This is a genomic window from Corynebacterium pseudogenitalium (genome assembly GCF_024453815.1).
Taxonomy (GTDB): Bacteria; Actinomycetota; Actinomycetes; order Mycobacteriales; family Mycobacteriaceae; genus Corynebacterium; species Corynebacterium pseudogenitalium.
This window is the reverse complement of record NZ_CP072934.1, coordinates 517,745-573,471: the sequence shown is the minus strand read 5'-3', so window position 1 is coordinate 573,471 and position 55,727 is coordinate 517,745. Positions and strand designations below refer to the sequence as shown.

Here is a 55,727-nt window from a genome sequence, read left to right as displayed (position 1 = left end):
TCCGACGCCGCAAAGGCCGGACTGCAAGCACTCGTTGACGCATACAACGACGGCGTCATCGCCAAGAGCTCCACGGCAGCAACCGAGGAGGAAACCAACCTCGCGTTCACCGAAGGCAACACCGCTCTGGCGATCAACTGGCCGTACATGTACACCAACGCCCAGGAAGCTGGCGTGAACTTTGAGGTCCAGCCGCTGGTTGGCAAGGACGGCGTGGGTGTTTCCACCCTCGGTGGCTACAACAACGGCATCAACGTCAACTCCAAGCACAAGCAGACCGCGAAGGACTTCATCGAGTTCATCATCAACGAAGAGAACCAGCTCTCGTTCGCTGAAGCATCCTTCCCACCAGTGCTCGCATCGATCTACGACGACGCCGAGCTGGTTGCAAAGCACCCATACCTGCCAGCACTGAAGGTTTCGCTGGAGAACGCGCAGCCTCGCCCGGTTTCCCCGTTCTACCCTGCGATCTCGAAGGCTATCCAGGACAACGCCTACGCAGCACTGACCGCCGGTAAGAGCGTCGATGACGCCACCGCCGACATGGCAGCTGCTATCAAGCAGGCTTCCTAATACGATACGTCGTATGAGCAGAACGCCCGCCCGGACTGTGTTCGGGCGGGCGTTATAGTTCGTATATCTCCATCTTCCCGTCTACTTTGCAAAGGCCCGCGATGAGCACATCTCCATCCAAGCCTCGCGATACCACGAAGGCGGCAGCGCTCGTCGCGCCCGCCTTGCTGGTGTTGGCGGTGGTGATCGGCTACCCGATCGTCCGCGCAATATGGCTTTCATTCCAGTCCAACCGGCACCTCGACGCCTCTACCGGAGTGTTCGTCGATGGTGGCTTTGCTGGCGTCGATAATTACTTGTACTGGCTGTCGAACCGCTGTATGACGCCGTCGGGCGTGGTGGGTGCCTGCCCTCCTGGCGTGCTTGCGACCGACTTCTGGCCAGCAGTGTCGGTGACCCTCTTCTTCACCGTGGTCACCGTCGCCTTGGAGACAGTGCTCGGTATCGGGATGGCCATCATCATGAACCGGCCGTCGCGCGCCCGCGGTCTGATCCGCGCGGCCGTGCTCATCCCTTGGGCGATCCCAACCGCGGTGACCGCGAAGTTGTGGCAGTTCATGTTCGCACCGAGCGGTATCGTGAACTCGCTGCTGGGCGCGAGCGTGGCGTGGACAACTGACCCGTGGGCGGCACGCTTTGCGGTGATCATCGCCGACGTGTGGAAGACCACGCCGTTTATGGCGCTGCTCATCCTCGCAGGCCTGCAGATGATTCCGAAGGACGTCTACGAGGCCGCGCGTGTCGACGGCGCCTCCGCATGGCAGACCTTCACCAGCATCACCCTGCCGTTGGTGCGGCCAGCGCTCATGGTGGCGGTGCTCTTCCGTACGCTCGACGCGCTGCGCATGTACGACCTGCCGGTCATCATGATTTCGGGCTCCTCAAACTCCCCTACCGCGACAATTTCGCAACTGGTGGTTGAGGACATGCGTCAGGGCAACTTCAACTCGGCCTCGGCGCTGTCCACTCTCATCTTCCTGCTAATCTTCGCGGTTGCGTTCGTCATGGTGCGGTTCCTCGGAGCGAACGTTGGTGGCGCGAACGAACGGCGTGAAGCCCGGCGCGCGAAGCGCAAGCAGGAGAAGCAAGAGTCGAAGAAGGAGGCGACAGCGCGATGAAACGACTCGGCCACTACGCAGGCATCATCTTCATCATGTTCTGGGGGCTCGCCCCGTTTTATTGGATGGTGATCACGGCGCTGCGGGACAAACGCTTCACGTTCGATACCACGCCGTGGCCCACGCACGTCACCCTCGAGAACTACCGGGACGCACTGGCCACGGACGCCGGCAATGACTTCCTCGGGGCGATTTTCAACTCGCTGATTATTTCGCTGGCGACAACGGCGTTGGCGGTCGCCGTGGGCGTGTTCACCGCCTACGCGCTTGCTCGCCTGGACTTCCGCGGCAAGGGATTCATCACGGGCATCATTTTGGCGGCCTCGATGTTCCCTGGCATTGCGCTTGTCACTCCCCTGTTCCAGCTGTTCGGTGACCTCGGGTGGATCGGCACATACCGTGCCATGATCATCCCGAACATCTCATTCGCCCTCCCCCTGACTATCTACACGCTGGTGTCGTTCTTCCAGCAACTTCCTTGGGAGCTCGAGGAAGCAGCGCGTGTCGACGGCGCCTCCCGTGGCCAGGCATTTCGCCTCATCTTGCTGCCGTTGGCGGCACCGGCCATCTTCACGACGGCCATCCTGGCGTTTATCACCACCTGGAATGAATTTATGTTGGCGCGCCAGCTGTCGTCCACGGCGACTGAACCTGTCACCGTCGCAATTGCACGATTCTCGGGGCCGAGCGCCTTCGAGTACCCGTACGCTGCGATTATGGCGGCGGGCTCGCTGGTGACGATTCCGCTGATCATCATGGTGCTGGTATTCCAGCGCCGTATTGTGTCTGGTCTCACAGCCGGCGGCGTGAAGGGCTGACTTAACTTTTTCTTATGTCTAGATTAAGCTGTATTCACTTTATTACTTCCCGCCCCTAGAAAGAGCAGCTATGCACCACACCACACTCCGAATCGCGACGGCAACCGCACTCGCATCCTCCCTGGTACTGAGCGGCATGACTGGCACGGCACACGCCGAAACCACCGCAACGGTGCACACCAACGCCGATAACAACGGCACGACAGTGACCACCAACGTCACCACCAACACCACCGCAAACGGTGGTGTGACCAAGGAAGAAGCAAACGCGCTTGAGGTCGCCGGAGTTGTGGTTGGGCTCTTGGCAGTACTCGGGGCCCTGATGGCCGGGTGGCTATACTTCGCTGCCCCGCACATGGGCCTGAACTTCGGCCCCCGCCTCTAACGAGTGCAACGGCCCTCACAGCGCCAGGATCTGCTCTGGCAAACAATCATTGGGTTCGTAGGGTTCTTCACCCTGCTCGCCTTCGTACAGGCCGCCATCAACATCACAAAGCCCGAGCCATCAATCTGGCCGGGCCTCGTTCTTGCCGCCTTCGTCGCAGCACTGTGGTGGCTGATTCGCCGGTGGCGCCAGTGGCGCGCAGGCGAAGACTAAATCACTCCTCGCCGAGCAGACGCTCACGCAGCGCGGCGTCCTTACGCTCAACTTCAGCCGCCATGTCGGACTGGTACTTCGCCGGCGATTAATGCGTCTACGAGTATCATGCCACCCACAATAAACACCCACACGCTGCACAAACAAGCGATTGTGAGAAGCATTCCACTTTCAGCTCAAAAGAGAACCGGCAGCCCAATCCATACGCCTAATATAGGTCTGGTTTTTGCCGCTGCGATCGTGCGCAGGGCAGGATTCGCGCTGTGCTAGTGTCACCAATGTGACACGGGGTGCACCCCGAAGTGGTGCTGAGATCAGACCCGTCGAACCTGCTCTAGCTCAACCTAGCGAAGGGATGTCCCACATGAATGCACCTGCCCTGCCCCGCATCCTCACGATTGCCGGCACCGACCCGACCGGAGGCGCAGGCGTCCAAGCCGATATCAAATCCATCCAGGCCGCCGGCGGCTTTTCCTACAGCGTAGTGACCTCGCTGGTCGCCCAGAACACCACCGGTGTGCAGGAGATTTTCACCCCGCCGATCGACTTTCTGCGCACACAGCTGCGCTCCGTCACCGATGATGTGGCGATCGACGCGATCAAGATCGGCATGCTCGGCACCACCGAAATCATCGAGGTCGTGCGCGAATTCCTCACCACACACGCACGAGAGGCCGCGGTGGTGTTGGATCCGGTGATGGTGGCGTCGTCAAGCGATAGGCTCCTGACGCCCGAGGCGGAAGTCGCGCTGCGCGAGCTCGCCTCGCTTGCCGACATCATCACGCCCAACCTCCCCGAACTCGCCGTCCTCACCGGCGAAGACCCGGCCACCGACTTCGACACCGCGATCGCGCAGGCGCAGGGGCTGGCGAAAAAGCTGGACACAACCGTGATTATCAAGGGCGGGCACCTCACCGGCCCGCGCGCAGACAACGCCGTGGTGACCGCCGAGCGCGTCCACCACGTGTCGGTAAGCCGCGTGAACACGAAGAACACGCACGGCACGGGCTGCTCTTTTTCCTCGGCGCTGGCGACGCGCCTGGGCGCCGGCTTCGATACGCCGGCGGCGACCGAGTGGGCGTCGCGCTGGCTGTACGAGGCGATTGCGCACGCCGACGCGCTCGCCGTTGGACACGGCCGCGGCCCCGTCGACCACGGGCACGTCGGCCGCCGCATGCAGCGCGCCGCCGACTGCAACCCCGAGCGCTTCCTGCGCATCGACGCCCCACCAACCGCGCCACTCGCCACGCCTGCTGGCCCGTACACCCAGGCGCTGTGGGACGCCTCGGCGCCGTACCTCACCGCGATTATGGAGCTGCCGTTCATCCGCACGCTTGCCGACGGCACCCTCGACCACGCCGACTTCATGTTCTACCTCGAGCAGGACGCCTACTACCTGACCAAGTACGCGCGCTCGCTGCACGCGCTTGGCGGCGCGTGGGCAAAGGATGCGGACGCCGCGATCACCGACGAGCAAGAGATGCAACGCACCTGGCTCGCCGATCTTGGCCGCGAGACGCTGCCGTCGCCGGTCACACGCGCCTACACCGATTTCCTGCTCGCCTCCGCCCTCGGCGAGTCGGCGGCGATCGGGCAGGCGGCGGTGCTGCCCTGCTACTGGCTCTACTACGAGGTCGGCGCGCGCCTCGCGGAGCACAACCACGCCTCGCATCCCTACCACGACTGGCTGGCCACCTACTCGGGCAACGGTTTCTACGAGGCGGTGCGCGGCGCGATCGACCGCTGCGAGGCCACCCTTGAGGCGAACCCCGACGCCCTGGACGCGGCGGTGCGCGCGTGTGCGGTCGCCTCGCGCTACGAGCGCGATTTCTTCGACCAGGCCGACCGCGCGTGGGTGGTGCGCGATGCCTAAGTCGCTCGACCTACGCTGCTATTTCGTCACGGGCCAGCCTACCGCCGATGTCGCGCGCGTCGCCGCCGAAGCCGCGGCCGGCGGGGCGGGCGTGATCCAGGTGCGCAGCAAGCCGATCGCCAAAGCCGACCTCGAGCGTCTCGCGTGCGAGGTCGCCGATGCGGTCGCCGCGGCGAACCCGCGCACGCGCGTGCTTATCGACGACAACGTTCCCCTCGCCGCCCGCCTCATGCGCACCCACCACATCCACGGCGCGCACATCGGCCAGGACGACATGGACCCGCGCGCCGCGCGCGAACTGCTCGGGCCGGACGCGATCCTCGGACTGACCACCGGCACGCTCGCACTGGTGGAGGCGGCGAACGCGTACGCCGACGTGATCGATTACGTCGGCGCGGGCCCCTTCCGCCCGACCCCGACGAAGGACTCCGGCCGCGCCCCACTTGGCCTCGACGGCTACCCGGCGCTGGTCGAGGCCTCGCAGGTACCGGTCGTGGCGATCGGCGACGTACACGCCACGGATGCCGCCGCGCTTGCCGCCACGGGCGTGGCCGGCGTGGCGATCGTCCGCGGTTTCATGCACGCTGAGGACCCGCGCGCGATGGCGGCGGGTATCGTCAAGGATTTCGAGGAAGCGTCGTGAGTAGTTTCGAGCACGTCATCGTCGGCGCCGGCATCATCGGCCTGACCACCGCGTTCGAGCTCACACGCCGCGGGGTGGATCCCCGCAGGATCGCGCTGGTGGACCCGGCCCCGGCAAGCGGCGCGACCAACGTGGCCGGCGGCATGCTCGCCCCGGCCGCGGAAGTGCAGTACCGCCAGGAGCCGCTCTATCCGCTGATGTTGGAGTCGGCGGCGCTCTATCCTTCGCTGATCGCAGACCTGCCGGGCATCGAGGTTGGGTACCGCACCGAGTCGACCTTCGTGGTCGCCGCCGACCGCGCCGACGCTACCCACCTGCGCGAGCTCACCGAGCACCAGCACGCCCACGGCATGGACGTCGACCGCCTCACGCTGCGCCAGGCGCGGGCGCAGGAGCCGGGCCTAAGCCCCCAGCTGGCCAGCGTGGTGGAGATCCCCGGCGACCACCAGGTCAACCCGCGCATGTTCGCCGCCGCTCTGCTGCGCGAGCTTGCATCGCGCGGCGTGACGCTGGTTCGCGAGCAGGCCACAGCACTGCGCTGGGAGGGCGAAACCTGCGTGGGCGTCGAAACCAGCACCGGCAGCCTGCGCGGCGACACCATCTACGCGTGCAACGGTCTCGGTGCCAGCGCGCTCGGTCTGCCGCTGAACCTGCGACCGGTGCGCGGCGACATGCTGCGTCTTACCGGCCGCATGCCGGTCGGCCGGGTCGTGCGCGCCTTCGTCGAGGACCGCCCCGTCTACATCATCCCGCGCACCGACGGCACCATCGCCGTGGGCGCAACCAGCCGCGAAGACGCGCGCGTGCGGCCCGCCGTCGATGGCGTGTATACGCTGCTTCGCGACGCCATCCGCGTCGTCCCCGCCATCGAGGACTGCGAGCTGGTTGAGGCGCTCGTCGGCAATCGCCCAGGCACGCCCGACGACCTGCCCTACCTGGGGCTGCGCGGCGAGAACCTGGTGGTCTCCACCGGTTATTTCCGCCACGGCATCCTGCTGGCAGCGCTCGGCGCGCGCGTCGGCGCCGACCTCGGGCTGGACCGCGAAACCACCGTCGATATTTCCGACTGCGACCCCGGCCGCCACGAACTGTAAAGGAGCATCATGCGCATCATCATCAACGAGAAGCCCCATACCTTCGACACCGCGCCGACTGTGCGGTCGCTGGTCGAGGAGGTCGTCGGCCACGCAGAAGGCGTCGCCGTCGCTGTCAATGGCAAGGTTGTGCCCGCAAGTCGCTGGGACAGCTCGCTTGCCGACGCCGACACCGTCGACATCCTCACCGCCGTCCAAGGAGGCTAGACGTGCTGAACATCGCCGACAAGAAATTCGACTCCCACCTGATCATGGGCACCGGCGGGGCGACCAGCCAGCAGTTGCTCGAGGACGCGCTGGTGGCCAGCGGCACGCAGCTGACCACCGTGGCGATGCGTCGGCATGCCGCCCGCACCAATGGCGGCGAGAGCGTCTTCGAGATGCTCACCCGGCTCGGCATCGATCCCCTGCCGAATACTGCGGGCTGCCGCACCGCCCGCGACGCGGTGCTCACCGCGCAACTGGCGCGCGAGGCGCTCGGCACGAACTGGGTCAAGGTGGAGGTCATCGCGGACGAGCACACGCTGCTGCCGGACGTCGTCGAGCTTGTCGACGCCTGCGAGCTCCTCGTCGCCGAAGGCTTCGTCGTGCTTGCCTACACCTCCGACGACCCGGTCGTCGCCGCCCGCCTGGAGCAGGTTGGGGTGCATGCGGTGATGCCGCTCGGCTCTCCGATCGGCACCGGCCTTGGCATTTTGAACCCGCACAACATCGAGCTGATCTGCGCGCGTGCGCAGGTGCCCGTGCTTCTCGACGCCGGCGTCGGCACCGCTTCCGACGCCACCTTGGCCATGGAACTCGGCTGCGACGGCGTGCTGCTCGCCAGCGCGGTCAACCGTTGCCAGGACCCGGTCGCGATGGCGCGTGCGATGCGACACGCGGTCGAGGCTGGCCGGCTCGCGCGGGATGCGGGTCGGATTCCGCGGCGGACGCATGCGGAAGGGGCGTTGGCGTCGTCAAGCTTTGATGGCCTAGCGAGCTGGGCGGATGAGGTCCTATGAGCCTGTCTCACGCTGAGCTGCGGCGCACCGCGCGCCAAACGCTGCTGCCCGGCTTCGGGCTAGCGGGCCAAGAGGCGCTGAACCGCGCGCGGGTGCTTGTCATCGGCGCGGGCGGGCTCGGCTGCCCGGTGATGCAGGCGCTGGCGGCCACAGGTGTCGGCACGATCACGGTGATTGATGATGACGTGGTGGATGACACCAACACCCACCGCCAGATTCTGTTTAGCGCCTCCGACGTGGGCCGGCCCAAGGTGGAGGTGGCAGCCGAGCAGCTGCGCCGACACCGCGCAGACGCCACGATCGTGCCGCTGCGCAAGCGCCTCGACACCTCCAACGCACCTGGGCTGTTCCGCGAGCACGACCTGGTCATCGACGGCTCCGATACCTTCACCACGAAGTTCCTCTCCGCCGACGCCGCCGAAATTACTGGCACGCCCCTGGTGTGGGGCTCGGTGCTGCGCTTCCACGGCGAGCTCGCGCTGTGGTACTCCGGACCGGATGCACGCGGGGTCGGGCTACGCGACCTCTACCCCACCCACCCGGCACCCGAGGACACTCCGGACTGCGCCACCGCCGGCGTGCTCGGGGTGACGACCTCGGTCGTCGGCGGGCTGATGGCCACGGAGGCCGTGAAATACCTCGCGGGCATGGACGCCGAGGTCGGTGTGCTCCATGTCTACGAGGCGCTCGCCGGGACGCTCCGGCGCTTCGAGGTCGCTGCCGACCCGCAGCGCGAGCTGGTCACCGAACTCGTCGCCGAAGCTGCCCCGTGTATGCTGCCGCCAGACGGCGAGAAAACGCGCCTACTCGTGCAGGTCGCGGATGGTCACGCCACAGCGCTGGACGTGCGCGAACTCGGTGAAAAAGCGATCAAGGACCTGCCGCACGCGTCCTTCCACCTGCCGGCCTCGGTGTGGCGCGAAGACCCGGACGCCGCGCTCGCACTGCTCGATACGCTGCGCGGCGCGGGCGAGGTCGTGGTCTACTGCGCCTCCGGTAAGCGCTCGGCCGATTTCGTTGCGCGCTTCGGCGAGGCTGCCGCCGCGCGCGGCCTCACTCTGCACAGTTTGCCGGGCGGGGTCTAGCGACCCCTAACGACGCTGCGCCGCTGCGATCTCGGAAGTGTTCTGCGCCGTCTTGATCGCCGAGACCATGAATTCGAGGGTGACGCGCGCGCTGATCAATGAGAACAGCGCGAAAAGCGTACCGAAGAGAAGGAAGCCGATCAGCATGAGCAGGCCGGTGCCAAAACCAACACTAAACGTAGCCAGCGACACCAAAAGGCCGAAGACCCCAGCACAGTCCGATGAAGACTGCGGAGATCAGGTAGATCACGCGGGCGAACTTCAGGGTGATGTACTGGGAGAAGGAGAAGTCGAAAAGCGCGGAGAAGAAGCCGTCGGCGGTCTGCTTGCTTTGCGCGGCGTTGAAGTTGGCGATCATGGGTGTTCCCTTTCAGTCGTATTACAGGTGCACTACGAACTTATACCCGGGTTAACGCGCTCCCGCTTCGTTTATCCAGGTTGGTTACTCAGTCAGCAGGCTTTCGCCTCTGGCTTCCAGGAGTTGTTCCATCTCGTGCATCTCAGCGGTTTGCACGTCGACCATTTGTTGAGCCAGTTCCACGAGAGGCTGGTAGCCGCCGTTGTCGATTTGGTCTTGGGTCATGGCAACGGCACCCGCGTGATGGAAATGCATGAGCTGGAGGAACCGGGTGTCTGCTTCCTCGCCCGAAAGTGATTTCAGCTGGTCCATCTGTTCTGGAGTGATCATGCCATTGGCAATGTGTGGGGCGTGATGTGCCATCAAGTCACCCTGGTCCCATTGTTCAGCCCAGTCGACCATGGTGTCGATTTCTTCTTGTTGCCCGATTTTAATCCGTTCGGCCAAGTCCGCGGTGGCTTCGCTGATGCCATCGGCGGCCAGGATGATCTCGCTCATGTCCACGGCTTGCTGGTGATGCGGTGTCATCATCGCGAGAAAATGCAAATCGACCCCATTGACTTCTGCGGGTTGGTTGGCCCCGGCAGTCACTGCGGCACCGTCCTTGTCGGTCTGGGGCGCGTCTGTGGCGTCTTGGCCATCTCCGGCGCATGAAGCCACGCTGGCCCCCAGTACTGCAACGGTGATCAAGCCGGTGATGCGGCGATGTAAGTGTGTCATGAATGGAGCCTTCCTAGGACTGAAGCACATGGCACCAAAAGTAGCACCATCGGATGTACTCTAGCGCATTTTGTGCATAAGGCGTCGCCACACAACCCGCGCCGCGGAGTGCGGCAACGCAACGAGCTCGCGCGCGTAGTTCTTCGGCCGGGAGCGGCGCGGGGTGCGCGCAGGCACCATCTCCACTGGAATCCCCAGGTGCCAGGCCCACACGCGCGTGCGGCGCACGTGGAAGTTGCTGGTCACCACGATCAGCCGCGGCGCGTGCGGGAACAACGCGCGGGTACGCTCGAGGTTTTCGTTCGTCGACGACGCATGGGGCTCCTGAATGATCAGTTCACGGGGCACGCCGCGCTCGACAAGCCAGCGAGCCATCACGGCCGCCTCCCCGCGGCCGGTGACCACGATGGCGCGCCGCACGCCAGCGTGCGCGTTCGTCCGCCAGCGGAGCAGTGCGCTGCAGAGCCGGGCGTGCAGCATGCGCGACGGGTGGCCGTCGACAATTCGCGCACCCAGCACCACGATGGGACTGCTACTCACCCAGCAACCGGCTGCGCAGCGCGGCATCCTTACGCTCAACTTCGGCCGCCATGTCGGCCTGGTACTTCGCCATCTTGTCCACTAGTTCCGGATCCCCGGCACCGAGCATCCGAACAGCAAGCAGGCCCGCGTTCTTCGCGCCGCCGATAGACACCGTCGCGACTGGAACACCCCCTGGCATCTGCACGATGGAAAGCAGAGAATCCAGCCCGTCAAGGTCCTTCAATGCGCGAGGGATACCGATGACTGGCAGTGGCGTTGCCGCGGCAACCATCCCCGGCAGGTGGGCTGCCCCACCGGCGCACGCAATGATGACCTGGATGCCACGTTCATGTGCTTGCTTCGCATAGGCAAGCATCTTCTCAGGGGTGCGGTGCGCGGAGACCACCCCGACCTCAAACGGCACCCCGAACTCCGCAAGTACCTCTGCGGCAGGCGCAACCGTGTCCCAGTCCGAATCCGAGCCCATGATGAGGCCAACGCGTGCGTTCATGAAGAAACTCTCCTCCTGTTAGTACCAGTTCGCGTGAACAATAAAGTGCGCGGCGTGCTGCGCAATTGCCAAGGTGGACGTGGCGTCGTAGCCGGTGACGTTGACGTGTCCCATCTTGCGCCCAGGGCGCCAGCTCTTGCCGTACAGGTGCACCTTGGCCTCCGGGTAGCGGCGCATCACCTCGATGACGCGCTGCTCCATCGGCATCTGCGGATCCTCCTCCGCACCGAGAGTGTTCACCATCACCGTGACCGGCTCGAGCGTGTCCACGGACCCGAGCGGCCAGTTCAGGACCGCGCGCAGGTGCTGCTCAAACTGGGAGGTCACGCAGCCGTCCTGCGTCCAGTGCCCCGTGTTGTGCGGGCGCATCGCAAGCTCGTTGACCAGAATTTTCGACGCCCCGTCCTCCCCGATGCACTCGAAGAGCTCAACGGCGAGCACGCCCGTAACGTCAAGCTTGGTCGCAATATTGGTGGCAAGATCACGGCACTGTTTCGCCACATCAGCCGGCAGTTCTGGCGCTGGAGCAATCGCGATATGGCAGACGCCGTCCGCCTGCCGTGACTCGACGACGGGCCACGCCTTGACCTCGCCGTCCCGGTTGCGCGCCACCATCGCGGAAAGTTCGCGGGCGAAGTTCACCTTTTCTTCCGCGTAGAGCACAACGCCCTTCTCAAGCAGATCGGTGACCAGCTGCTCGCACTCTTGCAGGGTCTCTGGGAACCAGACGCCGTGCCCGTCGTAGCCTCCGCGCGTCGCCTTGACGCACACGCGGCCGTCGACAAGCTTCCAGAACTCGCGGGCGTCCTCCACGGAGTCAAACTTCGCAAACGGCGGCACCGGTGCCCCCAGCTCCTTGAGCTTGGTGCGCTGCTCAAGCTTGTCCTGGGCGTAAATCAGCGCCTGGGGGCGCGGCTCCACGTTGTAACCTTCGTCCAGCAGGCGCTGCAGGAACTCGTTTGGGACGTGTTCGTGGTCGAACGTGATCGCCGAGGCACCCTGGATGGTTGCGTGCAGGTCGTCGAAGTTGGTGTAGTCACCAAGCTGGACGTCACCAAACACCTGGGCGGCCGAGGCGTCCGGGGCGCCTGCGAGCACCCTGGGCTGCATTCCAAGTTCGATGGCTTCCGTGTGCATCATTCTGGCAAGCTGACCGTCACCGATAACGGCAACTCTGGGCATTCCTTGAGCGTCTCTCACAACGAACTACCTTAGCCTTATGGGCGCTACGATGTGGGCATGACTGAAACGAATCCCGCGATTGTTCGCCATACCATCTTCCAAAACTCGTTGATGACCGCGCTTCTCGACGGCATCTACGAAGGCGAACTGACCATCGGAGACATCCTCGGCAAAGGAAACTTCGGCCTTGGCACCTTCGACGGGCTCGACGGAGAGATGATTATTCTCGACGGCGTGTGCTACCAGCTCACCAGCGACGGCAAGGCGCGCGTCGCAAGCCTTGACCAGCGCACACCGTTTACCGTGGTCACCAACTTTGTGCCGCGCATCCGCGTCGACGCGCCGAAAGGGATGCGGCGCGCGGAACTGGCCGAGTTCATCGACGCGCTCGAGCCGAGCCACAACTTCTTCTACGCCGTCAGAATCACCGGCACCTTCGACGAGGTGGTCACCCGCACCGTGACCAAGCAGGAGAAACCGTACCGCCCCATGACGGAGGCCATCGGCGATGACGCCGAGCACCACTTCACCGACGTACACGGCATCATCGGCGGCTTCCGCACGCCCGCCTACGCCAAAGGCATCGGGGTGCCCGGCTGCCACGTCCACTTCATTGACGACGCCCGCACCGCCGGCGGCCACGTGCTCGACTACACCATCAACGACGCCGTCATCGAGCTGTGCCCCGCCACCGACATGGATCTGCACCTGCCGATCACGGCAGACTTCCAGGCAGGCAGCCTCAGCCCGAGCGACCTGGACAGCCAGCTGCACACAACGGAAATTAAGGAGTAGTTAGCGGCGGCGCAGGCTCTCGTCCAGCGCACGCTCCACCGCACGCGCCTTCCCCACCTGCGGGAAGAACACCGGCTGGTCGAACCCCCACAGGGCGATGGACAGCCCGCCGCGCTGGCGTCGAAAAGAATGAATCTGGCGCAGCGGGATGGAGTCGACCGCACCGCGCGCCGAGCGGGCGAGGATGCGGCGGTCGGTGAGCAGGAAGCGCTGGCGGCGGTGGCGAACCACCGGCAACACAAAGCGCCACACTGACAGCAGCGCCCACACCGCAACCACGATGTTGTGCGCCTGGGGGTTCACAAACGGGGTGACGTCCATCCAACCGATGGCAATCCAGGCGATCCCGGTGATCACGATGAGCTCGAGCAACGGGAAAATAAGGCTCGTTAACGGCGGGTTCGTGTCGGCGAGGACGGCCTCGCCCTCTGCCAGCTGAAACTTCACCCGCGACTGTTGCACGGCACAGATCCTACTGTTTCGGCCGGAGGTGGTGCACATCTCCGACGCTGTATGCCGTGCCGTCGATGATCACTTCGCCCTCGTCGTTGACGCCATCGACGGTGCCAATCACCTCGCCGTCATGCAGCTCAATGCGCACGTGCTGCCCGATCGTGCTGCACACTTTGCGGTAGTCGGCCAGCAGCTGCGGGTCGCGCTGCTGCCACTGCGCGAAACGTTCACCCATCGCGCACAGCACCTGCGTGGTGAAGTCCACGAAGTCGACGTCGATCCCCTCGAGATTCAGCGCCGTTGCGGTGGGGATGGGCAGCTGCTCGGGCTCGAAGTTGAGGTTGATGCCGATGCCGACCACTACGCGCCCGTCCGCCAGTCCGGAGAGAATCCCGGCGAGCTTCTTCCCGCCGATCTGCACGTCGTTCGGCCATTTGAGCTGGGCCTGCGGCACGACGTCGGTCACCGCGACGCCGGGCGCGATCGACAGCAGCCCGAACGGTGGCGGGTTGTCGTCGATGCGCAGCACCATGCTCATCGCCAGTTGCGCACCCTTCGGGCTGACCCACTTGCGGCCAAGTCGCCCGCGCGACGCCGTCTGCTCCCCCGCGATGAGCACGGTGCCCGGCTCGCCTTCACGCAACAGATCGTCGTTCGTCGACCCGGTGGTTTCCACCCAGCGCACCACCGGCCAATACTTTTCGACGCCCCGCTGGAGCCTGCTCAGTTCTTCAGCATTCATGTTGACCTAATCTAGCGCTACTGTTAGACACATGACGATTCAACGTTTCCTCCGCAAGGCACTCATCCCGACGTTCGGGGTGGCCGGCATCCTGCACTTCATCAAACCAGAACCTTTCGATTCGATCGTTCCCGAGTCCCTCCCAGGTGAGGCCCGGACGTATACCTACGCGTCCGGCGCCGCGGAGTTGGCAGCTGCTGTGCTGCTGGCCGCGCCCAAGCTTGGCCCGGCGTCACATGCGGGACACCAGAAACGTGCGCCGAAGCTGCGCAAACTCGGTGGTGGCTTCGCAGCAGCGCTCTTGCTGGCCGTGTGGCCTGCGAACTTCGAGATGGCCCGCCAGTGGCGCAACAAGCCGTGGCAAAAGCAGGTGATCAGCATCGGTCGACTTCCGCTGCAGCTGCCGCTGATCTCAGCTGCGTGGAGCATTTTCAAGGACCCGAGCATGCGCTAAGCGCGTTGCCCGTGCCGTGTTGGCGTCCTGGCACCTGAAACATAAGGGCCCCGCCGCGCGATTTATAATGTGGTTTTCTTTCCGTGCTAGTTAGACTGAGGCGATATGGGCGATAAATCTTCTTCCAAACCTGACATGTCGACGACTGCAGGCCGTATCCAAGATCTGCGCAACCGGCTTGACGAGGCCCAGGCGCCGCTTGGCCAGGACGCGATCGACGCGGTCCACGAGGCCGGGGACCTGACTGCGCGTGAGCGTGTCGAGCGTTTGTTGGACGCGGGCTCCTTCGTGGAGGTCGACGCGCTGGCACGCCACCGCGTCGAGGCATACAAGATGGACCGCACCAAGCCGTCGACGGATGGTGTCGTGGCCGGCTATGGCCTCATCGACGGCCGCCGCGTGTGCGTATTCTCCCAGGACGCCACCATTTTCGACGGCGGCATCGGCGAGGTGTACGCCGAGAAGATCCTCAAAGTCTACGAGCTGGCCGCAAAGACTGGCGTGCCGGTAATCGGGTTCTACGACTCGCTCGGCCCGCGCTGGCAGGAGGGCGTCGTCACGGCGCATATGCAGGCGAAGATCCTGCGTGCTGCGACGCAGGCTTCTGGCCTGGTGCCGCAGATCGCCGTGGTTGTCGGCGAGGTTGCCACGCTTGCTGCCACCACCGTCCCGCTGGCTGACATGCGCATCATGGTTGATGGCGCAAGCCTTCATCTGGCCGCAACCGACGTCGCCTCCAAGGTCGCTGGTAGCGAGGTGACCGCGGAGCAGCTCGGCGGCGCGGACGTCCACGCGGCCACCACTGGTGTTGCAAACATTCGCGTCAGCACCGACGAGCAGGCTGTCGACGAGGTGCGCAAGCTCATGAGCTACCTGCCGCTGAACAACCGCGCGGCTGCTCCCGTGGCTGACGCCGCCGAGGGCGCTGACGCCAGCGTGCTTGACTCCCTGGTTCCCGACGAGGACGCCCAGCCATACGACATCACCACCGTCATCGAGACGATCACCGACGGCGACTTCTACGAGCTCGGCGGCGCCCACGCCGGCAACGTCGTCACCGGGTTTGCGCACATTGACGGTCGGGCGCTCGGCATCGTAGCCACGCAGCCAAGTGTGCTCGCTGGCTGCCTGAGCGCCGACGCTGCCCGAAAGGCCGCGCGCTTCATCCGCACCTGCGACGCGTTCAACCTGCCGCTGCTGCACATCGTGGACTGCCCAGGCTTCGTCCCGACCGTCGAGGAGGAGCAGGCAGGCGCCCTGTCCGCTGCGTCCACGCTGGCGTACGCCTTCGCTGAGGCCCAGGTGGGCACCATTACTGTGATCACGCGCAAGGCGCTCGGCACCGCCTACTCGGTGCTCGGCTCGAAGGGCCTGGGCGCTGACCTTGTCTTCGCGTGGCCGACCGCGCAGATCGCGCTGGCTGACGCACCGACGGCTGCTGAGGCGTTGGGCGTCGATACGCAGGCGTACGAGGAAGAAAACCTCAACCCCTACGTCGCTACCGAGCGCGGCCTTGTCGACGCCGTCATCGCACCTAGCGACACCCGCGCCCAGGTCGTGGAGGGCCTGCGCCTGCTGGAGCGCAAGGTTGTCTATCCGCCGCAGAAGAAGCACGGCAACCTGCCGCTGTAACCACGAAAGGAACGTATGTCTTCCCTCCCCTTCGACGTTGTGAAAGGCAACCCCTCCCCCGAGGAGGTCGAGGCGCTGCGCCTCGTGCTGGAGCAACTGCAGCAGCAGGCGCAGGCGGCGAAGCGCGGGCAGCGCAACCTGTGGGGCGTAGCGCCATCGCCGGTGCATGCGCCGACTCTGTTTAACCCGCTCGCGTTCTCCCCTTCGACGTACTCCTAAGCCATGCGGATTGTTCTCGCCTCACAGTCGCCGTCGCGCCGAATGTTGCTCGAGCAGGGCGGCATCAAGCCGGTGCTTCGGCCCGCCAACATCGACGAGGATGCGGTGATCGCCTCGCTTGTCGACGCCCCACCAGCGCACACCGTCGCCGCCCTCGCCCGCGCTAAGGCTGAGACCGTCGCCGGCGAGTTCCCTAACGACGTCGTGGTCGGCTGCGATTCCATGCTGCTTCTGGACGGCCAGCTGCTGGGCAAGCCGCACACCGTTGAGGCCACGATCGAGCGCTGGCGTGCGCAACGCGGCAAGGCCGCAGAGCTGCTCACCGGCCACGCCGTCGCCTACAACGGCGAGTGGGTCACGGACACTGTGCGCACCACCATCCGCTTCGGTGAGGCAAGCGACGCCGACATCGTCGCCTACGCCAATTCCGGCCAGCCGCTGCAGTGCGCGGGCGCGTTTACGCTCGAGGCGCTCGGCTCCTGGTTTATTGACTCCATTGACGGCGACCCAACCAGCGTCATCGGCTTGTCGATGCCGCTGCTGCGGCGCTGCCTCTATCACTTCGGACTGGACACGTCGGAGTTCTGGGTATCCTAGTCGGCATGAAGTTCAACGACATGCTTGCCCCTGACCCGATCCACCTCCCAGAAGACCCAGCCACCGGCTGCGATCTGCTCGCCGACGCCACCGCCGTCGCACACCCTGACTCCCCCGCCGTGTGGGCCGCCCGCGCCGAGCGCGAGCTGGCAGACGGCGACACGATCGTCGCCTACGCGTACGCCCGCACCGGCTACCACCGCTCGCTCGACCGGTTGCGCGCCAACGGCTGGAAGGGCTGGGGCCCGGTTCCGACCTCACACGAGGCGAACGTGCCGGTGCTCAAGGCTATCGCGATGCTCGCCCTGGCCTCCAAGGCCATTGGCGACGACGCCGAGTACGACCGCTGCCGCCAGATGCTTTCCGATGCCGACCCGGACAGCGTAACTACGCTGCTCTAAACCCCGGGCGGCGCCATGGCTCGTATGGCTAAACGCGACTAGGCGAACTTCGCCTCAACGCGCTTGATTGCCTCCTGCGCAACGAGCTCCTGGATGCCCATGTCGAGCTCGGAGGTAAAGCCAACGCAGGAGCAGTTGATCTCGCCGAGCACGTAGGTGTCCTCGCCGTTCTCGCCGTCGGCCAGCATGAAGTCCGCGGTCCAGATGAGCGGGATGTTGTCGCCGCCGAGGTTCTCGGCGATGACCGGGCGGGCCTCAGCGAACATGTCGATGAGCTCCTGCCATGCCTCTGGCTTGTCGTAGGTGTACGTTGCGCCGGAGAACAGGGTTGCAGAGAAGTTGTCGCCGCCCTCTGCCGGCTTCTTGTGCACAACGAACACCGGGTGCGGGCCGACGAGCAGAATGCGGATCTCGCCCTCGACGATGCGTGGCATGAAGCGCATGTCCACCAGCATGCCGTTGTCGCCAACGATGTACTGGTTGCAGAAGGTCATGAACTCGCCGAGCTCGCGCGTCTCGGTGTGGTTGTCGACGGCCTCGGTGCAGCGGATCTTGGTGTCCAGTGGCAGCGCGGTGCCCGGCTCGACGGAGGCCGCGAGGTCCTCGTCAGCGATGCGGACGCGCCAGATGCCCTCGCCGGTTGAGCCACGGTTCTGCTTCAGCACGCGCTCGCCGTAGGACAGGGACGTCGGGAAGGTCTCATGGAAGGTATCGACGTCGTAGTAGGCGGCGGTGTCGGACGGGACGAGGTCGGTGTCCTTCAGCTTCACCAGGGCGTCCTTCGCGCCGTAGGCCATCATCTCGCCCGGCGTGGACATGCCGACCAGGCCCGCAACCGAAAGGCTGGTGAGCAGGTCGAAGTAGCCCTTCTCACCGCCAGGGATGTTGCCTGGGTTTACGCGGGAAATGTAGCCGTCAAAGTTCTCGGAGACGTAGGTGTAGATCGCGTCTTTCCACTCGGGGCGGTAGAAGACAACTTCGGCGTGCCATCCCATAGCCTTGATCGCGTTGACGATCGGCATGGTGTCTTTCCGGTGTCCGTCGAAATACTTATCCGAGCCGCCCTCGACCTCGAATACGACGATAGCTTTATGCATGGGGCACCTTTCTAGTCATTGTCCCACCTTGTGGGTGGAAACGGGTGTCTATATGTTCCAATTAGTAACTTTATTTGGCAGGATGAATTTTTCCGCACTCGCCTGGGAAAACGTGCCCAAATTCACACCGCGTATAACCCCCGTGAATACACCCTGCGCACGCGAGTGACACCGAGCACACTGGACCCGTTTTTGCGGAATTTTGCGTCACCTATTTTCCTTGACATGTAGGGTGAGGGGCAGTAAATAACTTCGCTCTGTGTTATTGGCCATTGCTATTGGAGGTTAACTCACCGTGGGCATCGAACTCGACGATCACTCGCAGTTTGCGAACTACGCACATCCGGAACGATTCGTGTCAGCCGCGTGGCTTTCTGCACGCTTGGGCATGCCGGGTCTGCGGGTGGTCGAAAGCGACGAGGACGCCTTCCTCTACGACATTGGGCACATCCCAGGCGCCGTCCGGATCGATTGGCACAACGACCTCAATGATCCTGTGCAGCGCGACTTTATCGACGGCGAGGCCTTCGCAGAACTCATGAGCGCGCGCGGCATCTCCCGCGACGATACCGTGGTGATCTACGGCGACCGCTCCAACTGGTGGGCCGCCTACACGGCGTGGGTCTTCGAGCTGTTCGGTCACCCGGATGTGCGCATCCTCGACGGCGGCCGCGACGCCTGGATGGGTGAAGAGCGCGATACCTCCTTCGCGGTGCCGGAGTACCCACGCACTGAGTACCCGGTAGTCGAGCGCCAGGACGCCCCGCTTCGCACCTTCGCATCTGAGCTGCTGCAGGAAACCCCCGCCCAGCTTATCGACGCCCGCTCGCCCGAGCATTACGCAGGAGCAGAGGCGGCCGCAAAGGATGGTGGCGTCGATACTCTGCGCCACGGGCACATCCCCGGCGCAGTGAACGTGCCGTGGGGCAACTCCGTGTTCCCGAACGCGCGCCTCAAGGGCAGGGACGACATTGCGCACGTCTATAAAGACTTCGACCCTGCTACACCGACTGTGGTCTATTGCCAGCTCGGCGAAAGCGCGGCCCACACCTGGTTCGTGCTGAAGCACGTGCTCGGCTTCGAGCAGGTTTCGCTCTACGACGGCTCGTGGGCGGAGTGGGGAAACATGGTGCGCGTGCCAGTGGAGCGCGGCGAACGCTAAGCCAGAACAGGTTGGCGGCCAGTCGCACCGGACTTCTAAGCACATATCAGGCAGGTGGCGGTGGCGTAGTCGCCGTCGTGGCTGAGCGAGAGTGATACGACCGGTCACGTCAAGCTTTGCGAGGACAGGGCGGACCACTTCCCAGCCCATCCCGTTTGTGGGGCTCAAATTTGCGTTGGGCGACGGACCTTTGCGTATCAAAAGAGCCAGAAGTCGTCGCCATCGGTGTCGCTGCCATCGATGCGCTTGATGACGCGCCCTTCCTAGGAAATAATGAGAATGACCTCGTCGATTCATTAATCAAGCAAATAACCAGGAGTTGGGACTCCGAGAGCAGGTGACATAAATGGAAAAGCGCCGTACCCCTAATCAAGAGTTTTACGTCCCAAAGACCAACGTTCCTCCGAACGCGGGCCAGATCGCCGCGGCCAAGCTCATCATGAAGCGCCACCGCGAGGGCAAAGGCCGTGTGGAGATCACACCGAAGATCCGTTACCTCGCGAACTACGGAGACTAATTCTGAGTCTCTCCTGCTCTCCAACCCATTGCCAGGTTGGCTGCCAGGAATCACTTTCCCCGTGTCTGCACCCCGCGGCTACGCATAGGATCGCGGCGTTGAGTGCGCACACAAGCTCGGCGGTCACCGGCTGCCGGTCGTGTTTCGCACGCAGCGCAATTCGTGCAGCGTCCTGCAGGTCTTGGAGCAGCTGCAAGTCAGCCCGCGAGGCGATTCCGGCAGTGCTGCCATTTGCCAAGAACTCCTCAGTCGCAAGCCGTCTGGTACGGAGGTTGTCGAAAACCTTGCCCGCCGAATAGATCACTGAGGCAAAGTCGTCCATCCGTAGCATGCCTCGTAGTGTAACGCTGGGGTGCCACGTGGCGTCGGCAAGCAGGCACTTGGACGAGTGCCCTGTGTGTTCCGGCGCCAAGCACGAACCCCCTGGCACGCAGTAAGCGCTGGCTCGTCGACAAGCACAAACTGATAGTCTGTCGCCAAATGCTTTCCGACGCCGACCCAGGCAGCGTCACCACACCCCTCTCATCTAACCCCAGGACGAAACCATGACACGCATGCTTTTCAACCGCGCATCAGCTGCCACTCTCGCGGTATTGGCACCACTGACCTTCACCGCGTGCAGCTCCGAAACAGACACACCACCCGTCATCACCATTACACAGACCACCGTGGTGGAAGAGCCCTCGTCCTCAGACACCCCTGACACCGCCTCATCGCCTGCCAAGCAGCCAGCGCAGCAGAATAATGCGGATGCGTGTGTCCAGCTACCCAATGATCCACGCGAGGCATACCCCTCCAACTCGACGCCCGGGCGCATGCCCGCTGATGATGGCAGCGACTTCAACTACTGGATCGAGGACATCGACAATCACTACGACCCGTGTCAGCGTCTGAGCTGGATCATCTTCCGCGGCTCACTCGGGGACAAGGACCGCCCAGCTGGCACCGGCGCCTCCATTACCGACGGAGTAGCGTTCTACGTCGACGGCAAACCGATCAAAGAGATGAAGGCTTTCGGTCGCATCGACAACATCGAGCCGCTCGGGGATGGCGCTGCTGTCTTCGAATGGTCGGAGCGCGGCAATTACACCGCCGAAGGCTTCGTCAACCACTACTCTGCTGAGCTTCGCGCCACCGACGGAGGCATCGCAGCGGCCTCGGGGGACGTCGAGAAGTTCCACGAAAGCTGGGACTCCTCCATCAGCTACCTGCTGGGCACGTATGATTAAGCGCGCCCCCGCGACGCGTTTCATGCACTCCTCGCTATGAGAATCGCTGGGACCTACCGGCAAGTAGTAACATAGGGTGGCAAAATCCGATATATTTCGGCAAAGCTCAGACTCTTTGAGAAAGACGGGATTTTTTGTGCCTATTCACAATCAGCAAGTGACCAAGGTGTTGGTTGCAAACCGCGGCGAGATCGCGGTGCGCATCATTCGTGCTGCCCAGGATGAAGGCATCGCGTCCGTTGCGGTGTACGCAGACAGCGACGCGGCCGCACCATATGTTTCCCTTGCCGATGAAGCGTTCGCCCTCGGCGGGGAAACCGCCGCAGAGACCTATCTGGACATGGCGAAGCTGCTCAAAGTGGCGGCGGATTCGGGCGCGGACGCCGTTCACCCCGGCTACGGTTTCCTCGCGGAAAACGCTGAATTCGCACAGAAAGTTATCGACGCCGGTTTGACCTGGATCGGCCCCTCCCCCGAGGCTATCGCCACGCTGGGTGACAAGGTGGCGGCCCGCGCCATCGCCGAAGCTGTCGACGCCCCGATGGCCCCCGGCACGAAACATCCGGTCGCAGACGAACAGGAAGTCCTTGCGTTCGCAGATGAGCACGGCCTCCCGATCGCGATTAAGGCCGCCTACGGCGGTGGCGGGCGCGGTATGAAGGTCGCGCATACGCGGGAAGAAATCCCGGAGCTGTTCGAGTCCGCAACCCGTGAGGCCGTTGCCGCTTTCGGCCGCGGCGAGTGCTTCGTGGAGCGCTACCTGGATAAGGCTCGCCACGTTGAGGCGCAGGTGCTCGCGGACCAGCACGGCAACGTCGTGGTCGTGGGTACCCGCGACTGCTCACTGCAGCGCCGCTTCCAGAAGCTCATCGAGGAAGCCCCTGCACCGTTCCTCACCGATGAGCAGCGCGAGCGCATTGAGCGCTCCGCCGAGGCGATCTGTAAGGAAGCCGGCTACTCGGGCGCAGGCACCGTAGAGTACCTGGTTGGCGCTGACGGCCTGGTGTCTTTCTTGGAAGTCAACACGCGCCTCCAGGTAGAGCACCCGGTCACTGAGCTGACCACCGACCTGGACTTGGTACGCGAGCAGTTCCGTATCGCCCGCGGCGAGCAGCTCAGCATCACGGAGACCCCAACGCCGCGCGGGCACGCATTTGAGTTCCGCATCAACGGCGAGGACCCAACTATCAACTTCATGCCTTCTCCTGGCCCGATCAACGTCTACCGCGAGCCAGCCGGGCCCGGCGTGCGCGTGGACTCCGGCGTGCGCGAAGGTTCGGCGATTAACGGTCAGTTTGACTCGATGCTGGCCAAGCTGATCGTGTACGGCGCAACGCGCGAGGAAGCGCTGAATCGTGCCCGCCGCGCGCTTGCGGAATACGTCGTCGAGGGCATCCCGACCGTGATCCCCTTCCACCGCGCAATGGTCGAGCACGACGCCTTTATCGGCGACGGCACCTCGTTCGACGTCTACACTCGCTGGATCGAAGAGACCTGGGATGGCGAGATGCCAGCCGTCACCGCAGCTGATGGTGAAGGTGTGGAGGGCGAAGCAGGCGTCGATAAGCAGGTGTTTGCCGTGGAGGTTGACGGCCGCCGCATCGAGGTAGCCCTGCCTTCCGCACTCGTGCCCGGTGCGGGCCCTGCTCGCAAGCCGAAGAAGCGCCGCGCATCGGCCGCGAAGACCGCCGCATCCGGCGACGCCGTGACGGCGCCGATGCAGGGAACTTTAATCAAGGTCAACGTGGCAGAGGGCGACACCGTCGCTGAGGGCGACGTCCTCGTCGTGCTCGAGGCGATGAAGATGGAAAACCCGGTCAAGGCGCACAAGGATGGCGTCGTGACGGGCCTGGCCGCCGAGCAGGGCGCTCAAGCGGCCAAGGGCGCAACGCTCATGGAGTTGAAGTAGCCCATGGACTTTAGTTTCCGTCGGGCCACCGAGTCCGACCGCACGTACCTCGAGCGTATTTACTTCCTCGCCGAGGCGCACGGTGATGAATCGAGCGAACTGTTCAGTGACTACCCCACCTACGCCGCAGGCTACATCGGCGACTGGGATCCGGAGCGCGACGGCGGCGTCATCGTCTACGACGCCCTCGGCGTACCGGCCGGGGCGATCTGGCTGCGGTTCTGGGAGGATACCTCCGCCGTGGGGTGGGCAAACCTTGGGCCGGATATCCCCGAGTTCGCCATCGCGATTGAAGCCCGCGCGCAGGGCAAGGGCCTGTCACGCACGATGATTGAGCAGGCTTGCGAGCTCGCGCGCGACAAGGGTGCGCGACAGCTCGCTTTATCTGTCGACGCCGACAACCCCAAAGCCCGCCACGTCTATGAGAAATTCGGCTTCCGGGATGTTGCCGATGCCCCACACCCGGGCACCATGGTTATTGACCTCTAGCCGCTGCTATTGAGCGCCACGATTCGACGATAGAGACGATGTCGGGTGCCGCGGCGACGAGTACGCCCAACACGATTGCCAGCACGACTGGCAACACACCGCGCACTGCGGAGTCATCCTCGGAGGACAGCGAGTCCAGGCGCTTGCCCAACTGCGCCCCTGCCTTCGCGGCCGTTTCTACTGGGCGCTTGGCGGTGTGCACCACGGGGCCGTCGATATGGAACCAGCGCTTGAGCACCTCGATTTCGTCATCGCTGCCGTAGTCGCGGCCGTCTTCCGGGTGAACCGCGCGGGAAAGCCCGCGCACGCCCGACGATGAGGAGATGTTGCTCACGCCCGAGTACGGCCCGATCATTCCTTTGCCTTCGACCCACACGGGTGCACCGGAGTCGCCTGCCTGGCCATTTGGGAGCGTACTGAACACCGTGTTGCCGAGGCGCGCAGCGAACGAACCGCAGCGCTTCGCCTTCGTCACCCCGCCGTAGGTACACACGCGATCCTTCGAGGTCAGCGTCGTGCCTGGGGAAATAAGGGTGTCTCCGCTGAGCCAGTTCGGGCCGAGGGCCACGCCGTCGTCCCAGACCACCATGGCCCAGTCGTTCGCGGTGTAATCCTCCTCATCGCGGTACAACGGCGAGGGGATAAACGTTCCGGTGAGGCCTTCGGCCCCCTGGACGGTGACACGATCCCCGTTGCTGCCACAGTGGGCGCTGGTGTAGCTCACGCCCTGGTTTTTGTCATTCATCGCGACGGTGCATTTCACGTTGCTACCAACAACAATCAGACCCCCCTGCTGCACCACCGGCGCCGCGACCGCAGCCCCGTGTGAGATACCAAGGGCCAACGCCACAGTGACGGCCCCGATGCCGCGTGCAGTTCCTCCTCGCATAGGCCACAGGGTACCGCACGGCCCTGGCTGCGCCTATCCGTAGTAGTCGCGTTACAGTGGCACCATGACACAAAACAAGTCGTTTACTCTACGCCAAGCCACCGAATCAGACCGCATGTACCTGCAGCGCCTGAACTTTCTTGCGGACGTATTCGGCGATGAAACCGCGCCCGTCGGGCACGAGGAGCGCCTCGGGGTGACCGACTACGTGGACCACTGGGACCCGGAGCGCGACGGCGGCATTATCGCCTGCGATGAGTTCCGCACCCCCGCCGGTGGCGTGTGGCTGCGCTACTGGGATGACCCGGATGCAGGCCACGCAAACCTCGGCCCCGACGTGCCGGAGCTCGCCATCGCGGTGGAACGCCGCTTCGCAGGCCACCGGCTCGGCTCGAAACTGCTACGCGCAGTCATTGAGCTTGCAGCGCAACAAGGCGCGCCCCGCGTCGCTCTCTGGGTTGACCCAGACAACGAGCGTGCGCGCCACCGTTACGAGCAGTTCGGCTTCACCACGGTTGCCGACGTTGCCAATGTCATGGTGTTTGACTGCAACGTCGGCTAACTGCGGCGAGAAACCCTTTAGGAGATCACGACGACCAGGTCGCCGCCCTCCACCTTGGTTGCCTGCGTGAAGGCGACTCGCTCGATGGTGCCGTCCTTCGCCGCCGAGATCGCGGCCTCCATCTTCATCGCTTCGATAGAAGCAACCTGGTCGCCGGCCTTGACTTCGTCGCCAGGCTTGACGGTCACGTTCACCACACCAGCGAACGGTGCCGCAACGTGGCCTTCCTGCGACGGATCAGCTTTCTCCACCTCGGCGACTGTGGACTCGGCGTTCTCGTCCCTGACCTGCATCGGACGGATCTGGCCGTTGACCGTCAGGATGACCTGGCGCATGCCCTTCTCATCGGGCTCGCCCACGGCGTCAAGGTTGACCACGAGCGGCGGCAGGTGATCCTCGAGCTCGCCGTACCAGATCATCGTCTCCTCACCCTCAACAAGGCCGTAGAAGAAGGTGCGGTCCGACAGGTGGTCCGTGATGCCGTAGGTGCGGCGGTGTTCCAGGAACTCCTTGTACTGCTTCGGGAACAGCAGCTGGTCCAGCGCAGCACGGCGCGTCACGTGGTCCTCGGAATCAAGGTCACCAGCGAGCTCTTCCGGCACGTCCACCGTGTGGTCGACTTCCTGGCGGTCCTCGAGCGCCTTGTCGCGCAGCAGCGGCCAGCCACCCGGAGGCGTACCCAGTTCACCCTGCAGGAAGCCGATGACGGACTCAGGGATGTCGTACTTGCGCGGGTTCTCCGCGAAGTCCTTCGGGTCCACGCCCGCACCCACCAGGTGCAGCGCAAGGTCACCCACAACCTTCGACGACGGCGTGACCTTCGTCGGGCGGCCGAGGATCTCGTTCACCGCGGCATAGTAGTCCTCGATGAGCTCGAAGCGGTTGCCCAGGCCCAGCGCCTTCGCCTGCGTACGCAGGTTGGAAAGCTGACCGCCCGGGATTTCGTGCTTGTACACACGACCGGTCGGGCCAGGAATACCAGATTCAAACGGAGCGTAAACCTGGCGCACGGCCTCCCAGTACGGCTCGAGGTCGCTGACAGCCTGCAGGTCAATGCCGGTGTCACGCTCGGTGTTCGCGAAGGCAGCAACGAGTGCGGACAGCGACGGCTGCGAGGTGGTACCCGCCAGCGGTGCCGACGCCACATCCACAATGTCCGCGCCAGCATTTGCGGCCGCCAGGTAGGTCGCTAGCTGGCCGCCAGCCGTGTCGTGAGTGTGCACGTGAACAGGCAGGTCGAAGCGCTCGCGCAGCGCCTTGACCAGTTTCGCGGCAGCGCCCGGACGCATCAGGCCGGCCATATCCTTGATCGCCAGGACGTGCGCGCCGGCGTCGACAATCTCTTCGGCCAGACGCAGGTAGTAGTCCAGCGTGTAGATGTCCTCGGCGGGGTCGAGCAGGTTGCCCGAGTACGCCATCGCAACCTCGGCGACGGTGGTGTTGGTCTCCAGAACAGCCTCGATAGCGGGGCGCATCTGGGAAACGTCGTTGAGGGCGTCGAAGATGCGGAAGATATCAATGCCTGACGACGCCGCCTCGTTCACGAACGCCTTCGTCACCGAGTCCGGGTACGGCGTGTAGCCCACGGTGTTGCGGCCGCGCAGCAGCATCTGGATATTCACGTTCGGGATGGCTTCACGCAGGGCGTCGAGACGCATCCACGGAGACTCGTGCAGGAAGCGCATGCCCACGTCGTAGGTGGCGCCGCCCCACGCCTCTACAGAGGCGAGCTGTGGCGTCATGTGGCCGACGTGCTTCGCCGCAGCGACCAGCGTGTTCGTACGGATGCGGGTTGCCAGCAGCGACTGGTGCGCATCGCGGAACGTCGTCTCGGTCACCCCGAGAGCCGTCTGGTTGCGGATCTTTTCCGCCCACTTCGTCGGGCCGAGCTCCAGCAGGTCGTCGCGGGAGCCACGTGGCAGGTCGCCGTAATCGAACTCCGGCAGTTTCTTCGAAGGACGAATCGAGGTCGGGCGTGGGCCGTTTGGCTTATTGACGGTCACGTTCGCCAGGTAGTCGAGGATCTTGCCGGCATCGTCAGCCGCGGCAGGAGCCTCAAGCAAGAACGGGTGATCGTTGATAAAGCCGGTGTTGATGCGCTTGAAGCGGAAGTCCTCGTCGGACAGCAGCGCGCGCAGGAAGCCAATATTGGTGGAGACACCGGTGACGGTGAACTCGTTAAGCGCGCGCAGTGCGCGGTCGACGGCAACCTGGAAGTTACGGCCACGGCACGTCATCTTCACAAGCAGGGAGTCGAAGTTCGGGGTGATCTCGGTACCGACGTTTGCGGAGCCGTCGAGACGCACACCCGCGCCACCCGGGGAGCTGTAGCCGGTGATCACGCCGGAGTCCGGACGGAACCCGTTGTTCGGGTCCTCCGTGGTGATGCGGCACTGCAGCGCCGCACCGTTCATCTCGATGAGGTCCTGGGTCAGGTGCACGTCCTCGAGCTTCGCGCCCGCAGCGATGTACATCTGGTTCTTCACGATGTCCACGCCGGTGATTTCCTCGGTGACGGTATGCTCCACCTGGACACGCGGGTTCATCTCAATGAAGACGTGGTTGCCCTGCTCGTCAACGAGGAACTCGACGGTACCGGCGCCCTCGTAGTTGATCTCCTTACAGAAGTTCACCGCGTCCTGGCAGATGCGCTCACGCTGTTCCTGCGTGATGTGCTGTGCCGGAGCGATTTCGACGACCTTCTGGTGACGGCGCTGCAGCGAGCAGTCGCGCTCAAACAGGTGCACCACGTTGCCGTAGGAGTCCGCCATGATCTGCACCTCAATGTGCTGCGGGCGGATGACCGCTCGCTCGAGGTACACGTGGCCGTCGCCAAACGCTGCCTCCGCCTCGCGGGATGCCTCTGCCGCGAGGCGCTCGACATCTTCGATCTTCTCGATGAAGCGCATACCGCGCCCACCACCACCGGCGACTGCCTTGACGAAGACCGGGAAGGTGAATTCCTTCGCAATCTCGGCGAGCTCCGCCGGGTCAGTTGACGGCTCGGAGTCCTTCAACGTCGGCAGCCCGGCGCGCTCAGCAGCGTGCACAGCGGCCGCCTTGTCACCAGTCAGCTCAAGCGCCTCTGGGCTTGGGCCGATGAACTTAATGCCGTTGTCGCGGCAAGCGCGCGCAAGGTCTGCGCGCTCCGAGAGGAACCCATAGCCCGGGTAAATTGCATCGGCGCCGGTCTCTTTCGCCGCACGGATAATTTCGTCGATGTCCAGGTACGCCTTGACTGGCTGGCCCTCAACACCAATTCGTACGGCTTCGTCGGCGAACGGTCGGTGGTAGGACTTTCGGTCCTCGCGCGGGTACACCGCGACAGTTTTTGCGCCAGTCTCAAATGCTGCGCGGAAGGCACGAACCGCGATTTCGCCACGGTTTGCTACCAAGATCTTTTTGAATGCCGGGAGGTCATTCAGGGGGAGCTGCTCCATCGATGCAATCCTTCCATACTGTGACATACGTGACAGTTTGAATGTTATTTGGTTGGCCTGACAATCCTAACGCAGGTTGGCGCCACACCACGGGAAAATGCACAATTGCATCTGTTCCCATAGCGATTACCCCCCAAGTTGGGGTCAGCGGTCAACGCCTCTCATATAAAAACAAACAAAACGGATGGTCCGCCCCAAAGGCAGACCACCCGTCGTTCTGGCTTACTGCGGCTGGTAGGTGCCGTCCAGGTGACGCTCCTCCGGGCCGTTGTACGCGGACAGTGGGCGGATCAGCGAGTTGTTCTCGTACTGCTCAATGATGTGCGCGGTCCAGCCGGTGATGCGGCTCATCACGAACAGCGGCGTGAAGAACTCGATGTCAAAGCCCAGGATGTAGTAGGACGGGCCGGACGGGAAGTCCAGGTTCGGGCGGATGTTGATGGACGTGTTCTCGTACATCGTCTTCGCAATGATGTCGTAGATTTCCACCCACTTCTCGGCGCCCTGGTCCTTGTGCTCCGCGGCGAGCTTCTTGAACGCGGCTTCCATGGTCGGCACGCGCGAGTCGCCCTTCTTGTACACGCGGTGGCCGAAGCCCATGACGAGCTCCTTGTTCTTCAGCTTGTTCAGGCACCACTGCTCCGCGTTTGCTGGGTCGTCGATTTCCTTCATGTGGTGCATGACGAACTCGTTCGCGCCACCGTGCAGCGGGCCCTTCAGTGCGCCGATCGCCGCGGTGATCGCAGACCAGGCGTCGGACTGCGTCGAGGTCACCGTGCGGGCGGTGAAGGTGGACGCGTTGAAGGAGTGCTCCGCGTAGAGAATCATGGTCTTCTCGAATGCCTCGATATCCGACGGGATGGTTGCCGGGGCCCCTTCTTCGTCACCGAAGACCATCCAGAGGAAGTTCTCCGAGAAGCCCTTGTCCTTGCTCGGGGCGATGTAGCCCTTGCCCTGGCGGCGGCGAATGTCGGTGGCCACGATGGTCGGCAGCTTCGCCAGCAGCTCGGTACCGATCTTGCGGATGTGGTCAGCATCCGGGGTGAACTTGTACTCGTCGCGGGTGCCCAGGAAGGACACTGCGGTGCGCAGCACGTCCATCGGGTGGCAGTCCTTCGGCAGGTAGTTAATGACCTGGATGAGTTCCTCATCGATGTCGCGGTTGTTCATGCATCCGAGGCGGAACTCCTCTGCGCCCGACTTGTCTGGCAGCTCGCCGTGCCAAAGCAGGTACGCAACCTCTTCGAAGGTGCAGTGCTCTGCCAGCTCGTGGACCGGGTAACCGTAGTACAGCAGGGAGTTGGTCTCAGGGTTGACCTTGGAGATTGCGGTGTAGTCCGCAACGACGCCAGCGAGGCCCTTCTTGATTTCTTGAGTGGTCATGGGATGAAGTCCTTTCAGGATAGGGATTGGGTTAGGGATGCGGGATAGGGATTACTCGAATGTGGACGAGTAGGTGTCCTTGGAATATGTGAAGACGGACTGGTCGAACTGGTTGAAGTCTTCGTACTTGACCAGCTCGTATAGGCGGGACCTGTGCTGCATGCGGTCCAACCACGGCTCCTGCGTGCCGGTTTCCGCGATGTCGCGGAGCATGGCCTCGGTCTGCCCCATTGCGAGGCGGAACGTGGTCACCGGCCAGATCACCGCGTTATAGCCGAGGTCCTGCAAGGTTCCGGCGGAGAGCAGCTTGGTCTTACCGAACTCCGTCATGTTCGCCAGCAGCAGGATATCGACGGCCTTGCGGAAGGTCTCGAAGTCCTTCTCGGTATAGAGTGCCTCCGTAAAGATAAGGTCCGCGCCGGCATCTGCGTAAGCCTTGGCCCGCTCGATTGCGGAGTCGATGCCCTCGATGCCAGCCGCGTCGGTACGCGCACAGATGACGAATGCATCGTCGTGGCGCTCCTTTACTGCGGCGCTGATGCGTCGCACCATCAGGTCACGCGGCACTACTTCCTTGCCGTCGAGGTGCCCGCAGCGCTTCGGGTTCACCTGGTCCTCCAGGTGCAGCGAGGCAAGCCCCGCGGCCTCGAACTCAGCCACGGTGCGTGCTGCGGACATCGGTTCGCCGAAGCCGGTGTCGGCGTCGATAAGCACTGGAAGGTTCGTAGCGCGAGCGATGTGCCCGCCGCGCTGCGCGACCTCCGTCAGTGTGGTCAGCCCAATATCCGGCAGGCCTAGGTCGTTGGCGAGTACCGCGCCGGAGACGTAGACACCTTCGAAGCCACCGATGTCCTCGATGAGTCGAGCCGTCAGCGGATTGAACGCGCCGGGCAGTTTTGTAATTTCGGTGGACTCGAGTGAGGCCCGCAGCGCCAGTCGGCGCTCATTTGGCGTTGTATCAGGAACAAACATCTTAGAAAATCCCTCCTGGGATCTGAGGAGCATTGGCTTGCGCGTCCGCGTTCACCTTGATGTTGAGCTTGCTCAAGTCGGTGAGCTGCTCGAGGTTCTGCACGTCTTCAAGGAAACGGTCCTGCTCTTCCTTATCGACGATCCCTTCCGCCAGCGTGCGGAACTTCTGGATGTACTGCTCACGGGCAAACGGGCGTGCCCCCAGTGGGTGAGCGTCCGCCACGGCCATCTCATCCTCGATGACGGTGCCGTCGTTGAAGGTGATGACGGCCTTTGCGCCGAACGCCTTCTCGGCCGGGTCCTGCGAGTGGTAGCGGCGCGTCCACTCCGGGTCCTCGACGGTGGAGATCTTGTGCCACAGCGTGACCGTCTCTGGGCGGTTCGCGCGTTCCGGGGCGTAGGAGTCGACGTGGTGCCACGTGCCGTCCTCGAGTGCTACGGCGAAGATGTACATAATCGAGTGGTCGAGGGTCTCGCGGGATGCCTTCGGGTCCATCTTCTGAGGGTCGTTGGCGCCGGTGCCGATGACGTAGTGCGTGTGGTGCGAGGTGTGCAGCACGATGGACTCGATATCGGCGGTGGACTTACCGGCATCCGCGATGGTCTGCTTCATGCGGCGCGCCAGGTCGATTGGGGCCTGCGACTGGTACTCAGCCGAATGCTCCTTGGTGTAGGTATCCAGGATTGCGCGCTTTGCCTCACCGTCTGCAGGCAGTGGCACCACGTAGGTGCGTTCTGGGGAATGCAGCATCCAGGCGATGAAGCCGTCCTCGCCCTCCCAAATCGGAGCGGGTGCACCCTCGCCGCGCATCGCGCGGTCGACGGCCTCGATGCCCATCTTGCCGGCGAATGCCGGGGCGGACGCCTTCCAAGAAGAGATGAGGCCCTTGCGGGACTGGCGCGTCGCCGTCGTAGTGTGCAGCGCCTGGCCAACCGCCTGGTAGATGGTGTCAATGTCCAGGTTCAGCATGGTGCCCAGACCCGCCGCAACAGATGGGCCGAGGTGCGCCACGTGGTCAATCTTCCACTCGTGCAGGCAAATACCCTTGACCAGGTTGACCTGGATCTCGTAGCCGGTCGCGATACCACGGATCAGCGCCTTACCGTCGAGGCCCTTGTGCTGTGCTACTGCAAGGATCGGCGGAATGTTGTCGCCCGGGTGGGAGTACTCCGCCGCGAGGAAGGTGTCGTGGAAGTCCAGCTCGCGGACCGCTGTACCGTTGGCGAATGCGGCCCACTCTGCGGAGTAGGAGCCGTCGACACCAAAAATCTGCGCACCGCCTTCGGATACTGGATGTGCCTCCGCCATCACGCGAGCGGTCGCGACTGGGCGGCGACCGTAGGAAGCGACGGCGACCGACGCATTGTCGATAATGCGGTTGATGATCATCTCAGTCGTATCAGCTGGAACCTCTACCGGGTCTGCTGCAACCTTGGCGATCTTGTATGCGAGGTGCTCTTCAATCGGGAAATCTTCTGCCGAACGGTGCGTGCGCACGTTGTGTTCGATCATCTTGGCTCCTTCGTCTTCGTTGTAGTTCCGCTACCGCGAAACCTCGTTGATGTTGCAGCTCATACTAGGGAGCCAAATGTGATGCGGGCCATGATTTTCGCATGTAAACTTCTGCGTACAAATTCTGCTACTTGTGCAAATTCTGTTAACTACGCAGTACACGCATACAAAATGGGAGAAAGGTACGATGGCAAAGCTGTACGCGGGGGCAAAGATACAGACGCTCCGCCATGAACTCGAACTCACACAAGGCGAAATGGCCCGCCGCATAGACATCTCAACGAGCTACCTCAACCAGCTCGAAAACGACCAGCGTCCACTCACCGTCAGCGTGCTCCTCCAACTCACCCACGCGTTTCAGCTCTCCACCACGTTCTTCTCCCCCGATGAAGACCAACGCGTGGTCAACGAGCTTTCCGAGCTACTCCCCGACGTCCCGCAGCCGAAACTGCACGAGTTCGCACAGCGCTTCCCCGACATCGCCAACTCCTTACGGGCGCTGACTTCACCCGAGACCACCGACTCCGAACACCCCCACGCACTCGTGCGTGAATTCTTCCAGAACCACAAGAACTACTTCCACGAGCTCGACGTTGCTGCCGAACAGCTCGCAGCGCACGCCGCGAACCGGCAACTGCGACTGACACGCCTCGCGGCAACCTTCGACAGGGAATACGGCATCCAAGTGCGCTTCAACCAATACGCCCACGGCCCCCGCTCGACCCTGCAGCACGACCAGCGCGAGATCCGCCTACGCACCGGACTCACCGAGTCCCAGCAGTGCTTTGAACTCGCCTATCACTACGGCCGCACCGCCTTCGCGGAGCTCATCGACGAGTACGTCCGCGACACTTTCGACGAATCGACACAGCCCGAGCCCGTCCAGCTCGCGCGCCACGGGTTGGCGCAGTACTTCGCCGCCGCTGTCACCATGCCCTACGCTGAGCTCCTCCAAGCTGCCGAAGAAACCCGCTACGACATCGACGTCATCTCCGCGCGCTTCGGCACTGGTTTCGAGTCAACCTGCCAACGCCTCGCGACGTTGCAGCGCCCCGGCGCAGAGGCGATTCCGTTCGTCTTCGTGCGCACCGACCGGGCAGGCAACATTTCGAAGCGGCAGTCATCGACAGCCTTCCACTTCTCGCGCCACGGTGGGGGCTGCCCGTTGTGGGTCGTGCACCGCGCGTTTGAAACTTCGAATAGAGTGACGCGTCAGGTCGCCGTCATGCCGGACGGCCGGACCTACCTATGGATTGCGCGGATGGTGCAGGGCCCCGTCGTGGGGTTCGATTCCCCGCGGCGGGAACACGCGGTGGTGCTGGGCTGCGATATCGCATTCGCCCAGCGCATGATTTACGCCGACGGGCTGAACATCTCCCCCGAATCGGCAACAAAAATCGGCCCCGGCTGCGCTACCTGCCCACGAACATCCTGTCCGCAGCGAGCGTTTCCGGGGCCGCCTAGTTCTAGCCGGAGCGCTAGTCCAGATCAGACTTAGAGATCAGCCTGCGTGCCGCCTCCGTAATCGAACCGGACAGGGACGGGTATACCGCCATCGAGTTCGCCAGCTGGCGCACAGTCAGGTCGTTGGCTACCGCGATGGTCAGCGACAGAATCAGTTCGGAGGCAGTCGGTGCGACGATCACGCCGCCGAGTACCTGGCCGGAGCCCTTGCGGGCGAAGATCTTCACAAAACCGTGCTGGAGGGAACGCATCTTTGCGCGAGGGTTCGTCGCCAAGTCTAGCTTGTAGATGTCCGCGTCAACCTCGCCGTCGGTGATCTGCTGCTGCGTCACACCGACCGCGGCGATCTCCGGGCGGGTAAAGACCGCGTTGCCCACCGTCTTCAGGCGCACCGGTGACACGCCCTCGCCCAACGCGTGGTCGACCGCAATGCGGCCCTGCTGCGCCGCGACGGATGCCAGCGGCATCAGGTCGCTGCAGTCACCCGCAGCGTAAATACCTGCAACGTTGGTACGCGACACACGGTCAACAATGATGTGGCCCGACGGGGCGACTTCCACACCGGCCGCCTCCAGGTTGAGGTCCGCCGTGTTCGGAATCGAACCAATGGACATCATCACGTGCGAACCGGCGATCTCGCGCCCGTCCGTCGTGCGCACAACCACGCCGTCGCCGGTGTTCGTCACCGACTCCACGCGAGCGTGTTTCTCCAAGTGGACGCCACGGCCCGCGAGCACCTCCTCGAGCACGTCAGCGGCATCGGCGTCATCGTGCGGCAGGATGCGGTCACGCGAAGCAACCATGGTCACCTCGACGCCCAACTCAGCGAACGCAGAAACAAACTCAGCACCGGTCACACCGGAACCGACCACGATCAGGTGCGTCGGCATCTCCTGCAGGCTGTACATCTGACGCCAGTTCAGGATGCGCTCGCCGTCCGGCTCAGCGCCCGGCAGCACGCGCGGGTTCGCGCCGGTGCACACCAGCACCATGTCGCAATCAATAATCTCGGTGTCTTTACCCTCGCAGTGCACCTCCACGCGGTGCGTGGTGTGACCGTGCTGTTGGTCCGTAAAACGAGCGCGCCCCTGGATAAGGCGCACGCCACGCTGCTCCAACTGCTTAGCGATGTCACTGGACTGCTTATCAGCCAGCGCGATCACGCGTGCGTTCAGGGCGGTCAGCGAAAGCTGGGCTTCCCCAAGCCCGTGGTTGAGCCCCATGTCGTCTGCACGGCGAAGGTCCGTCTTAATGTTGGCGCCGGCGATAAAGCTCTTCGAAGGAACAACGTCCTTGCGGATAGCGGAGCCGCCCAAACCATTGTCTTCCACAATGGTGATATCGGCCCCGTACTTTGATGCAACCAGCGCAGCCTCGTAACCAGCTGGCCCTCCGCCAATGATGACGATCTTCTTCGACACCTACATACTCCTCAACGGTCTTCGTCGTTCGCACAAATACCTGGCTAGTCTACACGGCCGCCCACGGCTTCGTTACCAACCAAAAGTTGCACTAGCTGAGGTTTTCGGCGTACTTTTCGACGACCCCTCCGAACAAACGCACCCCAACTTCAAGTGCTCGCTCATCAATATCAAGGTTGCCTTGGTGCAGGTCCTGCATCTCTCCCTCACCGCTCCAGGCACCGAGCCGGAACATCGACCCGGGGACGTGCTCCAGGTACCAAGAGAAGTCCTCCCCGCCCGAGGACTGCGGCGCGGTCACCACCGCGTGTGGGTCGATCCTGCGCCCTGCCTGTACCCCGATCGCCGTCGCGGCGTCATCGTTGAGCACCGGTGGCACGCCCCGCATGTAGTCGAGGTGGTACGTGCACCCGGTCGGTGCGACGACGAGGTCAATCAGGTCAGTAACCAGATCTTCGAGGATCCGCCACGTCCCGATATCCGCTGTCCGCAACGTGCCCAGTAGCTCGCCTGTCTTCGGGATCGCGTTCGCCGCGTCGCCCGACTCGACGTGCCCGAACACCATCACCGTGCCCGTACGCGGGTCGACCCGGCGCGACAGCAGCGCCGGCAACTGCGTAATCAGCGCCCCGAGCGCGTAGACCACGTCCGCCGAAAGCTGCGGGCGAGAGGTGTGGCCGCCAGGCCCGTTGACCGTAATGCGCAGCACGTCCGACGCCGAGGTAATCGCGCCCGTGCGCACACCGATCTGGCCTACGCGCAGTTTCGGTTCAGCGTGGAGGGCGTAAATGCTCGCGACATCCTGCAGCGCGCCCCACTCGATCACGTCGAGCGCACCGCCGTTCATCACCTCTTCCGCCGGCTGAAAGATGATGCGTACGCCGAGCGGCAGCTGGACCGTCGATAAGGCGCACGCCAGCGCGAGCACCACCGTCGTATGCACGTCGTGGCCGCACGAGTGGGAAACGCCCGGGTGCTGGGATGCGAACGGCAGACCGGTTTGCTCAGGCACTTTCAGGGCGTCGATGTCGCCGCGGAACGCGAGCCGCTTGCCGTCCTTTGGGCCCAGGTCGACGTAGAGTCCCGTGCCGGGAAAGAGGACGGGCTCAAGGCCGTGCTCACGCAGCACCTTCGCAATGAACTCGGTGGTGGCGAACTCTTGGTTGGAAAGCTCCGGGTAGGAGTGGAAGTGACGGCGCCACTCCACCATTGTCGAGTGATGTTCCTTCACCCATTGGTCTACCGCGCGCGCAATTCCTCCGGCCGTCATCGTGTATGTTCACCCTTCACCCAGCATTTGTGCGCGTGGCTCCCACTGCGCCTTATTGTGGCAATGATTCTACGCTCATCTCCGCCGAATCTTGTGACTGGTCGTGTTCGTCCACCTGCTCCTCGTCCGCTGGAAGCAGCTGCAGCGGCGAAACATCGAGCGCGGCAGCGATCCGGTAGATCGTCGAAAGCGTGGGGTCAGCAGCCCTGTTCCTGTTGTAGCTATTGCGCTCCAGGTTCGAGAGCAGCGAACGAGAGATCCCCGCCCGCTCCGCCAGGTACGCCTGCGATAGCCCCTGCATTGTTCGCAGCGCGCGGATCTTCTCCCCTAACGCAAACGCGTAGCTGGCCCAGTACTGGTCCGAATCCACATCCGAAAAACGTGCGCCAAGACTCCCCTGAAAGAACACGTATACCCCCTCGTGTACGTAACAAACTTCCGGTGATTATATCCGACGCACGTTACTTTGACTAGAGGTCAATATTGCGTGGCCCGTACAACCTATCTCCGGCGTCGCCGAGGCCCGGCACGATGTACGCGTCCTCGTTGAGTCCTGGGTCAATGACGGCGGTGATCAGTCGCACCGATCCGCCGTGCTGCTTCAGCTTGTCGACGCCCGGCTGCGCACTGACCATGCACACACAAGTAATGTCGTCTGCCCCACGGCCTTCCAGCAGTTCAATCGCGTGGATGAGGGAACCTCCCGTGGCCAGCATTGGGTCAACCAAGAACACCGGCTGTCCCGACAGGTCGTCGGGCAGCGCCTCGAGGTATGGAACCGGCTCGTGCGTCTGCTCGTCGCGCGCCATGCCGATGAAGCCGACCTGCGCGTCCGGGATCATGGACAGCGCCGGGTCAATCATTCCGAGGCCGGCACGGATGATCGGAACAATAATTGGGGGCTTTTCCAAGCGAACGCCGGTGGCTGTTGCAACCGGCGTTTTGGTTTCAAAGGTTTCGGTTTTCAGGTCACGCGACGCCTCATATATCAGCATCGCGCCCAGGTCAGCGAGTGCGGCACGAAACGCGGTGTTGTCGCTTCGCTCATCGCGCATCAGTGTCAGACGGGAGGCTGCTAGGGGGTGGTCAACAACGGTAATTTCCATGATTCACATGGTAATTGAAATTCGGAGGGAACCGTTTACTGACTCCGTGCGTCCAACCTCTTATGACTACTTTCGCTTTTGACCAATCAACGATCCATTCGCACGCTGACTCGCTACGCGACGACGCCGCTGCGCTCCAACCACTGCCAAACGTTCCGGTTCCCAATGTGTGGCCGCTCGCGGAGTTCAGCCAGGCGCTCTCGCAGGCCGTGGAGCAGGAAAACGCGAGAAGCGAGGCTTTGAGTGAGGAAGCAAGCCGCGTCGCTTTCGCGATGCTCCTGGCTGTAAAAGCGGCCATCAGCGTTGATGAGCGATTCAGCAACCTTCTTCAGGCGGTGTTGTGATGGCTGCACTGGCTGCGGGCATTGACCCGATCGCGGCAGCGCAGCTCATTCTGCGACACGTCCCTGCCCCACTTCCCCAACTCCCATTCCTGTCCACTCCAGATTTTTCCGCCATCGAGCCCCTTGCCGCGTTCGTAGGGGCGCACCCTGCGGGCCAGACGCTGCGCAATGCTGCGAACCTGCTGGGGAAAGATCGCGACACCATTGTGAAGATGTTCGGCCAGGCGAGCAGCCTCGTGTTCTTTGCCGCCAAAGACCTGAGCAATATCGTGGTTGACCTCATCCGAGACACCCAGCCGCTCATCCCACTGTTGCTCAACCCTGCAACTGCGATCGGAGCGGGGATCAAGATCGCCGCCCAGGTCGCGTGGGCGGTCACCCAGGCTGGTCTCACGCTCAACGGGCTGGCGAACGACCTCGCACCACTGGCCAAGCAGCTCTCAGAGATCGTGGCATACGCAGCGAGCCAACCCGCTATTGCCGCATCCTCGCAAGCAAAAGCCGCCATGTACGAGCTCGAGCGCCTCATCACAGCCCGCGAACTCCCTCACGCTAAGAACGAGGTCACCCAGCTCGCCGCCGTTCAGCAGGCGGGACCTCCTCCCTCCCGGGGTGGCTCGGCAACTGGTGCGGCTGCGGTCGCGGCGGCGAAACAACAGCTCGGCACACGGTACGCGTGGGGTGGATCTGCGCCCGGCGGGTTCGACTGCTCCGGGCTGACAAGCTGGGCGTATCGGCAGGCCGGTGTGGAGCTACCACGCCTAGCTCAAGAGCAGAATATCGGGCAACAGGTCCGCTACGAGGACCTACAACCGGGCGACCTCGCGGTGTGGGATGGACACGTTGCCATGTACGCCGGTGACGGGATGCTCATCGAAGCTGGCGACCCTGTACAGATGAACCCAGTACGAACAGAAAACATGGGAATGGCCTTCAAAGGTTTCTGGCGTCCAACAGCGTGATAGATTTGCTGCATGATTACCCGTGCTATTTTGCCCGTCAAGCTTTCACTGACCGACGGCGATTTCTACACCCTGTGGGCGCCAACCTGGAAGGAGCACGGCTCCGAGTGGCAGGCCTTTTTCGGCGATGAAAACTCGGTGCTCGTCTTCGAATCCCCCGAGGCGCTGCTCGCATACATCAACAACACGCCGAAGCACGACCTGGCGGACCACCCCAAGTGGGAGCAGTTTTCCAACCAGGGCGACGACCGTGTGGTGCCGAATGACAAGCAGTACTTCGACATCATTGGTGCACCGGAGTTGCTGGCTGGCCGCCCAAGCCACGAGAACGTCTCGCACCTGTCCCGCGTGTTGCAGATTTCGCGCTCCCTCGCGGAGGTAGCGGCGGCAGAGCCAGCACTGATCTTCTTCGCCTCTCACTCGATTTTGGGCAACGTCAACCGCGGCTCTGATCACTACCAGGGTGAGAACGGCTTGGACGAGTGGTCTGGTGTCGGCCGCGTCGTGCTGGCGAACTGGGAAGAGGTAGTCAAATCCCTCGATGAGTCGGTCCGCGTGGTGCAGACGGACTCCATCGACGCGGCAGCGGTCAGCGCGGCTGCCGCAGCTATCGAGGCCGCGCAAAAGGCCCGCGAAGAGGCGAAGCAGCAAGCCAGCGAGGCCGAGCGTGCTGAGCAGGAAGCGCAAGACCCATACGACAACTCCGCGTGGGCACGTGCCGGAATCGACCCAGTGAAGGTTTCCATCCAGGGCAAGAGCGTCTACACGTTGCGCACCTACTTGGGCTCCAACCCAGTATTCCTGGGCAAGTACGGTGAAATCTTCACGTTCCCGTCCACCAAACACCTTGGACGCTGGATTATCGAGAACGATGACCATGACCTCGCCGCAGTAGCAACCTGGCCTGACCTGGTTACCCTGGCCAACGCTGGTGAGCTCGAGGTCACCGTCCACCCGGACAACTCCTACTCCTTCAACGGCATCGCGCAGGACATCAAGCAGGGCGTCGATAGCGTCGATACCAAGCAGATGGCGAAGGCCTACGAGCTGCTTGCCGACGCCGCCGACTGGGCCAAGGACGACTCGCTCAATTCATTCCTCCTGGCAAACCCACGCATGCAGGACTACCTGGCGTACATGCTGGGCTCCACCGAAGCCGCAGGCTACGTCCCATCTGCGCCGTTTACGGATAAGGCTGAGGCGTGGAACGAGATGGAGCTGCAGCTCATCAAGCGCTTCTCCAAGTTCTAGTCGCAGCCTAAATTCCTGAGGCCGTCGAAGACGCCGGATTCTGGCACACGTAAAATGTGCCACCATGGACCAGGTCGATCCGTTAATCTCCGCTATTTATCGTTGGTTCGATGTATCCGGTGTCTTATTGATGGGCATCATCGGTGGCACAATCGCACGCCACCGTGGCTACGACATCATCGGGTTTTTCTTCATCGCGATGCTCTCCGCACTCGGCGGAGGCATGCTTCGCGACGTCCTCATCAACGAAGGCACCGTGGCGGCAATGAGCCAGCCGGAGTACCTCATCCTGGCTTTTACCGGCGCGGTGATCGCGCGCTTTACATACTTCAAAGGGCGCGCGTGGAGCGTGCTTGAAAGCCATGGCGACGCCTTCGTCTCAGCGCTGTGGGCGGCCACCGGGGCGTCGAAAGCCCTGACGTACGGGCTGCCGGTCCTGCCTGCGATCATGATGGGCGTGTTCACCGCGACGGGCGGCGGCATGATCCGCGACGTCGTCACCGGCCGCGAGCCGAGTGTCTTCGGCAACAACCAACCAACGGTCATTCCAGCCGTGGCATGCTCTGTCATCGTGCTGCTTGGGCACGCCACGGGCCACATGGCGATCGGGATGGTGATTGGCCCGATGGTGAGCTTCGGACTCTTCCTGCTCGGCTACTACGGAAACTGGCGAATCTCCACGAACTCCGAGTTCGCGCCGGTAAACCAGACCGCGGCACACCTCGCTGAACTGGCTCGGAAAGCGGAGCGTCGCTCACGCAACATCGCGCGTGAACTCGAGCCGACCCGCGTGCGCTCCTGGCGCCACCGCCAGATGGAAAAGGCGCTCCAGCGCAGGATCGAATCGGAAGTCAAGCGCGGCAAAGGCCGTTCGGAAGCAGTCCACGAGGCGGATGCGTTCCTCCAGGAGTTCACATCCCAGTTCGAGGCGATCAACGTGGAGGAAGGCCAGGATGTGGCGGAGGGGGCGTCGACAAGCGAGTCGCTGCTCGACGGCATCGGGGTGGATCTCTCCGGCGATTCCTACGACGAGGACCGCAACCTTGATCAGACCGCCAGCAAGATGCTGGACATGATTCTGCAGGACGACAAACTCACCGACGAGCTCATCGAGCGGCTGGTCAAGCAGTACGAGGCACGAAACTCTTAGAGCGCCGCGGTGCCGAAGGCCCAGCCAGCGCCGAAGGTGATGGCAAGTCCAAGCCCACCGCCGATGACCAAGCGCAACACGGCGCGCGTCACGCTCGCGCCACCAGTGCGAGCAGAGATCGCGCCAGTTGCCGCCAGCGCCACGAGAGTCACAATGAACGTCGACGCCACACGCCACGAGTCTGGCGGAAGTAGCACCGCAGCAAGCGGCAGCAACGCACCGAGGAAGAAGGAAATGAACGACGCAATGGCCGCGGACCATGGGTTCGCAAGGTCGTCCTCGTCGATGCCGTAGTGCATTTCCAAGTGGGCCTTGATGGGGTCCTCGGCGGTGCGCTCCTTCGCCACCTTCAGCGCCGTCTTCGAGCTCAAACCAGACGCGACGTAGCCTGCGACCAGGTGCTCGAACTCCTCGTGCGGGTCCTCCTTGTGCAGCTCAAGCTCGCGCTCAATGAAGGCGCTTTCCATATCCCGCTGGGAGGACACGGACACGTACTCGCCGAGCGCCATCGACACTGCGCCACCGATCAGCGCGGCGATGCCGGCCGTAGCGATCGCGGGAACGTTCGGGGTAGCACCCGCGACGCCGACGACCACCGCGGCCGTCGAAACGATGCCATCATTCGCGCCGAGCACTGCCGCGCGCAGCTTGTTCAGCCGCTCATTCATGCCTTCAACCGCAACCATGCGCTACATCGTGGCTGAAACTACACACCCGCGCAACAAAGCGCAGCCTCACCAATATCGTGGGTGACCTGGCGTACGATAGCCTGCGATGAACACTGCAATACGCATCGCAAGCGCCGTGTGCGCGCCCCTGTGCCTGACTCTCGCCCCTGCCCCGCTTGCGCAGGCGGAGGATACGACGGTCACGACCACGGTCACACCCCGCCCCGGGTTTTACGACGACTACGGCAACTGGGTCCCCCCTGTCCGCCTCCATGCGCCGGACACGAACAATTGCGAGCGCTCCCTGTGGCCACCCGAGCCAGTATCGACGTCCGAGGCCCGCGAAACCGAGACGCTCCAACCACTCCCCGTAACCTACGAGGGCTCCTGCGGCATCGAGGCGCCCGAGGGATTCCATGTCGATGAGGGGGTGCTCGCGTCCGCGTGGCTGGTCGCCAACCTCGATACCGGCGACGTGATTGCGATGAAGGATCCGCACGGCAGGTACAGGCCGGCCTCGATTATTAAGGTGCTGCTCGCACTCGTGGCGATTGACGAGCTGCCCCGCGAGCAGCGCGTTGTGGTCAGCGAGGAATCCGCTGGCCAGGAGGGCTCCGCCGTCGGCATCGGGGCCGGCGGCGAGTACACCGTCAACGACCTGCTACACGGCCTGCTGATGGCCTCGGGCAACGACGCCGCCCATGCGCTCGCGCAGGCGCTCGGCGGTGACGACGCCACCCTGACGAAGATCAACGCGAAAGCCCGCGAGCTCGGCATGCTCGACACCCGCGCAACCTCCTACTCCGGGCTGGATCGGGCTGGGATGTCCACTTCGGCATGGGATATGGCGCTCGCCTACCGGGCCGCGTTTTCCAACCCGGCGTTCGCCGAAATCGCAGACACCGCCTCCTACCCCTTCCCCGGCTATGGTGACATCCCGGGCTACGAGCTGTGGAACGACAACAAGCTCTACCTCAACGACCCAGACGGCATCGGCGGCAAGACCGGCTACACGGATGACGCGAACCACACGTTTGTAGGCGCAGTCGACCACGACGGCGTGCGTCTGGTGGCGGTAGTGCTGGACACCACGGTGGATAAAATGCGCGCGTGGCAGCAGGCGCAGACGCTTCTCCACGAGTCCTACGCCTACGCCTCCGAGGGCCACACCCACGTGGCGTCGCTGAACCCTGTCGAGGGAACGCCGACGACAACATCGCAGCCGACCGATACCGCTGATGAGCAGCCTGGAACAGCAAAAAGCCAGGGTGGCATTCCCTGGCTTTCCATCGCGCTCGTCGGCGGCGTGCTGGTGGTTACCGCACTCGCCGTCGCGCTTAGTTTCGCGTCAGCAAAGAAACGATCCCGACGCCAATAGCACCAATCGCGGCCCCAATGCCTAGCGCCTTGCCCGATGCCGAGGCGCTGCTAGCAGGGTCCTGGTACGCGCCCGCGCGCACATTAATGATCGCGGACTCCGGGACCTCAACCGGCTCGAGCTCCAACGACTCCTCTGTAGTTGCGGTCCAGGCAGAAACGTAGAGCACAACGCGCCAGATGAGATAGAGCACCACCATCAGCACAATCACTGGGCCGAAGATCGCGCCGGCTGGGTTGCCCGTCGCCGAGCTGACGATCACGGTTGCGAACTGCTTCACCAGCTCGAACGCGACCGCGCCGAGCAGCGCGCCCTTCAGGCCGGACTTCATCGGCACCTTCGTGCGCGGCATGTACGTGACCATCCACCACATAACCAGGAAGTTCGCCAGCACACCGACCAACAGGCCGACGGCCCACACCACGAGGCGGGCCCCCGGGAAGTCACCGAGACCGAAGTGCTCCATCGCCTGCGAGGTCCAGGAGGATGCACCTACAGCGGTCACACCGAACGCCACGATGAAGAGCAGAATCAAACCGATCAAGCCCAACAGGTCCGTCAGCTTCTTCACGACGAAGTTTCCACCATCATTCGCGTCAAGGTTCCACATCGCCGAAACGCCGACTCGCAGGTTGTTCATCCATCCCAAGCCGGACCAGAGGGTTGTGAGCAAACCGACACCTGCGACGGCTCCACGCTGGTCGATCGCTGCCTGTAGCAACTCGTTGACGGTCTCGCCGAGTCCCCCTTCGAGGTTCTCAGTGATTTGGCCCTGCACCTGCTGCATGATGTCCGGGCGCCCGTTCAAAAACATACCGAGGGCAGCGAACAGCAACATCGCCAGCGGGAAGAGTGACAGTACCGAGAAGTACGTAATACCTGCAGAAAGCTGGTTACCGCCCTGCGCGGAGAAACGCTCGTTCATCCGCATCAGGTGCCCGACCGCCGGAGCCTTCTTCGCAATCTCGTCCGCAGCGCCCTCTGTTTGCTGCTTCGTGGCGCGCTCAATGCCCTGCCGATCGGTGTACTCCGTCTGTGGCGACGTCGAAGTGGCCATCACAGTCCCTTCCCTACTTCTGGTTTGTTACGTTAAGCACACCATCGTAGAGGAAAGGTCCACCATCTAGCCACCGAATTGCTAGGCTCCCGCGAGAAAACCAACCTTCTCATACACGTCTTTTACCAACGGCGCCGCGATCTCGCGTGCGCGCTGCGCTCCGTCCGCAAGGATGCGTTCCAGCTGTCCACGGTCGTTCATGAGTTCGTCGTAGCGGGCGCGAAGTGGCGTCGTAAAGGCCTCAAGTGCATCGGCCGTGTCAACCTTCAGTGCGCCGTAGCCCTTGCCCTCGTAGCTGGCCACCAGCGAGTCGATCGGGGTGCCGGTCAGCGCAGACTGGATCACTAAGAGGTTGGAAACACCTGGCTTGTTTTCCTTGTCATAGGCGACGACGCCATCATCATCCGTCACCGCGGAACGGATCCGCTTCGCGGACACCTTCGGATCATCCAGCAGGTTAATCAGACCCTTGGGGTTCTGCCCAGACTTGCTCATCTTCGACGTCGGGTCCTGCAAGTCGTAAATCTTTGCCGAGCCTTCCGGAATCAGCCCCTCCGGCACAACGAACGTGGAGCCGTAGCGGGAGTTGAAACGCTCGGCGAGCGTGCGGGTCAGCTCAAGGTGCTGACGCTGATCTTCACCAACGGGCACAACCTGTGGCGAGTACAGCAAAATATCGGCGGCCATCAACACCGGGTAGGTGAACAGACCGACCGAGGTGCGATCCTGGCCCTGCTTCTGGCTCTTGTCCTTAAACTGCGTCATGCGGCTTGCCTCGCCGAAGCCGGTGAGGCACTGCAGCACCCAGGTCAGCTCCGTGTGCTCAGGCACATGCGACTGCACGAACAGAGTGGACTTCTCTGGGTCGATGCCGAGCGCGATCAGCTGCGCGCAGCCCGCGATGGTGCGCTCGCGCAGCTCCTTCGGATCCTGGTCGACCGTGATGGCGTGCAGGTCCGGGATGAAATAAAACGCGTCGTACCCGTCTTGCAGGTCAATCCACTGCTTCAATGCCCCAAGGTAGTTGCCGAGGTGGTAGGAATCTGCCGTGGGTTGAATGCCGGAAAGTACGCGCTGTTTTTTAGTCATGCCTACCTACTGTAGACCGGAACGTGCGCGTGCGGTACCTGCCCTATTCTTTTTCCTCTTTGTCGGTCTTATTGTTTGGCCGCGGGTCGGTTCGGCGCATGCGCTTGATGCCGCGGTAGACCTGGCGCGCCCCCGGCACCATCCGCGCTCGCCGGTAGAAGTAAGAGGTCAGCGCGTACTTCGGGTCGATCTCGGCGACGCGCTCGTCGTCGTACACATAGACCGGCAGTGACCAGCCACGCTTCAGGGAAACCAGGCGGATACCCAGCACGAGCAGCACGGTAACAATGACGTTGACCCACTCCGGGACCCTCGCCATCATCATGAGCCACCACGCCACGGTGCCAATCACCGCCGCCGACGCATACAGCTCTTTCCGGAACACCAGCGGCACACGATCGGAGAGGACGTCGCGAATGATACCGCCGGACACACCGGTGGTGATGGCGGCCACGCAGGCAATGATGAACCCGTGGCCGTTCTCAATCGCGATTCGAATACCAACAACAACGAACGCGGCGAGCCCGATGGCGTCGGCAACTAAGAAGCCGCGACGCAGCTGGTGCATCAGCCAACTAATGCGGACAGTCAGTACGGAAGCAACTACGACGAGCAGCAGATACTCGGGTTTTTCCACCCACACCATCGGGTAAATCCCCAGCAGCAGGTTGCGCACCGTGCCGCCGCCGAGCGCGGTCAACGCGCCGAGGGTGATGACCCCGAAGAGGTCCATGCGCATGCGGCCCGCGGAGACAGCCGCGGTCATGGCCTCTGCGACGATACCGATGATGAACAGCGCGGTGATGAGCTGATCGGTGCTGACTGCGTCCATATTAAATGTCGTACTCCACGATGAGTGGGGAGTGATCCGACCAGCGCTGCTCAACCGTAGGCGCCTTCTCCACCCAGCTGCGCTGCGCGCGCTCGAGCATGGACTCCGTTGCGGCCTGGTAGTCGATGCGCCAGCCGGCGTCGTTGTTAAACGCCTGGCCACGGTAGGTCCACCATGTGTACGGCGCGTCCTCGGGCTGCAAGCGGCGTGCGACGTCGAACCACTGCGGGTTGTCATTCGCTTGTCGACGCCCCTCCGACTCATACTCCACCGCCCCAGCCCACCGGCTTGCCTCCTTGTCTTCGAGGTCCTGCGCGGCGTCATCCGGGAACGCACCGAAGACGGAGTCCATGAACGCGCGCTCGTCGGGCAGGAAGCCGGACTTCTTCCGGTTCGTCTTCCAGTTCTTGAGGTCTTCGCGGCGGTGACAGATGTTCCAGTCGCCTGCGATCACCATGTCGGGGTACTTCGCGGGCAGCTCCTCGAGCACCGGACCGAACTGGTCGAAGAAGCGGTACTTCTCGTCCTGTTTCGCCGTCTCCGCGGCGCCCGACGGCAGGTAGAGCGACGCCACCCGCACGCCACTTTCGAGGGTCGCCGCGATGAAACGCCCCGCATCCTCGAAGCCCGGGATGCCAACGCTTACCTCAGATAGGGGGGTTCTTGAGAGAATTCCCACACCCGCGCGGCCTTTCGCGCCCGGAGTTTCCGCCGGGGCGACAGCGAGATACCACCCTTGCTCAAGCGCAGGCGCCAGCGCGAGCTCGGTTTGTTGCTGCGTTGCCCGCACCTCTTGCATCAGCACGACGTCGACAGACGAGGCGTCGAGCCATGCGTGCATCCCGTGATTGAGCTCGTTGCGAACCTTCGTTGCCGCGCGGATTCCGTTGACGTTGACCGAAGCAATGCTTAAAACCATGCCCATGACCCTACCTTTCCCCGCTAATACAAGACACGCGGTATGTAAAAGCTGTACGCTGTGGGTTTAGGCAACACATTTGACGCGATACTTAAGGAGAACCATGGCTCAAATCATTTGGACACGCACCGATGAAGCGCCACTGCTGGCAACCTATTCCCTCAAACCAATCGTTGAGGCATTCGCCGCTCAGGCGGGGCTCGATGTCACCACCGCTGACATCTCGCTTGCAGGCCGCATCATTGCGCAGTTCCCGGAGCGTCTCACCGACGAGCAGAAGATGGACGACGCACTTGCGCAGCTCGGCCAGCTTGCTACTACCCCCGAAGCGAACATCATCAAGCTTCCGAACATCTCGGCTTCCCTGGTCCAGCTGAAGAAGGCCATCGCAGAGCTGCAGGCCGCTGGCTTCGACCTGCCGGAGTACCCGGACAATCCTTCCACCGACGAAGAGCGCGAAGTACAGAAGCGTTACGACGCCGTGAAGGGCTCCGCCGTGAACCCCGTCCTGCGCGAGGGCAACTCCGATCGCCGTGCGCCGGAGGCCGTCAAGAACTTCACAAAGAAGCACCCACACTCGATGGGCGCGTGGTCGAAGGACTCCAAGACCAACGTTGCGACCATGGATGCTGGAGACTTCCGCCACAACGAGAAGTCCGTCATCATGCCGGCGGCCGATTCCCTGACCATCAAGCTGGTCGCCAATGATGGCACCGAGACCGTCCTCAAGGACTCCCTGGCTGTCGAAGCTGGCGAAGTCGTGGACGGCACCTTCATGTCCGCCAAGGCGCTCGACGCGTTCCTTCTCGACGCGGTCAAGCGCGCCAAGGAAGAGGGCGTGCTCTTCTCCGCTCACCTGAAGGCAACGATGATGAAGGTCTCCGACCCAATCATCTTCGGCCACGTCGTCCGCGCGTACTTCAAGGACGTCTACGACAAGTACGGCGAGACCCTTTTCGCTGCTGGCCTGAACGGCGAGAACGGCCTGGGCGCAATCCTCGACGGCCTTGCTGGCGTCGATAATGGTGAGGAGATCCGCGCGGCCTTCGAGCAGGCACTGAAGGACGGCCCGGCGTTGGCGATGGTCAACTCCCACAAGGGCATCACCAACCTGCACGTACCATCCGACGTGATTATCGACGCCTCGATGCCTGCGATGATCCGCACCTCGGGCCACATGTGGAACGCTGCCGACCAGGAGCAGGACACTCTGGCGACCATCCCGGATTCCTCCTACGCGGGCGTCTACCAGGCGGTTATCGACGACTGCCGCGCCAACGGCGCCTACGACCCAACCACCATGGGTACCGTGCCAAACGTTGGTCTGATGGCGAAGAAGGCTGAGGAGTACGGCTCCCACGACAAGACCTTCAAGATCCCTGCCGACGGCAAGGTCCAGGTTGTCAGCAAGCTTGGCAACGTCCTCATCGAGCACGACGTCGAAGCCGGCGACATCTGGCGCGCATGCCAGACCAAGGACGCCCCGATCCAGGACTGGGTCAAACTCGCGGTCAACCGCGCACGCCTGTCCGGCATGAAGGCCATCTTCTGGCTCGACGAGGAGCGCGCACACGACCGCAACCTCATCTCCCTTGTTGAGAAATATTTGCAGGACCACGACACGGACGGCCTGGACATCTCCATCTTGAACCCGGTTGAGGCGACGAAGGTTTCCGTCGAGCGCATCCGCCGCGGCGAGGACACCATCTCCGTGACCGGTAACGTCCTGCGCGACTACAACACCGACCTGTTCCCGATTCTGGAGCTGGGCACCTCCGCGAAGATGCTCTCCGTCGTTCCACTGATGGCTGGCGGCGGCCTCTTCGAAACCGGTGCCGGCGGCTCCGCGCCGAAGCACGTCCAGCAGGTCCAGGAGGAGAACCACCTGCGCTGGGACTCCCTCGGCGAGTACCTCGCACTTGCAGAGTCCTTCCGCCACGAGAAGAACACCAAGGGCAACGAGAAGGCAGGCGTCCTCGGTGACGCGCTGGACCGCGCAACGGAGAAGCTGCTCAACGAAGGCAAGTCGCCATCGCGCAAGGTCGGCGAGATCGACGACCGCGGCTCCCACTTCTGGCTGGCACGCTACTGGGCCGAAGAGCTCGCCGCGCAGTCTGAGGACGCGGACCTGGCGGCCACGTTCGCTCCGGTTGCTGCGGCGCTGGCAGAGGACGCCGAGACCATCGACGCAGAGCTGCTCGCGGTGCAGGGCTCCCCTGCCGACTTGGGTGGCTACTACTGGCCTGAGGAGGCCAAGGTCACTGCCGTCATGCGTCCGTCGGCAACGTTTAACAAGGTGATTGACGGTTTGAAGTAAACACTCGGTTTGATCGGTCCCGGTTGCTGCGTTTTCGCGGCGGCCGGGGTTTCGTTTACGGTTCTTAACCTGGCGCCCAGGATGGTACCTCTACGTGGTAACCAGAGGATGGTAATCAGCCGAGTAACTAGGCCGACGGCGATCACCTCTACTCGGCTGATTACCATCCTCTGGTCACCATCCTCGGCTAAGAGCGGGCTGCGGGTGTGGTGGCGTCGAGAAGCAGGTACTCACCCGAGGGCTGCCCGGCGGCCAGCGATGGTGTCGCGGACCTCGCGGACGAACTGTTCGGGGTATCGACGCAAGAAAGACGGCGGGTAACGCAGGAAGACGTAGCCCCTGTTAGCGATCATCTTCTGCCGCTCGAACTCCTCCTGCCGCGCGCGTTCGGCATTGGGTCCTTGGTACTTCACATTGCCGTCGATCTCGATGAGCAGCCAGCCGTCGACGCAGAGGTCCGCGTAGCGTCCAGCCACTTCGTACTGCGTAAGCAAAGGGCCGATCCCCGCCCGGATCAGCAGAGCGCGGGCGAAGGATTCGTAGGGCGAACCGGAATCCGCGACACAGTGCCGGATGCACTCCCGGACCACGGCAACGCCCTTTAGCCTGCCAAGTTGGGATGCCTCCCGTTCAAGAAGTTCAAACGTAAACCCACTACACCGAAGGTAGTCGGCAGCGACGAGCCCTTCGACGAAGCCGTAATGGCGGGCGATGTCAGCAAACGTTCGGAAACCGTTAGTAACCCGGTGGCCGTCGCGCAACGAGATTTCGTTGCTACGCAGCACCATGCGCCGAAACATTATCCCCTCCCGGTTTCGGCGAGATGGCGGGCTCCCCCTCGAAAGCAGACACAGTTCGACGGGTTCTTCCGTCGTACTAATCACCCAAATGCCGTGCATGCGCGCGGCCGATCTTCCGACCAACACCGCTTCCCTGCTCATCATCGCAGCAGCTTCGACGCGCAGCCACTGACGTTCGTGGAACCTCAGCTCTTTCCAGCCCTTCTCTGCATACACAATGCTCGTGTCGAGCACCCGATACGGCCCTCGGAGTTTGTCGAGTTCCTTGTGGGAAAGAACCCGCTTGTCCACAATCCCCCGCCGTAGCTCTTCCTTCCGTTCCTCCCACCGTTGCTGTTGTGCCTTATGTGCTCTGTCAATCCCCATGTCTTTTCTGACGGCGAAAACCCGGCACCGGTTCCCTCCCGTCGCCGAAGGCCTACCCCGCGTTGCGCGACGCGAAGGTTCACGAACGTACATCACCGTCACTATTGTCAACATGGTTGAACCAGCAAGTTGGCATGACTACCGCCCGGGGTGAGCGTGGCGCTGGACGCTCTTCACTTTTCTATTTATATTCACATATATCGCCTAGTTAAACAGTATTGCTAGACAGCTTGGTTCACACAGAACCTACCAAGCGTTACATTGTTCCCCATGACACAATACGACAACAGCAATACGAAAGACTGGTCCTTCAACACACGCTCTATCCACGCCGGACAGGCCGTCGATAGTGACTACGGGGCTCGCAACCAGCCCATCTACATGACCACCTCCTACGTGTTCGACAACGCTCAGCACGCAGCAGACCGCTTCAACCTCTCCAACCCAGGCCCGATCTACACTCGCCTGACCAACCCGACCCAGCAAGCGCTCGAAGACCGCATCGCGGACCTCGAGGGTGGCGTCGCAGCTACCGCATTCGCCTCTGGCATGGCTGCAGAGACCGCCGCCATCACGAACCTGGCGTCGGCAGGTGACCACATCGTCACCTCGCCTCGCATCTACGGCGGCACCGAGACCCTGTTCCAGGTGACGCTGCCACGCCTCGGCATCGACGTCACGTTCGTGGACAACCCTGACGATCCAGAGAGCTGGCAGGCGGCTGTCCAGCCGAACACGAAGGCGTTCTACGGCGAGACCTTCGGCAACCCGATCGCCGACGTCCTCGACATCCCGACCGTCGCGGAGGTCGCGCACCGCAACCAGGTGCCACTGATTATTGACAACACCATGGCCACCGCCGCCTTGGTCCGCCCACTGGAGCTCGGTGCAGACATTGTCGTCGCTTCCACTACGAAGTTCTACACGGGCAACGGCGCAGCTATCGGCGGCGTCCTCGTCGACGGCGGCAAGTTCGACTGGACCGTCGAGCGCGACGGCAAACCGGTCTTCCCGTACTTCGTCACCCCGGATCCGGCGTACCACGGCCTGAAGTACGCGGACCTCGGTGCACCGGCCTTCGCGCTGAAGGCCCGCGCCGGCATCCTGCGCGACACCGGCGCTGCAATCTCCCCGTTCAACGCGTGGGTTGCGCTGCAGGGACTGGACACGCTCAGCCTGCGCGTGGAGCGCCACAACGAGAACGCACTGAAGGTGGCAAAGTTCCTCAGCGAGCACGACAAGGTAGCCAAGGTGAACTTCGCCGGCATCGAGTCCTCCCCGTACTACGCGGTCAAGGAGAAGCTCGGCCTGCGCTACACCGGCTCGGTCCTCTCCTTCGAAATCGCAGGCGACAAGGACGACCACACCAACGCTTGGAAGTTTATCGACGCCCTCAAGCTGCACTCGAACCTGGCAAACATTGGCGATGTGCGCTCCCTGGTGGTCCACCCGGCAACGACGACGCACTCCCAGTCGGATGCTGAAGGCTTGGCGCGCGCCGGTATCTCCCAGGCGACTATCCGCCTGAGCGTCGGCATCGAAGACGCCGACGACATCATTGCGGACCTCGAGCGCGGATTCGCAGCGATCTAAGATGCCCAACCTGGCGCCTGAAGGCGAGCTGCAGAGAGTCCCAATCGGCGACTACACCACAGAGGCGGGAGCCACCATCCAGGACGCCCACATCGCCTACCAGCGGTGGGGGCAGTTCCGGGGTGACCCGAAGGGCGAGAACAACATCCTCCTTGTTGAGCACGCCTTAACCGGGGACTCCAACGCCGCTGAGTGGTGGGGCGGGGCGATCGGCCCCGGCAAAGCACTCGACACCGACACTTGGTGCGTGATCTGCACCAACGTGATCGGGTCCTGCTACGGCTCGACTGGCCCTGCGAGCACGCATCCCGACGGCGCCGCGTGGGGGTCCCGCTTCCCCGCACTTTCAGTCCGCGACCAGGTCCGCGCCGAACGCACCTTGTTCACCCAGCTCGGTATCCACCGTGTGCATGCCATCATGGGGGGCTCCATGGGCGGGGCGCGCACCCTGGAGTGGACGCTGCTTTACCCCGAATCTGTCGGCTACGCCTGCGTCATGGCGGTCTCCGCGCGCGCAAGCGCCTGGCAGATCGGCATCCAGGAGGCTCAGATTTACGCCATCGTGCGCGACCCCAACTGGCACGGCGGCGACTACTACTCCACCGGCACCTCCCCCGATGAGGGACTGGCTGCCGCCCGGCGCATCGCACACCTCACCTACCGCGGTGAGCTCGAAATCGACGAGCGCTTCGGCACAAGCGCCCAAGAAGGCGAAAACCCACTCGGCCCCTACCGCGAGCACGACCAGCGCTTCGCTGTGCAAAGCTACCTGGACTACCAGGGGCAGAAGCTCGTCAAGCGTTTCGACGCCGGCGCCTACGTCACACTCACTGAAGCCATGAACCGCCACGACATCGGCCGCGGTCGCGGAGGCCTGAACAAGGCGCTGCACTCGTCGACGGTGCCGACGATGATTGTGGGCGTCGATACGGATATTTTGTACCCCTACCACCAGCAGGAACACATGTCCCGCAACCTGGGAAACCTGCTGGGGATGCACAAGCTGTCATCCCCGGTTGGCCACGACGCGTTTCTCGTCGAAGCCCGCCAGATGGACAACATCTTGCGCAACTTCATCGCGCTGACCAGCGCGTAAGATCCTTTTAAGAGCCCAGCGCGTCCACCGACCAGGCTAGCCACACCATCGCGGCGCCCAGGCCGGTGGAAAACGCGATATCGAAACGCTTGGAGCGCACTGCCAGCAGACCAATGACTTGCGAGTCGCACGTCAGGCGCAGCAGTGCGCACCACAGCATGGTCGCCCCGAGTGTGAACGTGGCACGCCGCCAGTGGTCCGTCAGCGACCACACCCCCGCGGCGACAAACCCCAGGATGAACACGCCGACCATCGCCACCTGCACGTTCCGAGGCAGTGGCGAGGGCGGGTTCCCAATGTCATGAGGGTTGTCCAGCGACAACCCTTCTGCCGAGTTAGGCAAGCTGCTCAGCCCGCTCCACGATATTGCGGACCAGGAACGTGCGAGTCATCGGGCCAACGCCACCAGGGTTCGGCGAGACCCAGCCCGCCTTCTCCCACACATCCGGGTGCAGGTCGCCGACCGTTTTGCCGTCGACACGAGAGACGCCCACGTCCAGCAACGCGGCGCCTTCCTTAATCATGTCCGCGGTAATCATGTGTGGCTTGCCAGCGGCCGCGATGACCACATCCGCCCGGCGCGTCTCCGCAGCCAGGTCCTTCGTGCCGGTGTGGCACAGCACCGTCGTGGCGTTGACGTTACGCGAGGTCAACATAAGGGAAATCGGGCGCCCCACGGTCACTCCGCGGCCGATGACACACACGATCGCGCCGTTCAGATCCACGCCAAAGCGCTCCAGCAGCTTGATGGAACCGTTCGGGGTGCACGGCAGCGGCGCGGGCTCGTTAAGCACCAGTTTGCCCAGGTTGACCGGGTGCAGGCCGTCGGCGTCCTTGTCCGGGTCGATCAGTTCCAGGATGCGGTTCTCATCCAGGTGCTTCGGCAGGGGCAGCTGCACGATGTAGCCGGTGACGGCGTCGTCGTTGTTGAGCTCCTCGATGACTTCCTCGAGTGCTTCCTGCGTGATGTCCCCCGGCAGCTCCTTCATGATGGAGGCAATGCCCAGCTCCTCACAGTCGCGGTGCTTCATGCGCACGTAGTTCTGGCTCGCCGGATCATCGCCGACCAGCACGGTAGCCAGCCCCGGCGTGATCCCACGCTCGCGCAGGGCGGCAACTCGTGTTTTGAGATCCGCAAAGATCTCCTCGCGGTACAGTTTTCCGTCTAATTTAATCGCAGTCACGGTGACCATCCTAGACTGTAACCATGTGCGCTTTTCACGTTATCTTTGACAATCCCGTCATCCCAGGCAACACCGGCAACGCAATCCGGCTGTGTGCAAACACCGGCGCCGTACTGCACCTGGTGGAGCCACTCGGGTTCAACTTCGAAGACAAGCACTTGAAGCGCGCAGGGCTGGACTACCACGACCTAGCGGACGTGCAGATCCACCCGACTATCGACGCCTGCTTCGCCTCCATCCCGGACGCCCGCATCTTCGCGTTCACCACACAGGCAACCGACTACTACCAGGACGTCGAGTACCGCGACGGTGACGCTCTCCTCTTCGGCACCGAGCCGACTGGTCTCCCCGAAGCACACCGCAGCCACCCGCGCGTGACCAAGCAGCTACGCATCCCGATGCTGCCGAGCCGCAGGTCAATGAACCTTTCCAACTCCGCGTCCGTCGCCGTCTTCGAGGCCTGGCGGCAGTTGGGATTCGTCGGCGGAGTCTAAGCGGAAGGGTTGCTACAGCTGTTAAGATCTGTGCCTGTTACCCTGCCCCTTAGTTGAAACGAGTCCGCCATGCTCTCTACGACTGCATCCCGTGCCCGTTTGACCGCTGTACTCGCCGCTTCTGCATTGTTGGCGAGTTGTTCGGGTTCCTCCGATGAGGAGCTCGACGCATGGCGCGCCGAGCAAGACGCCGCAGTCTCGGACATAGCCTCAATGCTTAACGAGAGCTCTCCGACACCAGCTACTACTACCTCCGCCCGTCAGTCACCGTACCGGCCAGAACCGGACTACCGCGAACGCCCAAGCGCCCCCAGCCAACGCGTCGAGCCACCGATTCAACGCAACGTCATCGATCCGAGAAACGACTCATCTGGGCAGCGGGGCCGCGACGACAACCGTGGCGTGTACTACCACA

The 55,727-nt window shown here is 63.1% G+C and carries 59 protein-coding genes, 1 pseudogene and 1 riboswitch (2 of these 61 running past the window's edge); of the genes and pseudogenes, 34 read left to right on the top strand and 26 right to left on the bottom strand.

The window, feature by feature from the left end; translation table 11 throughout:
- The 11 genes and pseudogenes from KBP54_RS02725 to KBP54_RS02675 all read left to right on the top strand — a co-directional run.
- Positions 1–573 carry the 3' portion of an ABC transporter substrate-binding protein gene (locus KBP54_RS02725; protein ID WP_070362958.1) on the top strand. 684 nt of this gene lie to the left of the window's left edge, so only the last 573 of its 1,257 coding nucleotides appear in the window; its start codon lies off the left edge, out of view; the stop codon is at positions 571–573.
- Between the two features lie 101 nt (positions 574–674).
- Positions 675–1,691 carry a carbohydrate ABC transporter permease gene (locus tag KBP54_RS02720; RefSeq protein WP_070362959.1) on the top strand — a complete coding sequence of 339 codons (1,017 nt, stop codon included), beginning with the start codon at positions 675–677 and terminating at the stop codon, positions 1,689–1,691.
- Complete coding sequence (locus KBP54_RS02715) at positions 1,688–2,509, top strand: carbohydrate ABC transporter permease (RefSeq protein WP_070477701.1); 822 nt, start codon at positions 1,688–1,690, stop codon at positions 2,507–2,509. Before KBP54_RS02720 ends, KBP54_RS02715 begins: the two co-directional genes overlap by 4 nt.
- A gap of 70 nt (positions 2,510–2,579) precedes the next feature.
- Positions 2,580–2,894, top strand: coding sequence for a hypothetical protein (locus KBP54_RS02710; RefSeq protein WP_070362961.1), 315 nt, complete (start codon positions 2,580–2,582; stop codon positions 2,892–2,894).
- Positions 2,895–2,897: 3 nt separating this feature from the next.
- Positions 2,898–3,107 (top strand): PEP-CTERM sorting domain-containing protein, encoded by a 210-nt coding sequence (locus KBP54_RS02705; RefSeq protein ID WP_070477699.1) that lies wholly within the window; start codon positions 2,898–2,900, stop codon positions 3,105–3,107.
- 276 nt (positions 3,108–3,383) lie between these two features.
- Positions 3,384–3,480, top strand: a riboswitch (TPP riboswitch).
- A 3-nt stretch (positions 3,481–3,483) separates the two neighbouring features.
- Positions 3,484–4,980, top strand: a pseudogene (locus KBP54_RS02700) (bifunctional hydroxymethylpyrimidine kinase/phosphomethylpyrimidine kinase); the annotation flags it as partial.
- The gene (locus tag KBP54_RS02695; protein ID WP_070362964.1) at positions 4,973–5,623 is read left to right on the top strand and encodes a thiamine phosphate synthase; all 651 of its coding nucleotides are present in this window, start codon (positions 4,973–4,975) and stop codon (positions 5,621–5,623) included. The pseudogene KBP54_RS02700 and the gene KBP54_RS02695, both read left to right, overlap by 8 nt.
- On the top strand, positions 5,620–6,717 hold the full coding sequence (thiO, locus tag KBP54_RS02690; protein WP_070362965.1) for a glycine oxidase ThiO: 1,098 nt from the start codon (positions 5,620–5,622) through the stop codon (positions 6,715–6,717). The genes KBP54_RS02695 and thiO overlap by 4 nt, the downstream gene beginning before the upstream one ends.
- A gap of 9 nt (positions 6,718–6,726) precedes the next feature.
- Positions 6,727–6,924: a sulfur carrier protein ThiS gene (gene thiS / locus KBP54_RS02685; protein ID WP_070362966.1), complete on the top strand. Its 198-nt coding sequence runs from the start codon at positions 6,727–6,729 to the stop codon at positions 6,922–6,924.
- 2 nt (positions 6,925–6,926) lie between these two features.
- Positions 6,927–7,718 carry a thiazole synthase gene (locus KBP54_RS02680; protein ID WP_070362967.1) on the top strand — a complete coding sequence of 264 codons (792 nt, stop codon included), beginning with the start codon at positions 6,927–6,929 and terminating at the stop codon, positions 7,716–7,718.
- Positions 7,715–8,803: a ThiF family adenylyltransferase gene (locus KBP54_RS02675; protein WP_070362968.1), complete on the top strand. Its 1,089-nt coding sequence runs from the start codon at positions 7,715–7,717 to the stop codon at positions 8,801–8,803. Before KBP54_RS02680 ends, KBP54_RS02675 begins: the two co-directional genes overlap by 4 nt.
- Before the next feature lie 6 nt (positions 8,804–8,809).
- On the opposite strand, the gene KBP54_RS02670 is transcribed toward KBP54_RS02675, so the two are convergent.
- From KBP54_RS02670 to KBP54_RS02645, 6 genes are all read right to left on the bottom strand, one after another.
- Positions 8,810–8,995, bottom strand: a complete 186-nt coding sequence (locus KBP54_RS02670) for a DUF4282 domain-containing protein (RefSeq protein ID WP_240492828.1) — start codon at positions 8,993–8,995, stop codon at positions 8,810–8,812.
- A complete protein-coding gene (locus KBP54_RS02665) occupies positions 8,976–9,161 on the bottom strand; it encodes a DUF4282 domain-containing protein (protein WP_070362969.1) in 186 nt (61 codons plus the stop codon). The genes KBP54_RS02670 and KBP54_RS02665 overlap by 20 nt, the downstream gene beginning before the upstream one ends.
- A gap of 84 nt (positions 9,162–9,245) precedes the next feature.
- Positions 9,246–9,881, bottom strand: a complete 636-nt coding sequence (locus KBP54_RS02660) for a DUF305 domain-containing protein (RefSeq protein ID WP_070362970.1) — start codon at positions 9,879–9,881, stop codon at positions 9,246–9,248.
- Positions 9,882–9,941: 60 nt separating this feature from the next.
- Entirely contained in the window at positions 9,942–10,421 is a 480-nt protein-coding gene (locus tag KBP54_RS02655) for a YdcF family protein (RefSeq protein WP_336296784.1), read from the bottom strand.
- On the bottom strand, positions 10,414–10,914 hold the full coding sequence (purE, locus tag KBP54_RS02650) for a 5-(carboxyamino)imidazole ribonucleotide mutase (protein ID WP_070362972.1): 501 nt from the start codon (positions 10,912–10,914) through the stop codon (positions 10,414–10,416). Before purE ends, KBP54_RS02655 begins: the two co-directional genes overlap by 8 nt.
- Before the next feature lie 18 nt (positions 10,915–10,932).
- Entirely contained in the window at positions 10,933–12,096 is a 1,164-nt protein-coding gene (locus KBP54_RS02645; protein WP_070362973.1) for a 5-(carboxyamino)imidazole ribonucleotide synthase, read from the bottom strand.
- 57 nt (positions 12,097–12,153) lie between these two features.
- On the opposite strand from KBP54_RS02645, the gene budA reads away from it, so the two are divergent.
- Positions 12,154–12,891, top strand: a complete 738-nt coding sequence (gene budA, locus KBP54_RS02640) for an acetolactate decarboxylase (RefSeq protein WP_070362974.1) — start codon at positions 12,154–12,156, stop codon at positions 12,889–12,891.
- Here budA and KBP54_RS02635 read toward each other — a convergent pair whose 3' ends face one another.
- Both KBP54_RS02635 and KBP54_RS02630 read right to left on the bottom strand, forming a co-directional pair.
- Positions 12,892–13,353 carry a hypothetical protein gene (locus KBP54_RS02635; protein WP_240492739.1) on the bottom strand — a complete coding sequence of 154 codons (462 nt, stop codon included), beginning with the start codon at positions 13,351–13,353 and terminating at the stop codon, positions 12,892–12,894.
- A 10-nt stretch (positions 13,354–13,363) separates the two neighbouring features.
- Positions 13,364–14,086, bottom strand: coding sequence for a biotin--[acetyl-CoA-carboxylase] ligase (locus tag KBP54_RS02630; RefSeq protein WP_256006209.1), 723 nt, complete (start codon positions 14,084–14,086; stop codon positions 13,364–13,366).
- 31 nt (positions 14,087–14,117) lie between these two features.
- Between KBP54_RS02630 and KBP54_RS02625 the strand changes: the two genes are divergently transcribed.
- From KBP54_RS02625 to KBP54_RS02605, 5 genes are all read left to right on the top strand, one after another.
- Positions 14,118–14,540, top strand: coding sequence for a DoxX family protein (locus KBP54_RS02625; RefSeq protein ID WP_070362977.1), 423 nt, complete (start codon positions 14,118–14,120; stop codon positions 14,538–14,540).
- Positions 14,541–14,645: 105 nt separating this feature from the next.
- On the top strand, positions 14,646–16,172 hold the full coding sequence (locus KBP54_RS02620; RefSeq protein ID WP_256006207.1) for an acyl-CoA carboxylase subunit beta: 1,527 nt from the start codon (positions 14,646–14,648) through the stop codon (positions 16,170–16,172).
- A gap of 15 nt (positions 16,173–16,187) precedes the next feature.
- Complete coding sequence (locus KBP54_RS02615; protein ID WP_070362979.1) at positions 16,188–16,391, top strand: acyl-CoA carboxylase subunit epsilon; 204 nt, start codon at positions 16,188–16,190, stop codon at positions 16,389–16,391.
- Positions 16,392–16,394: 3 nt separating this feature from the next.
- Positions 16,395–16,988: a Maf family protein gene (locus KBP54_RS02610; RefSeq protein WP_070362980.1), complete on the top strand. Its 594-nt coding sequence runs from the start codon at positions 16,395–16,397 to the stop codon at positions 16,986–16,988.
- Positions 16,989–16,993: 5 nt separating this feature from the next.
- Positions 16,994–17,389, top strand: a complete 396-nt coding sequence (locus tag KBP54_RS02605) for a DUF3151 domain-containing protein (protein ID WP_070362981.1) — start codon at positions 16,994–16,996, stop codon at positions 17,387–17,389.
- A gap of 38 nt (positions 17,390–17,427) precedes the next feature.
- Here KBP54_RS02605 and KBP54_RS02600 read toward each other — a convergent pair whose 3' ends face one another.
- Entirely contained in the window at positions 17,428–18,486 is a 1,059-nt protein-coding gene (locus tag KBP54_RS02600; RefSeq protein WP_070362982.1) for a Cj0069 family protein, read from the bottom strand.
- A 295-nt stretch (positions 18,487–18,781) separates the two neighbouring features.
- Here KBP54_RS02600 and KBP54_RS02595 point away from each other — a divergent pair, with 295 nt between their 5' ends.
- The 5 genes from KBP54_RS02595 (at position 18,782) to KBP54_RS02575 (ending at position 23,792) form a co-directional block, all read left to right on the top strand.
- A complete protein-coding gene (locus tag KBP54_RS02595) occupies positions 18,782–19,648 on the top strand; it encodes a sulfurtransferase (RefSeq protein ID WP_070362983.1) in 867 nt (288 codons plus the stop codon).
- A gap of 346 nt (positions 19,649–19,994) precedes the next feature.
- Positions 19,995–20,165 (top strand): hypothetical protein, encoded by a 171-nt coding sequence (locus KBP54_RS02590; RefSeq protein WP_168156198.1) that lies wholly within the window; start codon positions 19,995–19,997, stop codon positions 20,163–20,165.
- Between the two features lie 545 nt (positions 20,166–20,710).
- Positions 20,711–21,394: a hypothetical protein gene (locus KBP54_RS02585; RefSeq protein WP_070362984.1), complete on the top strand. Its 684-nt coding sequence runs from the start codon at positions 20,711–20,713 to the stop codon at positions 21,392–21,394.
- Positions 21,395–21,530: 136 nt separating this feature from the next.
- Positions 21,531–23,303 (top strand): acetyl/propionyl/methylcrotonyl-CoA carboxylase subunit alpha, encoded by a 1,773-nt coding sequence (locus KBP54_RS02580; protein ID WP_070975884.1) that lies wholly within the window; start codon positions 21,531–21,533, stop codon positions 23,301–23,303.
- A 3-nt stretch (positions 23,304–23,306) separates the two neighbouring features.
- The gene (locus KBP54_RS02575) at positions 23,307–23,792 is read left to right on the top strand and encodes a GNAT family N-acetyltransferase (protein ID WP_070975883.1); all 486 of its coding nucleotides are present in this window, start codon (positions 23,307–23,309) and stop codon (positions 23,790–23,792) included.
- Here KBP54_RS02575 and KBP54_RS02570 read toward each other — a convergent pair.
- Complete coding sequence (locus KBP54_RS02570) at positions 23,779–24,681, bottom strand: chymotrypsin family serine protease (RefSeq protein WP_256006204.1); 903 nt, start codon at positions 24,679–24,681, stop codon at positions 23,779–23,781. The genes KBP54_RS02575 and KBP54_RS02570 overlap by 14 nt on opposite strands.
- A 64-nt stretch (positions 24,682–24,745) precedes the next feature.
- On the opposite strand from KBP54_RS02570, the gene KBP54_RS02565 reads away from it, so the two are divergent.
- Complete coding sequence (locus KBP54_RS02565; protein WP_070362988.1) at positions 24,746–25,243, top strand: GNAT family N-acetyltransferase; 498 nt, start codon at positions 24,746–24,748, stop codon at positions 25,241–25,243.
- Between the two features lie 17 nt (positions 25,244–25,260).
- Here KBP54_RS02565 and KBP54_RS02560 read toward each other — a convergent pair whose 3' ends face one another.
- From KBP54_RS02560 to prpD, 4 genes are all read right to left on the bottom strand, one after another.
- Positions 25,261–28,710, bottom strand: coding sequence for a pyruvate carboxylase (locus KBP54_RS02560; RefSeq protein WP_256006202.1), 3,450 nt, complete (start codon positions 28,708–28,710; stop codon positions 25,261–25,263).
- Positions 28,711–28,905: 195 nt separating this feature from the next.
- Positions 28,906–30,066 (bottom strand): bifunctional 2-methylcitrate synthase/citrate synthase, encoded by a 1,161-nt coding sequence (locus KBP54_RS02555; protein WP_256006201.1) that lies wholly within the window; start codon positions 30,064–30,066, stop codon positions 28,906–28,908.
- A 51-nt stretch (positions 30,067–30,117) separates the two neighbouring features.
- Positions 30,118–31,038 carry a methylisocitrate lyase gene (gene prpB, locus KBP54_RS02550; protein WP_070362991.1) on the bottom strand — a complete coding sequence of 307 codons (921 nt, stop codon included), beginning with the start codon at positions 31,036–31,038 and terminating at the stop codon, positions 30,118–30,120.
- Between the two features lies 1 nt (position 31,039).
- Positions 31,040–32,551: a 2-methylcitrate dehydratase PrpD gene (prpD, locus tag KBP54_RS02545; RefSeq protein ID WP_070362992.1), complete on the bottom strand. Its 1,512-nt coding sequence runs from the start codon at positions 32,549–32,551 to the stop codon at positions 31,040–31,042.
- A gap of 187 nt (positions 32,552–32,738) precedes the next feature.
- Between prpD and KBP54_RS02540 the strand changes: the two genes are divergently transcribed.
- A complete protein-coding gene (locus KBP54_RS02540; RefSeq protein WP_070477662.1) occupies positions 32,739–34,049 on the top strand; it encodes a helix-turn-helix domain-containing protein in 1,311 nt (436 codons plus the stop codon).
- Here the strand turns inward: KBP54_RS02540 and KBP54_RS02535 are convergent.
- The 4 genes from KBP54_RS02535 to upp form a co-directional block, all read right to left on the bottom strand.
- Positions 34,030–35,436: an NAD(P)H-quinone dehydrogenase gene (locus tag KBP54_RS02535; RefSeq protein ID WP_070975871.1), complete on the bottom strand. Its 1,407-nt coding sequence runs from the start codon at positions 35,434–35,436 to the stop codon at positions 34,030–34,032. The genes KBP54_RS02540 and KBP54_RS02535 overlap by 20 nt on opposite strands.
- 91 nt (positions 35,437–35,527) lie before the next feature.
- The gene (locus KBP54_RS02530; RefSeq protein ID WP_256000560.1) at positions 35,528–36,706 is read right to left on the bottom strand and encodes an amidohydrolase; all 1,179 of its coding nucleotides are present in this window, start codon (positions 36,704–36,706) and stop codon (positions 35,528–35,530) included.
- A 52-nt stretch (positions 36,707–36,758) separates the two neighbouring features.
- A complete protein-coding gene (locus KBP54_RS02525; protein WP_070362996.1) occupies positions 36,759–37,076 on the bottom strand; it encodes a helix-turn-helix domain-containing protein in 318 nt (105 codons plus the stop codon).
- Between the two features lie 100 nt (positions 37,077–37,176).
- Positions 37,177–37,812 carry a uracil phosphoribosyltransferase gene (gene upp / locus KBP54_RS02520; protein ID WP_070362997.1) on the bottom strand — a complete coding sequence of 212 codons (636 nt, stop codon included), beginning with the start codon at positions 37,810–37,812 and terminating at the stop codon, positions 37,177–37,179.
- Between the two features lie 62 nt (positions 37,813–37,874).
- Here upp and KBP54_RS02515 point away from each other — a divergent pair, with 62 nt between their 5' ends.
- From KBP54_RS02515 to KBP54_RS02500, 4 genes are all read left to right on the top strand, one after another.
- A complete protein-coding gene (locus KBP54_RS02515; RefSeq protein WP_070362998.1) occupies positions 37,875–38,156 on the top strand; it encodes a hypothetical protein in 282 nt (93 codons plus the stop codon).
- A complete protein-coding gene (locus tag KBP54_RS02510) occupies positions 38,156–39,118 on the top strand; it encodes a C40 family peptidase (protein WP_256006198.1) in 963 nt (320 codons plus the stop codon). Before KBP54_RS02515 ends, KBP54_RS02510 begins: the two co-directional genes overlap by 1 nt.
- Before the next feature lie 12 nt (positions 39,119–39,130).
- Positions 39,131–40,369: a hypothetical protein gene (locus KBP54_RS02505; protein WP_070477653.1), complete on the top strand. Its 1,239-nt coding sequence runs from the start codon at positions 39,131–39,133 to the stop codon at positions 40,367–40,369.
- A gap of 64 nt (positions 40,370–40,433) precedes the next feature.
- Positions 40,434–41,519: a trimeric intracellular cation channel family protein gene (locus KBP54_RS02500; RefSeq protein ID WP_070363000.1), complete on the top strand. Its 1,086-nt coding sequence runs from the start codon at positions 40,434–40,436 to the stop codon at positions 41,517–41,519.
- On the opposite strand, the gene KBP54_RS02495 is transcribed toward KBP54_RS02500, so the two are convergent.
- The gene (locus KBP54_RS02495; RefSeq protein ID WP_070363001.1) at positions 41,516–42,205 is read right to left on the bottom strand and encodes a VIT1/CCC1 transporter family protein; all 690 of its coding nucleotides are present in this window, start codon (positions 42,203–42,205) and stop codon (positions 41,516–41,518) included. The genes KBP54_RS02500 and KBP54_RS02495 overlap by 4 nt on opposite strands.
- Positions 42,206–42,293: 88 nt before the next feature.
- Here KBP54_RS02495 and KBP54_RS02490 point away from each other — a divergent pair, with 88 nt between their 5' ends.
- Positions 42,294–43,565, top strand: coding sequence for a D-alanyl-D-alanine carboxypeptidase family protein (locus KBP54_RS02490; protein ID WP_070363002.1), 1,272 nt, complete (start codon positions 42,294–42,296; stop codon positions 43,563–43,565).
- Here the strand turns inward: KBP54_RS02490 and KBP54_RS02485 are convergent.
- The 4 genes from KBP54_RS02485 to KBP54_RS02470 all read right to left on the bottom strand — a co-directional run bounded on the left by KBP54_RS02485 (position 43,525) and on the right by KBP54_RS02470 (position 47,462).
- A complete protein-coding gene (locus KBP54_RS02485; RefSeq protein WP_070363003.1) occupies positions 43,525–44,622 on the bottom strand; it encodes a YhjD/YihY/BrkB family envelope integrity protein in 1,098 nt (365 codons plus the stop codon). The two genes, KBP54_RS02490 and KBP54_RS02485, sit on opposite strands and share 41 nt — an antisense overlap.
- A gap of 81 nt (positions 44,623–44,703) precedes the next feature.
- Positions 44,704–45,711 carry a tryptophan--tRNA ligase gene (gene trpS, locus KBP54_RS02480; RefSeq protein WP_070363004.1) on the bottom strand — a complete coding sequence of 336 codons (1,008 nt, stop codon included), beginning with the start codon at positions 45,709–45,711 and terminating at the stop codon, positions 44,704–44,706.
- Between the two features lie 43 nt (positions 45,712–45,754).
- A complete protein-coding gene (locus KBP54_RS02475; protein WP_070363005.1) occupies positions 45,755–46,543 on the bottom strand; it encodes a trimeric intracellular cation channel family protein in 789 nt (262 codons plus the stop codon).
- Between the two features lies 1 nt (position 46,544).
- Positions 46,545–47,462 (bottom strand): exodeoxyribonuclease III, encoded by a 918-nt coding sequence (locus KBP54_RS02470; protein WP_070363580.1) that lies wholly within the window; start codon positions 47,460–47,462, stop codon positions 46,545–46,547.
- 103 nt (positions 47,463–47,565) lie between these two features.
- Between KBP54_RS02470 and KBP54_RS02465 the strand changes: the two genes are divergently transcribed.
- Positions 47,566–49,779: an NADP-dependent isocitrate dehydrogenase gene (locus tag KBP54_RS02465; protein ID WP_256006196.1), complete on the top strand. Its 2,214-nt coding sequence runs from the start codon at positions 47,566–47,568 to the stop codon at positions 49,777–49,779.
- A gap of 230 nt (positions 49,780–50,009) precedes the next feature.
- On the opposite strand, the gene KBP54_RS02460 is transcribed toward KBP54_RS02465, so the two are convergent.
- A complete protein-coding gene (locus tag KBP54_RS02460; protein ID WP_256006195.1) occupies positions 50,010–50,870 on the bottom strand; it encodes a hypothetical protein in 861 nt (286 codons plus the stop codon).
- Between the two features lie 345 nt (positions 50,871–51,215).
- On the opposite strand from KBP54_RS02460, the gene KBP54_RS02455 reads away from it, so the two are divergent.
- The gene (locus tag KBP54_RS02455) at positions 51,216–52,538 is read left to right on the top strand and encodes an O-acetylhomoserine/O-acetylserine sulfhydrylase (protein ID WP_256006194.1); all 1,323 of its coding nucleotides are present in this window, start codon (positions 51,216–51,218) and stop codon (positions 52,536–52,538) included.
- Position 52,539: 1 nt separating this feature from the next.
- Complete coding sequence (metX, locus tag KBP54_RS02450) at positions 52,540–53,634, top strand: homoserine O-acetyltransferase MetX (protein ID WP_256000550.1); 1,095 nt, start codon at positions 52,540–52,542, stop codon at positions 53,632–53,634.
- Positions 53,635–53,641: 7 nt separating this feature from the next.
- On the opposite strand, the gene KBP54_RS02445 is transcribed toward metX, so the two are convergent.
- Both KBP54_RS02445 and KBP54_RS02440 read right to left on the bottom strand, forming a co-directional pair.
- Positions 53,642–53,977: a DUF3017 domain-containing protein gene (locus tag KBP54_RS02445; RefSeq protein ID WP_240492742.1), complete on the bottom strand. Its 336-nt coding sequence runs from the start codon at positions 53,975–53,977 to the stop codon at positions 53,642–53,644.
- Positions 53,970–54,818, bottom strand: coding sequence for a bifunctional methylenetetrahydrofolate dehydrogenase/methenyltetrahydrofolate cyclohydrolase (locus KBP54_RS02440; protein WP_205634833.1), 849 nt, complete (start codon positions 54,816–54,818; stop codon positions 53,970–53,972). The genes KBP54_RS02445 and KBP54_RS02440 overlap by 8 nt, the downstream gene beginning before the upstream one ends.
- A gap of 23 nt (positions 54,819–54,841) precedes the next feature.
- Here KBP54_RS02440 and KBP54_RS02435 point away from each other — a divergent pair, with 23 nt between their 5' ends.
- Both KBP54_RS02435 and KBP54_RS02430 read left to right on the top strand, forming a co-directional pair.
- A complete protein-coding gene (locus KBP54_RS02435; RefSeq protein ID WP_070477642.1) occupies positions 54,842–55,312 on the top strand; it encodes a tRNA (cytidine(34)-2'-O)-methyltransferase in 471 nt (156 codons plus the stop codon).
- A gap of 69 nt (positions 55,313–55,381) precedes the next feature.
- A protein-coding gene (locus KBP54_RS02430; RefSeq protein WP_256006193.1) for a S1 family peptidase crosses the window boundary here: on the top strand, positions 55,382–55,727 show its start. Its footprint extends 623 nt past the window's final position; 346 of the gene's 969 nt are visible here — the first part of the coding sequence; the start codon lies at positions 55,382–55,384; its stop codon lies off the right edge, out of view.

Excerpts from the sequence above, each read along its gene's own strand:
- KBP54_RS02720 (WP_070362959.1), top strand. The coding sequence starts at position 675 with ATGAGCACATCTCCATCCAAGCCTCGCGATACCACGAAGGCGGCAGCG.
- KBP54_RS02715 (WP_070477701.1), top strand. The coding sequence starts at position 1,688 with ATGAAACGACTCGGCCACTACGCAGGCATCATCTTCATCATGTTCTGG.
- KBP54_RS02710 (WP_070362961.1), top strand. The coding sequence starts at position 2,580 with ATGCACCACACCACACTCCGAATCGCGACGGCAACCGCACTCGCATCC.
- KBP54_RS02695 (WP_070362964.1), top strand. The coding sequence starts at position 4,973 with ATGCCTAAGTCGCTCGACCTACGCTGCTATTTCGTCACGGGCCAGCCT.
- thiS (WP_070362966.1), top strand. The coding sequence starts at position 6,727 with ATGCGCATCATCATCAACGAGAAGCCCCATACCTTCGACACCGCGCCG.
- KBP54_RS02675 (WP_070362968.1), top strand. The coding sequence starts at position 7,715 with ATGAGCCTGTCTCACGCTGAGCTGCGGCGCACCGCGCGCCAAACGCTG.
- KBP54_RS02665 (WP_070362969.1), bottom strand. The coding sequence starts at position 9,161 with ATGATCGCCAACTTCAACGCCGCGCAAAGCAAGCAGACCGCCGACGGC.
- KBP54_RS02660 (WP_070362970.1), bottom strand. The coding sequence starts at position 9,881 with ATGACACACTTACATCGCCGCATCACCGGCTTGATCACCGTTGCAGTA.
- purE (WP_070362972.1), bottom strand. The coding sequence starts at position 10,914 with ATGAACGCACGCGTTGGCCTCATCATGGGCTCGGATTCGGACTGGGAC.
- KBP54_RS02645 (WP_070362973.1), bottom strand. The coding sequence starts at position 12,096 with ATGCCCAGAGTTGCCGTTATCGGTGACGGTCAGCTTGCCAGAATGATG.
- budA (WP_070362974.1), top strand. The coding sequence starts at position 12,154 with ATGACTGAAACGAATCCCGCGATTGTTCGCCATACCATCTTCCAAAAC.
- KBP54_RS02630 (WP_256006209.1), bottom strand. The coding sequence starts at position 14,086 with ATGAATGCTGAAGAACTGAGCAGGCTCCAGCGGGGCGTCGAAAAGTAT.
- KBP54_RS02625 (WP_070362977.1), top strand. The coding sequence starts at position 14,118 with ATGACGATTCAACGTTTCCTCCGCAAGGCACTCATCCCGACGTTCGGG.
- KBP54_RS02620 (WP_256006207.1), top strand. The coding sequence starts at position 14,646 with ATGGGCGATAAATCTTCTTCCAAACCTGACATGTCGACGACTGCAGGC.
- KBP54_RS02615 (WP_070362979.1), top strand. The coding sequence starts at position 16,188 with ATGTCTTCCCTCCCCTTCGACGTTGTGAAAGGCAACCCCTCCCCCGAG.
- KBP54_RS02610 (WP_070362980.1), top strand. The coding sequence starts at position 16,395 with ATGCGGATTGTTCTCGCCTCACAGTCGCCGTCGCGCCGAATGTTGCTC.
- KBP54_RS02605 (WP_070362981.1), top strand. The coding sequence starts at position 16,994 with ATGAAGTTCAACGACATGCTTGCCCCTGACCCGATCCACCTCCCAGAA.
- KBP54_RS02600 (WP_070362982.1), bottom strand. The coding sequence starts at position 18,486 with ATGCATAAAGCTATCGTCGTATTCGAGGTCGAGGGCGGCTCGGATAAG.
- KBP54_RS02590 (WP_168156198.1), top strand. The coding sequence starts at position 19,995 with ATGGAAAAGCGCCGTACCCCTAATCAAGAGTTTTACGTCCCAAAGACC.
- KBP54_RS02585 (WP_070362984.1), top strand. The coding sequence starts at position 20,711 with ATGACACGCATGCTTTTCAACCGCGCATCAGCTGCCACTCTCGCGGTA.
- KBP54_RS02575 (WP_070975883.1), top strand. The coding sequence starts at position 23,307 with ATGGACTTTAGTTTCCGTCGGGCCACCGAGTCCGACCGCACGTACCTC.
- KBP54_RS02570 (WP_256006204.1), bottom strand. The coding sequence starts at position 24,681 with ATGCGAGGAGGAACTGCACGCGGCATCGGGGCCGTCACTGTGGCGTTG.
- KBP54_RS02565 (WP_070362988.1), top strand. The coding sequence starts at position 24,746 with ATGACACAAAACAAGTCGTTTACTCTACGCCAAGCCACCGAATCAGAC.
- KBP54_RS02560 (WP_256006202.1), bottom strand. The coding sequence starts at position 28,710 with ATGTCACAGTATGGAAGGATTGCATCGATGGAGCAGCTCCCCCTGAAT.
- KBP54_RS02555 (WP_256006201.1), bottom strand. The coding sequence starts at position 30,066 with ATGACCACTCAAGAAATCAAGAAGGGCCTCGCTGGCGTCGTTGCGGAC.
- prpB (WP_070362991.1), bottom strand. The coding sequence starts at position 31,038 with ATGTTTGTTCCTGATACAACGCCAAATGAGCGCCGACTGGCGCTGCGG.
- prpD (WP_070362992.1), bottom strand. The coding sequence starts at position 32,551 with ATGATCGAACACAACGTGCGCACGCACCGTTCGGCAGAAGATTTCCCG.
- KBP54_RS02540 (WP_070477662.1), top strand. The coding sequence starts at position 32,739 with ATGGCAAAGCTGTACGCGGGGGCAAAGATACAGACGCTCCGCCATGAA.
- KBP54_RS02530 (WP_256000560.1), bottom strand. The coding sequence starts at position 36,706 with ATGACGGCCGGAGGAATTGCGCGCGCGGTAGACCAATGGGTGAAGGAA.
- upp (WP_070362997.1), bottom strand. The coding sequence starts at position 37,812 with ATGGAAATTACCGTTGTTGACCACCCCCTAGCAGCCTCCCGTCTGACA.
- KBP54_RS02515 (WP_070362998.1), top strand. The coding sequence starts at position 37,875 with ATGACTACTTTCGCTTTTGACCAATCAACGATCCATTCGCACGCTGAC.
- KBP54_RS02510 (WP_256006198.1), top strand. The coding sequence starts at position 38,156 with ATGGCTGCACTGGCTGCGGGCATTGACCCGATCGCGGCAGCGCAGCTC.
- KBP54_RS02505 (WP_070477653.1), top strand. The coding sequence starts at position 39,131 with ATGATTACCCGTGCTATTTTGCCCGTCAAGCTTTCACTGACCGACGGC.
- KBP54_RS02500 (WP_070363000.1), top strand. The coding sequence starts at position 40,434 with ATGGACCAGGTCGATCCGTTAATCTCCGCTATTTATCGTTGGTTCGAT.
- KBP54_RS02495 (WP_070363001.1), bottom strand. The coding sequence starts at position 42,205 with ATGGTTGCGGTTGAAGGCATGAATGAGCGGCTGAACAAGCTGCGCGCG.
- KBP54_RS02490 (WP_070363002.1), top strand. The coding sequence starts at position 42,294 with ATGAACACTGCAATACGCATCGCAAGCGCCGTGTGCGCGCCCCTGTGC.
- KBP54_RS02485 (WP_070363003.1), bottom strand. The coding sequence starts at position 44,622 with ATGGCCACTTCGACGTCGCCACAGACGGAGTACACCGATCGGCAGGGC.
- trpS (WP_070363004.1), bottom strand. The coding sequence starts at position 45,711 with ATGACTAAAAAACAGCGCGTACTTTCCGGCATTCAACCCACGGCAGAT.
- KBP54_RS02475 (WP_070363005.1), bottom strand. The coding sequence starts at position 46,543 with ATGGACGCAGTCAGCACCGATCAGCTCATCACCGCGCTGTTCATCATC.
- KBP54_RS02470 (WP_070363580.1), bottom strand. The coding sequence starts at position 47,462 with ATGGTTTTAAGCATTGCTTCGGTCAACGTCAACGGAATCCGCGCGGCA.
- KBP54_RS02465 (WP_256006196.1), top strand. The coding sequence starts at position 47,566 with ATGGCTCAAATCATTTGGACACGCACCGATGAAGCGCCACTGCTGGCA.
- KBP54_RS02455 (WP_256006194.1), top strand. The coding sequence starts at position 51,216 with ATGACACAATACGACAACAGCAATACGAAAGACTGGTCCTTCAACACA.
- metX (WP_256000550.1), top strand. The coding sequence starts at position 52,540 with ATGCCCAACCTGGCGCCTGAAGGCGAGCTGCAGAGAGTCCCAATCGGC.
- KBP54_RS02435 (WP_070477642.1), top strand. The coding sequence starts at position 54,842 with ATGTGCGCTTTTCACGTTATCTTTGACAATCCCGTCATCCCAGGCAAC.